We start from the raw sequence: 57397 nt of genomic DNA, 5'->3' as shown, positions 1-57397 counted from the left end.
GTGCGAGCGTGGTGAACACCATCGAGGTGGCAGCATGACCCAGGCACCCCACACCACCGGCGCGCCAACCACCGCGCCGCTGCTCCAGGTGACCAACCTGGTGCGCGAATACACACTGCCCCGCGAGCATCTGTTTCGCCCGCCGGGCAAGGTGCATGCGCTCAACGGCGTGAACTTCTCGATTGCCTCTGGCCGCAGCCTCGGCATCGTCGGCGAATCGGGCTCGGGCAAGTCCACCCTGGCACGGCTGGTGATGGCGCTCGATGCACCCACCTCCGGCACGGTGGAGCTGCTGGGCCGCAACCTGCACCAGTTGCCAGCCGAGCAGTTGCGCCAGGCGCGGCGCGACTTTCAGATGGTGTTCCAGGACCCGTACGGATCGCTGGACCCGCGCCAGACCGTGGAGCGCATCGTGACCGAACCACTGCAGGCGCAAGGCCAGACCACACGCGCCGAGCAGCGCGAGCAGGCCGCCAAGGTGCTGGCCCAGGTGGGCCTGCGCACCAACGACCTGGGCAAGTACCCTCACGAATTCTCTGGCGGCCAGCGCCAGCGCATCGCCATTGCACGCGCCCTCATCACCCGGCCTCGCCTCATCGTGGCCGACGAGCCTGTGAGCGCACTCGACGTGTCGGTACAGGCCCAGGTGCTGAACCTGATGCAGGACCTGCAGCAGCAGTTCGGCATCACCTACATGCTCATCAGCCATGACCTCGCGGTGGTCAACCACCTTTGTGACGAGGTGGTGGTGCTGTACCAGGGGCGCATCGTGGAGCGTGGCTCGCCTGGCGAGCTGTTCCGCAACGCGCAGCACCCTTACACACAGTCGCTGGTGGGTGCCGTGCCGCAGGTGCTGCCCGGCCGGGCACGGGCACGCCGTGCAGCTGCCGCCGCTGCAGCGACTGCGGCAACGGCAAAAACCGCATAACCACATGCAGGTGTGATGGTGTAAAAAGCTTCTTTCCTCCCCGGTAACAAATTGCACCGGGGGTCTTTATGGTTGTTGTCTGGTTTTTTGTCTGGAGAGTCCGAACATGCTGAACCGCCGTACCGTCCTTGCCACTGGCGCCATCGCCGCTGTGCCCTTGACCACCTCGCTTGGCGCCCTGGCGCAAGGCCGCAAAGATGCGGTGACGCTGGCGATGACGCTGGAGCCCCCAGGCCTGGACCCCACCGCCGGTGCGGCCTCTGCCATCGCCGAAATCGTTCAGTACAACATCTTCGAGACGCTCACCAAGATCAACCCCGACGGCAGCGTGTCGCCCCTGCTGGCCGAAAGCTGGGAGGTCTCGCCCGACCTCAAGACCTACACCTTCAAGCTGCGCCGTGGCGTGAAGTTCCAGAATGGCGAGCCCTTCACTGCTGCGGCCGTCAAGTTCTCGTACGACCGCGCGGGCGGCGAGAAGAGCACCAACAAGGACAAGCGCACCTTTGCCGGCATCACCACCCAGGTGGTGGATGACTACACGGTGGTGCTGCTCAACAAGGAGATCGACCCCGACCTGCTGTTCGTGCTGGGCCAGGCCACCTCAATCATCGTGGAGCCCAAGAGTGCCGACACCAACGCCAACAAGCCCGTGGGCACCGGCCCCTACCAGCTGCAAGCCTGGAACAAGGGCTCGTCGGTCGTGCTGACCGCCTGGGACGGCTACCGCGACGCCAAGGCCATCAAGATCAAGCGCGCGACCTTCCGCTTCATCTCCGACCCTGCAGCCCAGGTGGCTGCCCTGCTGGCGGGCGACGTGGACGCATTCCCCCGCGTCACGCCGCGCAGCGTGGCGCAGTTCAAGGCCAACCCCAAGTTCCAGGTGGTGGTCAGCGGCTCGCGCGCCAAAACCATCGTGGCCATCAACAACGGCAAGAAGCCGCTGGACGACGTGCGCGTGCGCCGCGCCATTGCCGCAGCCATTGACCGCAAGGCCGTGATCGAAGGCGCGGGCGACGGCTACGGCGCACCCATCGGCAGCCACTACGTGCCCGGCGCGTTTGGCTACGTGGACACCACGGGCGTGAACCCCTACGACCCTGAAAAGGCCAAGAAGCTGCTGGCCGAGGCCGGCATCAAGACACCGCTGGAGCTGACCATGACGCTGCCCCCCACGCCTTACGCCCGCCAGGGCGGCGAGGTGGTGGCTGCCCAGCTGGCCAAGGTCGGCATCATCGCCAAGATCCAGAACGTGGAATGGGCGCAGTGGCTCAGCGGCACCTACGGCAGCAAGAACTACGACCTGACCATCATCAGCCACGTGGAGCCCTTTGACCTGGGCAACTTTGCCAAGCCCGACTACTACTGGGCCTACAACTCGCCCAAGTTCAACGACCTGTTCACCCAGATCAAGAACGCCGCCCGCCCCGCCGACCGCGCCAAGCTGCTGGGCGATGCGCAGCGCCTGCTGGCCAACGATGCGGTACACGCCTTCCTGTACTCCAACCAGTGGATCACGGTGGCCAACAAGAACCTCAAGGGCCTGTGGAAAGACATGCCCGTGTTCGTGAACGACATCTCCGCGCTGTCCTGGTCCTGACAGCCACGCGCCGCAACGCGGCGCGTGCAGGAGCCAAGACTCCTAAAACAATAGCTGCCAGCGCTTGATCCACTAGCGCTTGCAGCCTTTTTTATTGATAAACATCGCTACGACGACCACCCACCCCGCCATGACCGAACTGCACGACCTGCCCGCCCACGACCTGATTGCCGCCTACCGCCAGCGCAAGCTGTCACCGGTCGAGGTCACGCAGTCCGTGCTGGCCCACATTGAACGGTGGGAGCCCCACATCAAAGCCACCTACCTGCTGCGCCCCGAGGCCGCCCTGGCCCAGGCCCGTGCCTCCGAGGCCCGCTGGCTGCGCGGCGAGCCCAAGGGACTGCTCGACGGCGTGCCCAGCACCATCAAGGAAAATATCTCCACCGAAGGCGACCCCACCCCGCTGGGCACGGCCGCCGTCGAGTTGGTGCCCGCTGCCGCCGACGCACCCCCTGCCGCCCGCATGCGCGAGGCAGGTGCCGTCATCGTCGCCAAGACCACCATGCCCGACTACGGCATGTTGTCATCCGGCCTGTCCACCTTTCACCCGCTGTCGCGCAACCCCTGGGACGTGAGCAAGGGCCCGGGCGGCTCCAGCGCTGGCGGCGGCGCGGCGGCCGCTGCGGGCTATGGCCCGCTGCACATCGGCACCGACATTGGTGGCTCGCTGCGCCTGCCTGCCAGCTGGTGCGGCATCTTCAGCCTCAAGCCCAGCCTGGGCCGCATCCCGATTGACCCGCCCTACACCGGCCGCGCCGCCGGCCCCATGACCCGCACCGTGGCCGACGCCGCGCTGATGATGCAGGTGCTGAGCCAGCCCGACGCGCGCGACAGCATGAGCCTGCCCTACCAGGACATCGCCTGGAGCCAGTTCAACAAGGGCGCCGAGCGCCTGCGCGGCCTGCGCATCGGCCTGCTGCTGGATGCAGGCTGCGGCCTGCCGGTGGAGCCCGAGGTGAAGGCCGCCGTGGAGCGCGCAGCAAAACTCATGGAAGCCGCTGGCGCCACCATCGTGCCCATGGTGCCCTTCATGACCCAGGCCATGCTCGACGGCATGGACCACTTCTGGCGCATGCGCTCGCACATCGACCTGCAGGCCCTGCCTGCGGCGCGGCGCGACAAGGTGCTGCCGTACATCCGCACCTGGGCCGACAGTGCCGCCGGCATGAGCGGCACCGAGGTCTTCACCGCCAGCCACCAGTTCCACCTGACGCGCGTGGCCGCCGTCAAGGCCTGTAGCGCGTTCGACTATGTGATCTCGCCAGTGGCGCCCAACGTCGCCTTCCAGGCCGAGCTGCCCTCGCCCACCAACGACCCGCTGCGCCCGCTGGAACACATCGGCTTTACCGTGCCGTTCAACATGTCCGAGCAACCTGCGGCCTCGGTCAACTGCGGCTACACCCGCGCTGGTTTGCCCATCGGCCTGCAGATTGCGGGCGCACGTTTTGACGACCTGGGCGTGCTGCAGGTGGCGCACGCGTTCGAGCTGATCCGCGAACCCCAGCGGGCATGGCCCCAGCCGCCTGCGGCATAACCCTGCATCTGTCGTGCGTTGTTGTTGGTACCCTTGGGGGAATATGCTCTGACGCTGGCACCACCGCTGGAGCCCCCACCTCACAAACCACCATCCCACCACCGCATGGACATCATCATCCTGGCGATCCTCATCGCCACCGGCACCTTCATGCTCAACGCCAAAGAGCAGCGCAAGCGCATTGCGCTGCTGGGCAAACACCTGGCCAACTACCAGATCGAAAAGCTGATGGAGGCGCTGACCGACGGCTACCTGCGCGCCCTGGGTGAAAGCACCGACGAGCGCCGCAGCCAGATCTGGAGCCTGCTGAGTACCACCGAGTCGCAACTGAGCGAGCAGTTCAGCCGCTTTGCCGCCGACTTTGCCAAGGTGGACGAAGCCCACGCCCGTGTCAGTCGGCTCTCCGTGCCGATCCCGTTTGCCGACAAGCTGCTGCCCGCCATGACCTTTGACGTGCGTCGTGCGCTCGCCATCCACGCGCGCGGCATTGCCCATGTGGTGCAGGACACCAGCCACCTGTTGCCCAAAGACCGCGCCTACATGATGACGGCCGAGCTGTTTCTGATGCAGCACACCTGCCACTGGTACTGCAAGTCCAAAACCGTGGCCAGCGCCCGCATGTTGGCGCGGCACCAGACACCGCACGAACAGCTCGTCGCTTCCGTCTCGGCCGAAACCCGCAACGCCTACCTGACCTTGATCAACGGCGGCTGAGCCCAGCGACCCAACAATGCCCCATGCCATCCTCCACGCACACCCGCATGACCGACAGCCTGGGCAACCCCATCACGCTGCACGACGCCACCAGCGCGACAGCGCTGAATGACTTTGTAGAAGGCTTCATCGCCTGCGAGGCCCGCGCGGTGAACGTGCTGAACGCGGCGGCCGACACCAGCCCCATCGTTCAGGCCAGCTGCGCCGCGCTGCACATGTTTGCCGAGTCGGCCGACGCTCCGCGCAACGCCCGCCCCTTCGTTGACCAGGCCCTGGCCCGCGCCGCAGAGGCTACCGAGCGTGAACAACGCTTTGTGGCCGCCGTCGCCGCCTGGGTGGATGGCGACCTACCCCGCGCCATTGCGCTGCACGAGGAGCAAGCCCGCATGCACCCGCGCGACCTCGCCTCCCTCAAGCTCGGCCAATACCATTTGTTCAACCGCGGCGACTCGCCGGGCATGCTGCGCCTGGCGCTGCAGGCCCTGCCCGCAGCGGCCGAGGTGCCCTACCTGCACGGCATGCTCGCCTTTGGCTGGGAGCAATGCCACCGCCTGCAAGAGGCCGAAAGCGCCGCACGCCACGCCATCACCCTGTGCCGCAAAGAGCCCTGGGCCCACCACGCGCTGGCCCACATCATGCTGACCCAGGGCCGCATCCGCGAAGGTACCGACTTCATGGCCAGCGTGGGCGACACCTGGACGGGCCTGAACTCCTTCATGGTCACGCACAACTGGTGGCATCAGGCGCTGTTTTTGCTGGAGCAGGACCGGCATGCCGAAGTGCTGGCGCTCTACGACAGCCAGGTCTGGGGCGTGGTCAAGGAATACACCCAGGACCAGATCAACGCCGTGTCCCTGCTCGCCCGGCTGGAGCTGGCGGGTGTGGACGTGGGCGACCGCTGGACCGACGTGGCCAACCACCTCGCGCAACGCCTTGCCGACCATGTGCTGCCCTTCCTGGACCTGCAATACCTCTACGGCCTGGCCCGCGCCGGGCGCATGGAGGCCGCGCGCACTCTGCAAAACAACATCACCGCCCACGCCGCCACCCGCACCGAGGCGCAGGAGCGCACCGTGTGGCAACAGGTGTGCGTGCCCGCCGCCCACGGCCTGCTGGCGCATGCGCAGGGCGACTGGGCGACGGCGGTGGAGAAACTGGGCGTGGCCCTGCCCCGGCTGGTGGAGATTGGCGGCAGCCATGCGCAGCGGGATCTGTTTCACCAGATCTGGCTGGATGCACTGCAGCGCAATGGGCAGTGGGCGGCGGTGCAGAACGTGTTGCAGCCGTTGGTGAATGCGCAGCCGGAGTCGGTGAGACTGGCGCGGCAGGTGGAAGTGGTGAACGCAGCGCTGAGATTGCCGGGTTGAGTCCCAAAGCCGCTTCCCAACGCGCTCCACAGCAAACGCAACCAGACTTGGATTCGCGTAACGACTTTCACACCCAGATACAGCCAACAGGCTGATCAATCCCTGTTTCCAGAGAATCTGGAAATGACAATTGCGGGCCGTTTAACTTCATGCCGACCTGTGTGCTGTGCCAATCGACGCATCCACATGCTGCGTCGTAGAGAGCGAGTGAGACACCCAGCCGGTACCCAACATGCCTCTCGTTATTTCCAGTCAGCCCACAGGCCCACGCTTCTCTATCACCGCCGAGGCTGAGATGCCCGCCATAGTGGTGACGGCGGCGCTACAAAACCAGCCTATGCCCTCGGGTGCAGCCCCCATATACGAATGGTCGGCCACGTTGGCTTTTGACGGTAGTTCACCAGCCACCAATGCCACCTTTGGCGGCGGAAGAAGCACGCAGCACAGCCGCATCGCTCCGCAGGTAAGTGCCAACGCCAGTTGGCGAATACCCTTCACCGAAATACGGGGCGGCGTGTTGACGGTGCAAGTCATTTTGCGAGCTGGAGGGACAGAGCAGCGCGCTCAGGCGACATGGACGATTGCTGGAACCAATCCCACTGGCACAGCCATACGCGCCTTTGCCAACAGCATTGGGGCCAACCGCGCCGTGTTTCGGAAAAAAATGCGCCAGGAAAGCTCGCTCCAACAGTTCCGGACGCCGGGTAACTGGCCGAAGTACAGCAGCGATGGTCTTGGCGGCGTTGGCTTGTGCCAACTGACACGCCCTGCACCTACTGCCGATCAAACTTGGAGCTGGAAAGAGAATGTGCGCGGCGGATGGGCGCTGTACTTGGAAAAGGAACGCATTGCCCGCGCCTACCCTCGCAACGTACGTAGCGGAGAGCGTTTTCGTAATCTGGTGACTGCATGGAACCGCGCTCGTACCGCACAAGGGCTGCCCGCCTTGCCTGTGGAATTACCTGACTACACGCCAGAGCAACTTGAGTTGGACACACTTCGCGGCTTCAACGGATATGCCAATGGCTTGCATGAGTACAGGGTACGACTCGATAACGGCGCTCTTTTCGTAACGGTGGATTCCAGCGGCCAGCGGGGGTTTGCCGAATGGGAGCGAGTGCCAGTAGCCGCCAGAGGCACGGTCGGTGATCCAAACTATGTAGAGAACGTGCTTGCCCAATCGGACTTCTGAACGTGCTGACAACCTCTGATTCCATTGCGACCCGCCCACGCGGTCTGCTAGCTGCGTCCGGCGTACTGGCCTTGTCTTTGCTTCTGGCGGCGTGTTCCCCAGAGAATGCAAACACCGCGTCGCAAGTACGTGCTCCCACGGCCTCTAGCGGGAGAGAGAACTCGCAGCATCTGTATGTGGTGTATTGCAACGGCACCGTTGACCACCTGGATCTTTCGAAACAGGCCAAGGTAGCAAGTTTTCAACTGTCAGACCGCAGCGGCAGCCCTCCCGCCGTGGCCAAGCTGCCGGCAGCAGGCGTGCGACCTGACAGCTGTTTGGCCAGACCGGCCTCGTTGACCGATGCCCTGCCTCAGGATGAAGGAATGGCGTTCATCGTTGCATCTGCCCAGTTGCAGCGTGACGACACAAGCGGACGCATGCCTTACAGTCTCCTCAAATTTTCAGTGCCTGCATGGACTTTGCAGAGCCGACAGGATCTGGGCAGCTTTGATGTACTCAATGGAACGCCGCCACGCATTACACGTGGCTCCGACGGGCGGCTCAAGCCCCAGTTGGCTGAAATCGACCTGACTTCTGAGCTGCGTGCAGAGCTCAGCCGTTACGCGGGCGGCGCCACGGTGACATTTGCCACCCCGCTCGCAACATCTGCCAACACCGCGCTGATTGGATACACAGCTTCTCAAAATGCCCACGGTGCGGCTTTTGCGCTACTGCACCGTACACAACGCAGCATCGTACGGATTGAGGGCGTTCCCGGCAGCGACCCCGAGCCTGCTCTCACGCTGGCGCCGGGGGGGCAGTTTGTCCTGCACTCGGTGCGCGCTTTCTCCTCCAAGCAGGGCAGCCGCCAACTCGCAGCCACAGGCGAACTGAGGCTGTACGGAGCGGACGGTAAACTGATCAGCCAGCAAACCGATGAGAGTGTTGCCGGAGACTGGTATCCCATCGCGCTGACGCCGCAGGGAGTCGCCGTTTACACCGATCGACGCGGTACCTACCGCTTTGTGACACTAGGGCGTATGTTTGGTGTGGAGCCTGTGCAGGACCCCAATACCGATGACCTGGACGGTACACGCCCGGGTGTCATCTATGCAGGCGGGTAAAGACCACGGGCCTCCTCACCGCACCACCAACTTCGTCTGGTCGTACACCGGCTGCTCTGGCAAATCCGCCAGGTGCCGCACGTCGGCCCAGTCCAGCACCTCCACCGCTTCGCCGCTAACCCGCACGCGGTTGAGCCCTGCGTTGGGGATGTCGCTCTGGCGCGGGCCATCCAGCCCCGTGCCGCGTGCAGTGCGCCAGATCATGTCGAGCACGCCGCCGTGGGTGACCACCATCACGGTCTGGCCGCTGTGCTGCTGGGCGATGCGGTAGACGGCGTCCATCACGCGGGTGTGGAACTGGCGGGTGGTTTCGCCGCCGGGCATGCCGTAGTCGGCTTCAAAGCGCAGCCATTGGTTCCAGGCATCGGCGTGTTCCTGCTTGACGTCGTCCACGCGCTTGCCGTCCACCACGCCAAAGTTTTGCTCGCGCAGGGCGCTGTCGGTGAGGGTGTCTATGCGGGCCTGGGGGAACAGCACCTGCAGGCTGGGCGTGGCGGTCTGCTGGGTGCGGATGAGGTCGCTGCAGATGAGGTGGTGCACCACGGGGCGCTCTGCAGCCAGGCGCTCGGCCAGGCGGCGGGCCTGTTCGTGGCCAGTGGCGTTGAGGGGCACGTCCACGTGGCCCTGGAAGCGCAGTTCGCGGTTCCAGTCGGTCTCGCCGTGGCGGATCAGAATCAATTCAGTCATGCGTGCCATTATCGAATGTACACACAGCATTGCAAGCTCTTTTGCCCGCAAGCGCTTATGCAATAAGCGCTGATAGCTATGTTTTTTATAACAGCCGACTGCCCACCACCCACCGTGCGGCCCGTCATCGCATGGGCACAACCAGTACCTTGCGGCGCGGCTGGCAGCCGGGGCCTTCGTGGGGGGCGCTGTCGCGCTCCCAGCCCGGGCCGGGCGAGGTTTGCGCGCACACGCGCTGGCCATCGACCAGGCTGCGCCAGTAGTACCAGAGGGCGGGGGCGGCCTGCAGCAGCAGCGGGGCCAGCAGAGCCAGGACCAGCAAGCGGCGGGGGACAAAAGACATGGCAAACAAAGTACTACGTGTACCGCCCATGCTACGCAGCCTGCGGCGGGCCGATGCCTGGAAAAGGGGCGGGATCGTCGGTCAGGGCTTGTCCGCCGTGACGATCCAGCCTTCGAGTGGATCGAGCCCCGGCGGCAGGCCGTAAAGCGCGTCGCCCTCGGCATGGCGCTGCTGGGCCCAGGCGGCCTGCAGCAGGCACAGCACGGCGTCCAGGCTGTCGCCGCTGGCGTCCTGCACCAGCGCATCGCGCTGGGCGTGGCTGAGCTTGAGGCGCAGGCCCAGGCGGGTCTGGCCCAGCTCCAGCGCATTCACCAGGTCTTTGCGGGCGATGAGGCGGTCGGGGGTCTGCTTGGCTCGGTCGTCGCTTTTGTAGCTGCGCCGCTGCAGCACCTCACGCGCGAGCAGGCCGGGGTAGGCCTCCAGCGCCACGCGGCGGGGGTCGCCTGCGTGCAAGCCTGGCAGGTGCACACCGGCGTCCAGCAGCAGCGGCAAGCCCGCGTGCAGCATGTAGGCCACCGGCGGGTTCACCCATTTCATGGACGGGCTGGAGCCCGCGGGCCCGTCGGTGGCGCGGTGCGCAAACTTGCCACCTACCGGGCGGGCGTCGCAGAACGCCGCAAACTGGGCACGGATCTGCTCGCGGCTCAGACTGCGGTAGTGCTGCATGCAGGCATGCCAGTCGGTGGGCCAGCCCAGCGCCTGCACCAGCTCGCGCGGCAGACCAAAGGGCAGGTCAAAACCACCCACCCAGTCACCTGGCTGAGACAGCCATTGGCCGAACGCGGCCAGGGTGTCGAAGGGCTGCAGCGCGGTGAGCGACACGCGCGCGCCCTGGCGCTGGCCCAGCGCCAGCACGATGGGTTTGCGCCGCGTGGGGCTGCTGGAGAAGTCGCAGCCCAGCAGCAGGGTTTGTGGTGCGGCGGCCGTCATCCCAAGGCCAGCGCCGTGACGCCTGCAGCAATACACAGCGCGCCAAAAATGCGCGCCACGCGGTCACCCTCGCCCAGCAGGTGCCCACCGATCAGCGCTGCAAACAGCATGGACACCTCGCGCGCCGGGGCCACGTGCGATAGGGGCGCCTGCTGCATGGCATAAAGCACCAGCACATAGGCCACCGGGCTCACCACCGCCACGGCCAGGGCAAAACGCCACTGCGCCAGCCACAGCGTGCGGGCCGTGGGCAGGTCGCGCAGCACCACTGGCGCCAGCAGGCCCACACGCACAAAGTTGCCCATGTAGTCCACCAGGATGGGCGACATCAGCAGAAACTTGACCGCATAGCCGTCGACCACCGTGTAGCTGGCAATGAAGGCCCCCGTGAGCACCCCGTAGGCCATGCCCTTGTGCACCCGCGCCCGTGCGGCAGGGTCGTGCGCGGCGCGCAGCAGGCCCGGGCCACCCGCGATCAGGAACACCCCCCCCACCACGCCCACGATGCCCAAGGCACCCAGCGCCGAGATCTGCTCACCCAGCAGCGTGATGGCCACCAGCGACGACAAGAGCGGCCCCGAGCCGCGCGCCAGCGGGTAGACCACGGTGAGGTCCGCCACACGGTAGCCGCGCAGCAGGATGACGAAGTACGCCACATGCAGCAGCCCGCTGGCGGCCACAAAGCCCCATTCCACCACGCCCCACCGCGGCACCGCGTCGCGCCCCAGGTACCAGCCCAGCGGCGCCCAGACGACCATCATGATCACCGAGGTGAAGAACGCAAACCGAGAATCCCCCCCGGCCTTCTTGGCCACGATGTTCCAGCACGCGTGGATGAGGCCGGCGAGGATGATGAGGGCGAAGGCGGTGAAGGTCACGGGCGGGGAAAAGAACGGCCTGAACAGAAAAGCCGCAGCGCCTTCTGGGCGGCTGCGGCTGCGAAACGTGATTGCTGGCTGCGAAGAAAAGTGGGGCGATTTGCGTAGCGAGCCAGCCTAGTCTGGGTCGATGCGCGCAGCCGTACTCTCGTACGGCGAGCACAGCAGGCCCTGAATCGGCTGGCGCAGTAGCAAAGCGCCCCGCTTTTCAGGCTCGGCCGATGATGGAGGCCGTGGCCATCAACTCTTCAAGCAGCGCAAACGACACCTTGCCCGACACCGCATACGGGTCCAGTTCGGGCTTTTCAGAGTATTTGAGCAGGATGGAGTGGTTGATCTTGGACAGGTTGACCTGCCCCATGGTCCAGCCGCCAAAGCGGCGCTCGGCGATTTCTTCGTAGTGCAGCAGCTCCACGTTCTTGTGGCGCGTGTCCTTCTGGATGTGGCCGTACAGCTCGCTCACCGCAGAGCGCCCGCCCTCGATGGCTTGCAAAAACACGCCGCCGCCGTAGCACAGCACGCCGGTGATGCCGCTGCCGGGGTTGTGCTGGCGCGACTGCGTCAGGATGGCTTCAATGGCGGCGGGCGAGGTATCGACCGCGCGACTGGCGTAAAGCAGGCGTACCAGCATGGTCAGTTCTTTCCAGGGATGAGAGACAAAAATTCACGGCGCAAAGCGCTGTCCTTGAGGAACACGCCACGCATGACCGAGTTGATCATGCGGCTGTCGTTGTCGCGCACGCCGCGCCAGGACATGCAGAAGTGGCTGGCTTCCATGACGATGGCCAGACCGTCGGGCTGGGTCTTTTCCATGATCAGGTCGGCCAGTTGGACCACGGCTTCTTCCTGGATCTGGGGGCGGCCCATGATCCAGTCCACCAGGCGCGCGTACTTGGACAGGCCAATCACGTTGGTGTGCTCGTTGGGCATCACGCCGATCCAGATCTTGCCGATGACGGGGCAGAAGTGGTGGCTGCAGGCGCTGCGTACGGTGAGCGGGCCCACGATCATCAGCTCGTTGAGGTGCTCAGCGTTCGGGAATTCGGTGATGGGCGGCTGCGCTACGTAGCGGCCACGGAACACCTCGTTGAGGTACATCTTGGCCACGCGGCGCGCGGTGTTGTTGGTGTTGTGGTCGCCTTCGGTGTTGATGACCAGGCTGTCGAGCACGCCCTGCATCTTGACCTCGACCTCGTCGAGCAGCTTTTCCAGCTCGCCGGGCTCGATGAATTCGGCAATGTTGTCGTTGGCGTGAAAGCGCTTGCGCGCAGCGGCAAGGCGTTCTCGGATCTTGACGGAAACGGGCGTGCCTTCGTCCGGTGGGATGTGCGTCATATCGGCGGCAGGTTGGCTGGACATGGCTGGCATCGTACCAGCGAACACAGTTTGATCGATTACAAGGGTTTTAGGCAGCAAGCGCTAGTGGAATATGCCTGAGAAGCTATCAATAAAGTAGCAATCTCGACAAAGGCGCCCTCAATACCGCTTGCCCGTCACCCACAGCGCCAGGCGCATGAGACCAAACGCCACGCGGTCCAGCACCCGCTGGCGTAGCGGGCGGCCGGCATAGCGCGCAGGATCCATGCGGCGGCCCGCGTGCTGCATGGCGTGCACCAGGCGCTGGCGCAAGTCGATGGCGAAGGCGGCGTCTTCCACCACCACGTTGGCCTCGCGCGCCAGCAGCAGCGAGAGCGGGTCGAGGTTGGACGAGCCAACCGTGGCCCAGGGGCGGTCGCCCTGCGCATCGATGACGGCCACCTTGGCGTGCAGAAAGCTGGGGGCGTACTCGTAGATCTCGACCCCGGCCTCCAGCAGCGCGCCGTACACGGGACGGGCCGCGTGGTACTGCATGAAGTATTCGTACCGTCCCTGCAGCAGCAGGCGCACCCGCACGCCCCGGCGCGCGGCCATCACCAGCGCGCGGCGCAGCTTGCCGCCGGGCATGAAGTAGGCATTGGCAATGATGACCTCGTGCCGTGCTGCGCCGATGGCGCGGCGGTAGGCCTTCTCGATGCGGCTGCGGTTGCGCACGTTGTCGCGCAGCACCAGGGTGGCGCGCACAGGCGGGCCTGCGCCGGGGTTGCCGCCCTGCTCCGCGTGCCGTGCCGCGCTGGCCGCGCGCAAGGCCTGCAGGGCCTCCGGCAAGCGGCGCTGGCGTGCGTCGCGCACGGCCTGCATGCGCCACCAGAGCTGGTCCATGGTGTCGCTGGCCGATGCCACCAGGCTGCCCGTGGCCCGCACGGCAAAGTCAAAACGGGGGGCCTCCAGCGCGCCGTGGTTAGGGTCGTGAAAGTCGTCCAGCACATTGATGCCGCCACAAAACAGCACCCGCCCATCCACCACACACAGCTTGCGGTGCAGGCGCCGCCAGCGGTGTGGCAGCAGCAGCCCCAGCGGCCCCAGCGGCGAATACACGCTGCACTGCACCCCGGCGGCCTGAAACTGATCGGCCCAGGCCTTGGGCAACGCGCCCGTGCCCACGCCATCGACCACCAGATGGGTGCGCACGCCGCGCGCTGCAGCGCGCATCAGCGCCTGGGCCACGGTGGCTCCGGCGCCGGTGAAGTCAAAGATATAGGTCTCGAACTGGATGTCCGCCATCGCAGCATCCATGGCCTCGGTGAGCGCCGGAAAGAACTCCTCGGCGCCTTGCAGCAGCCGGACCTGGTGGTCGTCGGCGGGCCAGGTGCCCGGGGCCTGCGCAAAGGACTTGCGCCTCATCCCGTCACCCCGCCACCGCGCACACCACGGCAACGCCTCACAGCCGGAACTCCGCGATCAGGGGCAGATGGTCCGACATGCGCCACCAAATACGGCCACGCGGCACCTGTAGCGACAGCGGCGTGAGCCCGCGCGCATACACATGGTCCAACTGCGCCAGGGGCAGGCGTGCGGGGTAGGTGAAGGTGCGGGGCGCATCCCATTCATACAGGCCAAAGCCTGCCAGCATGCGCTTGAGCTGCTGCCCCCAGTCGTTGAAGTCACCGGCCACCACCAGCGGCGTACCGGGGGGCACCTCGCGCTCGATGAAGCCCTGCAGGCGCTCGACCTGGCGGATGCGGCTGCCAGGGATCAGGCCCAGGTGCACCACGATCACGTGCACGTTGCGGCCCTGCACATCCACCTCCACATGCAGCAGCCCGCGCTGCTCGAAACGGTGGTCCGAGATGTCTTCATGCTGGTGCCCGATCACCGGCCAGCGGGTGAGCAACGCGTTGCCATGTTCGCCGTGTTTGGTGACCGCATTGGTGCGGTACACCGCCTCGTAGCCTTCGGGCGCCAGGAACTCGGCCTGCGGCAGATCAGGCCAGCGCTGAAAGTAGGCCGCCTCGCGCCGGTGCAGCTTGCGCACCTCCTGCAGGCAGACGATGTCGGCGTCGAGCTGCTCCACCGCCAGGCCCAGGTTGTGAATCTCCAGCCGCCGCGCGGGCCCGATGCCTTGCACACCCTTGTGGATGTTGTAGGTGGCTACGCGCAGGATGTCGTCGTGTTGCATGGTCCTAGGAGGGGTAATTGCACGCGCTCGCCAGCGCCGCGATGGGTGCGCCAGGCAAGGCGCGAGGACGCGGCGGGCTCATGCCCGCAAGGAGGAGCAACGCCGCATGGCGCGCCCAGCGCGGTGCTGGCGAATGCGTAGCGTGCCCACTCGACAAGCGAACGTCAACGAAGCAGCGAGAGTCAGTATCCATGAGGCGCCCTTGAAAACGGCAAGCGGTCAATTGCCGCTCCTAGGACTGGAGATTGTGTCGCAAGCCGTGGTAGCAAGGGGTTTGCCCGACGCGGGGAGGGTGCGGCAGCGCTTTACACTGGAGACTCCAACATTTTGAGCACGCAGGGACGGCCCGACCCCCATGGCTACCGAGAGCGGCCCCAATCCCGCCCCACAGACCCAGGCGCTGATCGTGGACAGCAATGCCACATCGCGCAGCATTCTGGTGGGGCAGCTGCGCGAGTACGGCGTGACCCGCATCGTGCAATGCTCCCGTGTGCAGGACGCGCGCGCCCGGCTGGAGCACACGGTGTTCGACTACGTGCTGTGCGACCAGTTTTTTGGCGAATCCAACTACTCGGGCCAGACCCTGCTGGACGACCTGCGGCGCGCACAGCTGCTGCCGTTTTCCACGGTGTTCTTCATGGTCACGGCCGAGGCGTCTTACGCCGCAGTGGCCGAGGCCGCCGAGTCGGCCCTGGACGGCTACCTACTCAAGCCCTTCACGCCCAGTGCGCTGTTCGAGCGCCTGAGCCTTGCGCGCCTGCGCAAGATCCACCTCAAGCCCATTTTCGATGCCATCGAGGCCGAGGACTTCGAGCAGGCTGCAGCGCTGTGCGTGGAGCGTTTCGAGGCCCGCAAGCCCTATTGGCTGTACGCCGCCCGCATCGGGTCGGAGCTGCTGCTGCGCCTGGGCCGCCACGACGAGGCGCGCACCCTGTTCGAGGCCGTCATCGCGGCACGGGCCCTGCCCTGGGCCAAGCTGGGCGTGGCCCGCGCACAGATCGAATCAGGCCAGGCCGCGCGCGCCATCACCACCTTGCAGGAGCTGATTGGCGAAGACGCGTCGTTCGCCGACGCCTACGACGTGCTGGGCCGCGCGCAGGTGGAGATGGGCAATTTTTCGCAGGCCATCGAGACCTACCGCACGGCCAGCACCCTCACGCCCGACTCGGTGGTGCGGCTGCAGAAGCTGGGGATGATGTCGTACTACATGGGCGACCGCGCCACCGCCACCAAGGTGCTGGCACGCGCCACAGTGCTGGGCATTGACTCCAAGCTGTTCGACTACCAGTCGCTGGTGCTGCTGACGTTTGCGTATTACGCTGAGAACGACCGCAAGGGCATCGAGCGCTGCATGGCCGACTTTGCGCGCATCCTGGAGCGCCACTACGGCAGCGCACGCATCCGGCGTTTTGCCGAGGTGGCGCGGGCGCTGCAGCTCATCCAGCAGCGGCAGTTTTCGCAAGCGGTTGAATCGGTGCGTGGCATGGCCCGCGAGATCACGTCCAGCACCTTCGACTTTGAGGCTGCCTGCAACCTGGGCAGCCTGCTGGCCGTATTGGCCGTCACGTCGATCGAGCTGCCCGAGGGCGACAGCTGGGTGCTGGCACTGGGCATGCGCTATGCCAACACACGCGGCTTGACCGAGCTGATGGCCAACGCCTGCAACCTGCATGAGCCTTACAGCCAACTGGTGCGAGACTGCCTGCAGCGCGTCAACAAGACGGCCGAAGTCGCCATGGCGCAAAGCCTGGGCGGCGACCCTGGCGGTGCCGTGCAAAACCTGCTGGCCGAAGCCGAACGCACCCTCAACTCCAAACTGCTCGATATGGCACAGCAAGTGCTGCTACGCCATGGCGCGCGCATGGCCGCCCCCCAACCGCTGCAAGAGAGCATCGACGCACTGCGCGCACGCATGGGCAGCACCCCGGCGAGGGCCATCCTGGGGCAAGACAGTGAACGCCACCCCGGCGGAGTGGCGCTGAGGGTGCGGGGCAGCAGCGACAACACACCCACGCGCACTCCGCAGCCATCGCCCGACAGCTCGGCCCTCGGCCCGTCGCCCGCAGACGATGCCGACGATCCTGCTGCCGCCCTGCGCTTGCGGCCTCCAGACGCCTCTTGAGGCGACGCCGCCCGGCCTTGCCCCCGTTGCCGCCGGGCCATTCGGAGTCGACTCACCCGAGATGCAAAAACCGGGGGAGTAACAGGCACGCCTCGGCATTGGACGCTGAAAAACACCGGTCAGCGGCCTGCTGCCAAGGCAGCCACTCATAGGCATCGTGCTCACGCGGGCTCAGCACCACGGGCGTGCCTGCGGGCACACACAGGCCAAACACACGCTCGCGGTTGCGCACCACGCCAGGGGCATAACGGTGCAGCCATTGGGGCCAGATGTCGTACACGTTCTCCAGCGCCCAGTCGGTCAGCAGACAACCCGGTGCCAGGGTGTCTATCCCGGTTTCTTCGGCCACTTCACGGCGTGCGGTCTCGGCAAAAGGCTCGTCCAGCGCATCCTGGCTACCGGTGACCGACTGCCAATGCCCCTCGCCCCCGGTGCGGCGGATCAACAGCACCTCCAGCGCGGGGGTGTGGATCACCACCAGCACCGACTCTGGAAGCTTGTAAGGCCGCGGTGGCCCGGCGGCTGCCATGGCCTGTGCCTTCAGCCCCCCTTGGGGCGCTGGGCTGCCGTGGTGGTGGGCACGGGCGGGGGCAGCTCTTTGGCCTGCAACGCACGCGCCTGCACCACCAGCTGGTTGTGCGCGTCCAGAAACGCCGCAGCAATGACCTTGCCTTCGTTGGTATTGCTCCAGCCAGCGCCCGCCGCACCGCCCAGCTTGCCGAACACCAGGCCGCCTACCCCCAGGTCGGTGGTGCGCGCTGAGCCTGTGGCCGCTGCTACCTGTTCGGTGGTTTCGTTGTCGGACAGCAGCAAGGCCGTCTGTGCTTCCTTGAACTTGACCTGCTCCACCAGCCCGGCCAGGCCTGCGATGTCGCGCAGTACCGGGATCATGGCAATCACCCCGGCCAGGCCCCGGCCCGCATCCTGCTCGCTGAACGTGAGGCTGGGTGTGAGCGTGTACTGCGCCTCGTACCCCTTGCCCTTGGCCACGGTGGAGTTGTTCTTGCGCAGGATGCCTGCGTCCTTCAATTCCTGCTCCTGCACAGTGCCCTTCAGGCCCGCTGCCCGGTCCACCACGCGGAAACACCCGCTCTGCTGGGCCAGCAGCTTGACCAGTGGCACCGGCGACGCGGGCAGTTGGTAGCCCGAGCCCATGATGTAGCCATTGGGGTTCTCGGCCAGCGCCAGCGTGGCCACGGGCGCATCGCAACGCACCAGCTCACGGGCCGCGTTCTGCGCGCCCTGGGGCCCGGCCGAGCCCGTGACCACCGAGCCGCCCTGCCCCAGTTCGGTCTTCTTCTCGCCGCATCCGGCCAGGGCGATGCATGCGGCCGCAAGCAGCCAATGGGAGCGTGTCAACAAACGCATGGAAGTACCTCTTTCAGTCCGTGCACGGCGGCCAGTGCCCGATGCGCCGCGCATGAAAAAAGCGGCCAGGGCGCAAGGCCCGAGCCGCTTGGTGTGCGATGCATGGCTGCATGCGCGAAGGACGTGATGCGTCCGGAATCAGGCCGCAGTCTTGACCGCGTCGGGGTTGCGCAGGCGGATGTGCAGCTCGCGCAGCTGCTTTTCGTCCACAGGGCTGGGCGCCTGTGTGAGCAGACACTGGGCGCGCTGGGTCTTGGGGAAGGCGATCACGTCGCGGATCGACTCAGCACCGGTCATCAGCGTCACGATGCGGTCCAGGCCAAAGGCCAGGCCGCCGTGCGGAGGCGCGCCGTACTGCAGCGCATCCAGCAGGAAACCGAACTTGAGCTGGGCTTCTTCGGGCGTGATGTTGAGGGCGTCAAACACCTTCTGCTGCACATCGGCGCGGTGGATACGGACGGAGCCGCCACCCATTTCCCAGCCGTTGAGCACCATGTCGTAGCCCTTGGAGATGCACTTCTCGGGCGCAGTGACCATCCAGTCTTCGTGACCATCCTTGGGGCTGGTGAAGGGGTGGTGCACCGAGTTCCAGCGCTGGTTTTCCTCGTCGTACTCGAACATCGGGAAATCGACCACCCACAGCGGTGCCCAGCGGTTCTCGAACAGGCCGTTCTTCTTGCCGAACTCGCTGTGGCCGATCTTGATACGCAGCGCGCCGATCGCGTCGTTGACGATCTTTTCCTTGTCGGCACCGAAGAAGATCAGGTCGCCATCCTGTGCGCCAGTGCGCTCCAGCACGGCTTGCAGGGCTGCGTCGTGGATGTTCTTCACGATGGGCGACTGCAGACCGTCACGGCCCTTGGCCAGTTCATTGACGCGGATGTAGGCCAGGCCCTTGGCGCCGTAGATCTTGACGAACTCAGTGTAGGCGTCGATTTCTCCACGGCTGATGCCGCCGCCTTCGACCGAGCCACCGGGCACGCGCAGGCCGACCACGCGGCCATTCTTCATGTTGGCGGCGCCCGAGAACACCTTGAAGTCCACGTCCTTCATCACGTCGGTCAGCTCGGTGAATTCGAGCTTCACGCGCAGGTCGGGCTTGTCGGAGCCATACAGGCGCGCAGCGTCCTGGTAGGTCATGACGGGGAACTCGCCCAGGTCCACGCCCAGCGTGTTCTGGAACACCGTCTTGATCATGCCCTGGAACATGTCGCGGATGTCCTGCTCTTCCATGAACGATGTCTCGATATCGATCTGGGTGAATTCAGGCTGGCGGTCAGCACGCAAGTCTTCGTCGCGGAAGCACTTGGTGATCTGGTAGTAGCGGTCGAAGCCCGCCACCATCAGCAGCTGCTTGAACAGCTGGGGCGACTGGGGCAATGCGAAGAAATGGCCATCGTGCACGCGGCTGGGCACGAGGTAGTCGCGCGCGCCTTCGGGCGTGCTCTTGGTGAGCATGGGGGTTTCGATGTCGATGAAGCCATTCGCATCGAGGAACTTGCGCACTTCCATTGCCACCTTGTAGCGCAGCATCAGGTTGTTCTGCATGTACGGGCGGCGCAGGTCCAGCACGCGGTGCGTGAGGCGCGTGGTTTCCGACAGGTTTTCCTCGTCGATCTGGAACGGAGGCGTGACGGAGGGGTTGAGCACGTTCAGCTCATGGCACAGCACTTCGATCTGGCCGGTTTTGAGCTTGTCGTTGGTGGTGCCTGCGGGGCGTGCGCGCACCACACCCTTGACCTGCACGCAGAACTCGTTGCGCACGCCTTCGGCGACCTTGAACATCTCGGCGCGGTCAGGGTCGCACACGACCTGCACGTAGCCTTCGCGGTCGCGCAGGTCGATGAAGATCACGCCACCATGGTCACGGCGGCGGTTCACCCAGCCCGACAGAGTAACGGTTTGGCCCAACAGGGCTTCGGTCACAAGACCGCAATAGTGGGAACGCATGGCCATGACAAAACTTCCGGCGCCGCAGGGCGCGTTGACGTTGAAAGAGATTGCTTTTCTTACTTGGGTGGGGGCAGCGTGGGGTCCGCTGGAGCCACCACACCCATGGAGACGATGTACTTGAGGGCGCTGTCCACACTCATTTCGAGCTCGACACAGTCGCTCTTGCGCACCATCACAAAATACCCCCCCGTGGGATTGGGGGTGGTGGGCACGTACACGCTGACGAACTCGTCGCGCAGGTACGCAGCCACTTCACCATTGGGGGCGCCGGTGACGAACGCCACGGTCCATACCCCTTCGCGGGGCCACTGCACGAGCACGGCCTTGCGAAAGGCATTGCCGCTCTCGGAGAACAGCGTGTCCGACACCTGCTTGACGCTGGAGTAGATAGAGCGCACCACCGGAATGCGGTGCACCAGCGCGTCGCCCCACTGCACAAGCTTGCGGCCCGCAAAGTTGCTGGCAATGGCGCCCACCACGAGCAAGATGGCCAGCGTGAGGACCACACCAAAGCCCGGGACATGCACTCCGAGCAGCTTGTCGGGCTGCCACGCGCCGGGCAGGATCTGCAGGGTCTGGTCGAGCGTGCTCACAATCCAGTTGAGCACCCAGGCCGTGATGACACCGGGCACGATGACCAGAAGGCCTGTCAACAGCCATTTGCGCAGGGCAGCCATGCAGGTCCTCAGCTCGAAGAGGAAGAAGTACCACTGGTACCAGCAGTACCGGTAGCGCTGGCAGTGCTTGTGCTGGCCGCTTCCTTTTTAGGAGCATCACCGCCACTGGCAGGTGCCGCTGATTCGGTTTTAGACTCCGACTTGGCTTCGGTGGCCGGGGCGGAGTTGCCACCGTTTCCGCCACGGAAATCGGTCACGTACCAGCCCGAGCCCTTGAGCTGAAAACCTGCGGCAGTGACCTGCTTGGAGAAGGCTTCGGCGCCACAGGCGGGGCACACCGTCAGGGGTGCGTCGGAGATTTTTTGCAGCACATCCTTGGCATGGCCACAGGAGCCGCATTTGTAGGCGTAAATAGGCATGTCAGTGTGTTGAGGGAAAGTGGGAGGGTAGGGACAGCCCATTACTGGACCATCCCCCCCTAAGAACCGTGCGTGCGACTTTCACCGCACACGGCTCAAGCACAACTTAGTCCAGCAATAAGCAAAACACGCGATTTTACTCTACGCGCCTTTCTTATCCTGAACCCTAAGCCTTGTTGAGGCCGGCTTCGCGACCGGCAACCCAAGGGCATGCAACCTCTGATGGCACACCGGGTGCAGGAGCACCCGGTTAGACATAGCGTCCGACCCGCCATTCACCTTGTAAACAATGTGATGATCGTGCCAACCGCCTTCATGATCGAGCGGTTCTGTGCAGAGTGCACAGCGCCCGTCCTGGGAGATATACAGCATTGACGCTTCGTAACGATGGCGCAGGCTCTTTGCCGTGCGTTTCGTCCGCAACATCTCTCCATACTCCTCCCAGACAGGATCAAAGGGGTTGTAGTCTCCTTTGATCTTTTCATGCCTTTCAATCACTGTGTCGCTTAATCGCGCCAACCGTTTCATGATCGGTTCGTCTTCTGTACCTACTTTGGCTGCGAACTCTGTCCTTTCACCAATGACCTTCCAGTAACGTTGGGTGCACCAGCTTGGGGATTTCTTCGGATGTCGCCTCCTCGCCCAGCGGACAAGCCGCCAGTAGATGAGGTAGTCCATCCGACTGAACGTCTCTTTCGCGACCACCGGTTGGTGATACCTAGCCCATCCCCGAAGGATTGGGTTAAGTTGCGCGATGAGATCCTCCTGTTTTGTCGATAGATGCGTCCTTACGATTTCCGATACCTTGCGATAGAACGCTTTCACGTTTTTCTTGCTCGGCTTGATTAGCAGCTTTCCACGGTATTTGCGGAAATTCCATCCAAGGAAATCGAAGCCTCGGTCAATGTGCGTGACGCAGGTCTTTTCCAGCGATAGCCGCAGTCCTCGTTTTGCAAGGAATGCTTCTACCCATGGTCGGACTTCAATCTCTAACAGCTCTCGTGAGCTCCCAGTGATGACGAAGTCGTCCGCGTAGCGGACCACATTTACTTTGGCTCTACGGGCTTTCACAACACCCAGCCGCGCGTTTAAGTGCGCGGCGAGTCCCGTTTCCAACCCATTCAGAACGCAATTCGCCAGGGTTGGCGAAATGACACCACCTTGCGGTGTTCCCTCATCTGTCGGCGAGATGCGACCCTGATGGACCACTCCGGCTTTCAACCATTTCCGTAGCACTTCCCTGTTCATGAGAACACGGTCGAGCATCCAGTCATGGTTGATATGGTCGAAGAACCCCTGAATGTCGGCTTCCAGTACCCATTCGGCCGAGGCCTTCTGGGACAAGGAAACGAACAACTGGCTCATGGCATCGTGCGTTGAGCGCCCAGTCCGAAAGCCGTAGCTGTTCGGGTCGCTGGTGCTCTCTGACACTGGTTCCAATGCCAGTAGGAACAACGCCTGCATGGCCCTGTCAAACATGGTCGGAATGCCAAGCGGCCTTTCCTTCCCGTTTGCTTTGGGAATGTAGACCCGCCGCAAGGGCTGCGGTTTGTACCCTCGAAGATTCTTCAACCGACCGATCGCCGCCCATTTGGAGGCAGGCGAATCCCAAAGTTCGCGATCGACGCCACTCGTTCGTTTGCCTTGGTTTTCGGTCACTCGTCTCACGGCCAGCGCTCTGGCCGAGAACGAGTGAGTTAGAGACCTTTGCAGCGCTTTCACGCGGCGCCAGTCTTTTTCTTGCGTAGCCTTCGCTAGACGGGTCTGCGTCGTCCGCACGTTCCGCGCCACTAGACCCCAATCGATGGAGTGCCAGTCTTGCGGTTCGCGTGAGGACGCAGACTCGTCGCGCGAAGCGACGTGTTTTCTCATGCTTTCCTCCAGGTTGAACCCCTGGAGACGCACACCTCCCCCGAAGGGGAATTGCATCCCTTCGGGGTCAGTTTGAACTTAGTCAGTCGTGTAACGACGATTGCACCACGCGGAAGTCAGCACGCTTTCGCGTCAGGGCACGGGCCCCTATGCCACCCATTACAGGTAACCATTCGCTTTCTCCGCTATCCCATACCCCCTCATCCAACAGGTCGTCTCGCGACTTCCCTGCCCTTGCGCAGAGCGCTTGGGCGGACAGTGGGGCTTACCACGTTCCCTGCCTTGCCGACGAATGACAACTTGCGTTGTTTACGTCTATCCGTTTAGGGCTCATCTCTCCAGGGGCTGCATGTGTGACGACGAACACCTAGTTTTGACAGGTGATGCCAGCAGCGGACCGTTTGGTTACGGCCTATCAGCAGATTTGGCCGCTCAATTGTTACCCTGGTTCAAACGATGATTCACTTATGTTGCCCATGCGGAACTAGCCTAGCGTCCTATATCACCTCTGCTGGCGATGGTCCTGACGCCCCCCTCGCAGGGGACCCCAGCCGTGTTACGGGGACGCATTGTCGAGCGGGCTTCACACGGAGACGTTACCGTCCCCGCATGCCACTCTAGGCTACTCATGGTCGTACAAGAGGTCACAGCACTTCGGACGAAGGTGTGACAAGGCAAAACAGAGCAGAGCACTCTGAGAGTCAGAGATGCGCAGCGCAATTTACAAGGTGACCAATCCGTGGACGGATTTGGTCATCCCATTGGCGAGTTCCGCTTGTGGCGGACTCGTCGGCAAGTTGCGCGAGCGCCACAGACGGCATCACTGCCGCGATGAAAGCAGGTTTAACCCTGCATTGCAGTCGGTTTTACCCGCTGCAATTATCAAAACCGCAACTAGGTTGCGGTCTGTAGAGGACCGTTTTACCGGCTCTCAATCTCTAAATGAAAGCACCGTAAGTGCTTGATTTAATTGCTAATTATTTAGTGAGGCTAGCTACCTCTCTCAGAGCAACACGTTACGTGTCGCACCAAAACCCTCAATTATAGGCGGCATGCCCCTTGACCCCCGCGTTACTCGACCCCAACCATCTTGTGGTGGGAGGCATGGCTGTTGCGGATGGCCTGTGGCCCGAGGGAGCCGATCAGCATGCCCGCCAGCGCGGCCAGCAAACCCGCCAGCTGCGCAGGAAAGATTGCCCCCGCCGGAGTGGACAGGAACAGCAGCCAGGTCACCAAGCCCAGCACGATGGCAAAGATGGCGCCCTGCGTGGTGGCACGCTTCCAGTACAGGCCGAACACCAGGGGCACAAACGCTCCCACCAGCGGCACCTGGTAGGCACCCGACACCAGCTCATAGATGGAAGTACCCTGCATGTAGATGGCATAGGCCAACACGCAGGCACTGAAAACGAGCGTGGTGATGCGCATGGTGCGCAGATGCTGCTTGTCCGAGCTGTGCGGGCGGAACTGGCGCCAGATGTTTTCGGTGAAAGTGACGCTGGGCGCCAGCAGCGTGGCGGAGGCCGTGGACTTGAGCGCCGACAGCAGGGCCCCAAAGAACAGCACCTGCATCACAAAAGGCATCTTCTCCAGCACCAGCGTGGGCAGCACCTTTTGCGGGTCGTCCTTGAGCAGCGCAGCCGTTTCCGTGGGCATGATGATGAGCGCGCTGGCCACCAGGAACATGGGCACAAAGGCGAACAGGATGTAGCAGATGCCACCGATCACGGGACCGCGCGTGGCGGCCTGGATGTTGTTGGCCGACATCACACGCTGAAAGACGTCCTGCTGCGGGATGGAGCCGAACATCATGGTCACGCCCGCGGCGATGAAGAACACCACGTCATGGAACTTGGGCTCAGGCAGGAACCGGAACAGCTCACGACTGGACGCGAACTCGATCACCTTGTCGGCCCCCCCGGCCATGTTGCCCGCAAACACGGCAATGACGGCCAGGCCCACCACCAGGATGATCATCTGGATGAAGTCGGTGACCGCCACCGACCACATGCCGCCGAACAGCGTGTACGCCAGGATGGAGACCACACCAATCGTCATGCCCACCGGAATGCTGATGGCACCGCCAGACAGCAGGTTGAACACCAGGCCCAGCGCTGTGACCTGGGCAGAAACCCAGCCCAGGTAGCTCAACATGATGATCAGCGAGCAGACGATTTCCACCGTGCGGCCATAGCGTTCGCGGTAATAGTCGCTGATGGTGAGCAGCGTCATGCGGTACAGCTTGCCGGCAAAGAACAGGCCGACCAGGATCAGGCAGAAGCCCGCGCCGAATGGGTCTTCCACCACATTGCCCAGACCGCCCTCGATGAACTTGGCGGGAATGCCCAGCACGGTCTCCGACCCAAACCAGGTGGCAAACGTGGTGGTGATGATCATGTACAGCGGCAGGTGGCGCCCGGCAATGGCAAAGTCCGCAGCGTTCTTCACACGCCGGGCTGCCAGCAAGCCGATGCCGATGGTGATCAGCAGGTAAACGATAACCAGGGTCAGCAGCACAGCGCGCTCCTCTCTCTTTTTGTCTCGGTCGGTCCAGGGTGAAGAAATCCGACCTGCGCTCCGGCGCTCCCCACACCGGGGCACCGGGCATGCAGATCGTCAGAAAAGCCGGATTCTGATCAGCAGTTGGATGAGCAGCAAGCCCAGCACAAACCCGACCCCAGCAAAAATGATGCCTTGCAGCAGCCGGTTGGTGCGTTTTTGCGCTTCCAGCAGTTCACGCAGTGCAGACTCGTGGTCTGCCGGGCGCTGGCGCAGCGCGTCGTAGATGAGTCGTGGCAGCTCGGGCAGCAGCTTGGCATAGTGCGGCGCCTCGGCCCGCAGCTCGCGCCACAGGCGCTGGGGGCCCATCTGCTCCAGCATCCACTTTTCAAGGAAGGGCTTGGCCGTGCTCCACAGGTCCAGGTCCGGGTCCAGCTCGCGGCCCAGGCCCTCGATGTTGAGCAGGGTCTTTTGCAGCAGCACCAGCTGGGGCTGAATCTCGACATGGAAGCGGCGCGAGGTCTGGAACAGCCGCATCAGCACCAGGCCCAGCGAGATTTCCTTGAGTGGGCGGTCAAAATATGGCTCGCACACGGCGCGGATGGCCGACTCGAGGTCATTGACCCGCGTTTCGGGCGGCACCCAGCCGCTTTCGATATGCAGCTCTGCCACCCGCTTGTAGTCGCGCCGGAAGAACGCCACAAAGTTCTGCGCCAGGTATTCCTTGTCCACTTCGGTCAGCGTGCCCACGATGCCGAAGTCCAGCGAGATGTAGCGGCCAAACGTGGCAGGCTCCAGACTGACCTGGATGTTGCCCGGGTGCATATCGGCGTGAAAAAAACCGTCGCGAAACACCTGGGTGAAGAAGATGGTGACGCCGTCGCGCGCCAGCTTGGGGATGTCCACACCGGCCTCCCGCAGGCGGTCGATCTGGCTGATGGGCACACCGTTCATGCGCTGCATCACCATGACCTCGGGGTGGCAGAAGTCCCAGAAGATCTCGGGGATCAGCACCAGGTCCAGCCCGGTCATGTTGCGGCGCAGCTGCGCAGCGTTGGCAGCCTCTCGCACCAGGTCCAGTTCGTCGTGCAGGTAGTTGTCAAACTCTGCCACCACCTCACGGGGCTTCAGGCGCTTGCCATCGGCAGACAGGCTCTCCACCCATCCCGCCATCATGCGCATGAGGCTCAGGTCCTTCTCGATCACCGGCAGCATGCCAGGCCGCAGTACCTTGACCGCTACCTCGCGCTCAATGCCCTGGCGGTCGCGCAGCGTGGCGAAATGCACCTGGGCGATGGACGCGCTGGCCACCGGTGTGCGGTCGAAAGAGGTGAACACCTCGTCCACCGGACGACGGAAGGCACGCTCGATGGTGGCGATGGCGATGTCAGGGTCGAACGGCGGCACGCGGTCCTGCAGGCGGGCCAGTTCGTCGGCAATGTCGGGCGGAAGCAGGTCGCGGCGGGTGGACAGCACCTGACCGAACTTGACGAAGATAGGTCCCAGGCTTTCCAGCGCCTCGCGCAGGCGTTGCCCACGCGGTGCATCCAGATTGCGCCCGATGGATACGATGCGCGAGATCATGCGCAGCCACGGCTTTTGAAAGCTGTCGAGCAGCAAGCCATCCAGGCCGAACCGGAACACCACCCACAGGATGGCCGCCCCTCGCAAGAAGCGCTTCATGCGTCGGCCCGGTCCGAACCAGCCGAAGGTGACAGCGGCGCCGCCGCCGGAGCACTGGGCGCCACCGGTGCCGTCGCAACGACCACTGCAGAAGACGCCGCGCTGGCGGCTGCCATGCGCGAACCCACAAACTGGCGCAGCGCCTGCGCAGCCCGGCTGGCGAACTGCGCCAGCGTATGCGCAGGGGCATCGCCAATCACGCGGGCCAAGTCTTCCTCCACATCCCAGCGCACATGGTCCACCAGCCAGTTGATCTCGGCCGCCAGTTGCACATCCCCTTCAATGCGGATGGAGGGCTTGTCGCCCCGCAACGCAGCCTGGGCCAGGGTGATGGGGGAGGTATCGGTCACTTCCAGCCGCAGGTCTGGCACCGCGGATTCGGGCGCCAGGTTGAACAGGCCCGCAGGGGTGATCACCAGCGACAGGGAATAGGCCCGCCACTGCACCCTGGCGATGCGGCCCTTTTGGCGCACCAGCCGGTCCGTGGCTTCTTTCTCCTGCATCAGCACATGGTTGAGAAACAGCACCAGGCGCTGCTGCACCTCGTGGACCAGCCATTGCGGGGGCTGCGGGCCGGCTGCCAGGCGCTCGAAGAGGCCGTCCAGAAAAGGAAAAGGGGACTGTGGTGTTGCCATAGTCCCCGATTATTCCCTGAACTGGAATGCCCCTGGCACGCAGGGGCCCCGTGGGCTGTGTTTACTGCAGGGCTTGCACGCCTGCCACCAGCCAGCCGGTGTTGCCCGCCTTGGGCTTGGTCATGTTCCAGACCTCACGGAAGGGGCTGGGCCCGGCCGAGGGTTCTTCGCGGATCATGCCCGAGAACTCGACGCTGGCCATGTAGCCATCGCCCAGGTCTTCGATGCCCAGCAGCTGCGCTTCGATCATGACCACATCGGTGTGATTGGGCTGCGTGCCCCGGTGGGCTTCGCGCTCGGTCAGCTGGGTGCGGATCTCATCGAGCATGTTGTCCGTCATCATGGACCGCAGGGTGGCGATGTCCGAGCGGTCCCACGCGCCCTGCAAGGTCACGAAGTTGCGCTTGGCGGCCGCCAGGAAACCCTCGGTGTCGAAATCGGCGGGCACACCCCAGTTCTGCGAACCCGACAGGCCCGAACCGATCACCACACCCGAACCCACGCCACCCTGCCCGGCACGCGAGGCATCAAATGCCATGCTGCTGCGCTCCCAGGGGCGGGCCGATGCGTCGTTGCCCACGTTGTTGGGGCTGTACTGCGGCGGCACCTGGGCTGCAGCGGGCGTTGCAGCCCCTGCGCCCTGGAAGGCGAACGGAGCACCACCTGCAGCATTGCCCGAGCCATTGCTACCGCCGTTGCGCGACCGCATGACCATCTTGAAGATGGCAAACGCCGCCAGCGCCAGCAGCGCAATCATCAGGATGTTGCCAAAGCCCGCGCCCAGGCCCAGCGAGTGCGCCAACCAGGCCAAGCCCAGACCCGCCGCCAGGCCGCCCAACATGGCACCCCAGGGCTTCTTGGCCGGCGCGGCCGGAGCCGCTGCCGGCGTGGCGGTAGCAGGCTTGGCTGCCGCAGCCGTGTTGGTCGCGCTTTGTGCCGGTGCGCCCGGCGTGGCGGGCGGCGTGGCCGACTCGCGCTGCGTCACATTGCTGGACTGCTTGCCCACCGATTTGCCACCACCCAGTCGCCGCGCGGCGTCGGCATCGGCGTGCGCAAACGCCAGCATCGCGACCAACACCACAGACCACAGTTTCATCATGACTTCTCCGTCTCCGTTATCGACCGAGCAAACCGCTCAGCACTTGATTCCAACATGGAGGGCCACAATGCCCCCCGTCATGTTGTGATAGTCCACATGCCCAAAACCATTTTTCTGCATGAGGCTTTTGAGTTCTTCCTGCCCCGGGTGCATGCGGATGGACTCCGCCAGATACCGGTAGCTCGCGTCGTCGCCCGCTACCAGCTTGCCCAGCTGGGGCAGCACCTTGAACGAGTACCAGTCGTACACCTTGGTCAGCGGCTGCGCCACTTTGGAAAACTCCAGCACCAGCAGCTTGCCGCCGGGCTTGAGCACACGGCACATTTCGGCAATGGCCTGGTCCTTGTGGGTCATGTTGCGCAAGCCAAAAGCCACGCTCACCACGTCGAAATGCGCGTCGGGGAACGGCAGCTTTTCAGCGTCGCAGACCAGCGTAGGCAGCACCACGCCCTCGTTGATGAGACGGTCACGGCCCACACGCAGCATGGCTTCGTTGATGTCGGTGTGCACCACACGGCCCGACGCCCCCACCTTCTTGGAAAACGCCAGTGCCAGGTCGCCGGTGCCACCCGCAATGTCCAGCACCTGGCTGCCTTCGCGCAGGTTGGCCACCATCACGGTGTAGGCCTTCCAGGCACGGTGCAGACCCGCCGACATGAGGTCGTTCATCACGTCGTACTTGGAGGCCACGGAATCAAACACACCGCGCACGCGGCGTGCCTTTTCCTGCTCGTCCACCGACTGAAAACCGAAATGCGTGGTGCTCATAAGAATCATGCTAGGCGCGTGAACGCCAGAGGTACAGCGACAACCCCGCACTGAATTGGGGCATCTGTCGCAATTTGGAGAACACTATTGAAACAAAAACAGCCGCTAGCGCAAGCAAATATTACGCTGATAGCTATATTTTCAATAGCACCTTGACACACAGGGACTTGTGCGGCTTTTGGCGGCGGGCCCCTGAACAGGCCTGCCAAGGGCGTCAGTGACTGCCGCAGGCGTGGCCCCCTGCACCACCCTTGGGCGCCATGGGCGCGTCGCGATCGGCCCCCGCCGCAGCCAGCCGCTCGGTGTACTGGGCCCACAGTGCGTCCTGCTTCTGGCCCAGCTCGTAGAGATAGTCCCAGGTGAAGATGCCGCTGTCGTGGCCGTCGGAGAACGTGGGCTTGACCGCGTAGTTGCCCACAGGCTCCAGGTTGACAAGCGCCACATTGCGCTTGCCCGTCTGCAGCACCTCCTGCCCCGGGCCGTGGCCTTGCACCTCGGCCGAGGGCGAGTACACGCGCATCAGCTCGAACGGGATGCGGAACGTGGCGCCATCCGAAAAACCAACCTCCAGCACGCGCGACTGTTCATGCACCGTCAGGGCCTGCGGCGTGGGAGCGCCCGCTTTCAAACCTGCCATGGAATCACCTTGAGAAAACTGTTGTCAGGAACGACGGCTGCCATTGTCCCACCCGCCCAGGCACACGCTGCCAGCAAGGTTACCGGGCGGCCCACAGCGCCAGCTGGGACTGCAGCTGCGCTTCCAGCGCGGGCAACAAGGCCCGCACGGCGGCCTCTTGCGCTGCGGGGCTCGGCCGCTGTGCCGCGGCCCATACGGGCGATGGAAAGTGACTGTCCCAGTCAAACCGCGCAATCACATGCCAGTGCAGGTGCGGCACCATGTTGCCCAGCGCTGCGATGTTGACCTTGGTGGGCGACAGGTGCTGGCGCAGGGCCTGCTCCACCAGGGTCACGGCTTCCATGCAATGCGCACGGTCAGCGGCGGCCAGGTCCGAGAACTCGGCCACATGCGCGTTCCAGACCACGCGGTAAAAGGCGGGGAACCCCGCCTCCTGCGCACGGATGACACGCAGGCGCTCGCCACGCCAGACCAATGCGCCGCCGTCTTCAGCGCACAAGGGGCAGGTCATCAGACCAGCACCCGCTCAATGCCGCCGTTGTTGGCACGGTGTACGTACTCGGGCATCCAGTTCTCGCCCAGGATCTCGCGCGCCATCTCGACCACGATGTAGTCGGCTTCGAGCAAGCCGTTGTTCAGGTCGCCTTCGTAGCGGTTCAGGCCCTGCAGGCAGCTGGGGCAGCTGGTGAGGATCTTCACGTTGTCCTGCGCGCCGACAGCACCGCTGGCACGCAGCTGGGCTTCGCCCTTCTTGATCTCTTCTTCCTTGCGGAAGCGCACCTGCGTGGACACGTCGGGCCGGGTCACACCCAGCGTGCCCGACTCGCCGCAGCAACGCTCGCTCTTCAAGACCTGCTCGCCCACCAGCGCCTTCACGGTCTTCATCGAGTCCTGCAGCTTCATGGGGTTGTGACAGGGCTCGTGGTACAGGTAGGCGCCCTTGCCTTGCAGCTGAATGCCCTTTTCCAGCAGGTACTCGTGGATGTCGATGATGCGGCTGCCCGGGAAGATCTTGTCAAACTCGTAGCCCTGCAGCTGGTCGTAGCAGGTGCCGCAACTCACCACCACGGTCTTGATGTCGAGGTAGTTGAGCGTGTTGGCCACGCGGTGAAAGAGCACGCGGTTGTCCGTGATCATCTTTTCGGCCTTGTCGAACTGGCCCGAACCGCGCTGGGGGTAGCCGCAGCACAGGTAGCCAGGCGGCAGCACCGTCTGCACGCCCGCGTGCCACAGCATGGCCTGGGTCGCCAAACCGACCTGCGAGAACAAGCGCTCTGACCCGCAGCCAGGGAAGTAGAACACCGCCTCCGTCTCGGCCGTGGTGGCCTGAGGGTTGCGGATGATCGGCACGTAGTCCTTGTCCTCGATGTCGAGGAGCGCGCGCGCCGTCTTCTTGGGCAGGCCGCCCGGCAGCTTCTTGTTGATGAAATGGATCACCTGCTCCTTGATCGGAGCCGTGCCCACCGTCGCGGGCGGCTTGGCCGTTTGCTTGCGGCCCACCTTGCGCAGCAGGTCCACGGCCATGCGCTGGGCCTTGAAACCCACGTCCACCATGGCCGAGCGCATCAGCTTGATGGTGTCCGGGTTGGTGGCGTTGAGCATGGTCATCGCCAGCGCGTTGCCAGGCCGGAACGTCTTCTTGCCCATCTTGCGCAGCAGGTTGCGCATGTTCATGGTGACGTCGCCGAAGTCGATCTTCACCGGGCAAGGGCTCTCGCACTTGTGGCACACCGTGCAGTGGTCGGCCACGTCCTCAAACTCCTGCCAGTGCTTGATGCTCACGCCCCGGCGGGTCTGCTCTTCGTACAGGAACGCCTCGACCAGCAGCGAGGTGGCCAGGATCTTGTTGCGTGGGCTGTACAGCAGGTTGGCGCGTGGCACGTGCGTGGAGCACACGGGCTTGCACTTGCCGCAGCGCAGGCAGTCCTTGACCGAATCGGCAATGGCGCCGATGTCGCTCTGCTGCATGATCAGCGACTCATGCCCCATCAGGCCGAAGCTGGGTGTGTAGGCGTTGGTCAAATCGGCATGCAGCGCCGGTTTTGAAGCCAAATCGGCACCAAGCGCTGGTTGAATATGCCCTGAATGCTCCTGATTTCGGAGCAACTTGCCTTTGTTGAAGCGGCCTTCCGGGTCCACCTTGCGCTTGTACTCGGCAAAGGGGCGCAGCTCTTCATCGGTCAAAAACTCCAGCTTGGTGATGCCAATGCCGTGTTCGCCCGAGATCACGCCGTTCAAGCTGCGCGCCAGCACCATGATGCGCGCCACGGCCTCGTGGGCCGTTTGCAGCATCTCGTAGTCGTCGCTGTTGACCGGGATGTTGGTGTGCACATTGCCGTCGCCTGCGTGCATGTGCAGCGCCACCCACACGCGACCCTTGAGCACGCGCTTGTGGATGGCCACGGCCTCGTCCAGGATGGGCTTGAACGCCGCGCCAGTGAAGATGCCTTGCAGGGGCGCCCGCAGCTGGGTCTTCCAGCTGGCGCGCAGCGTGTGGTCCTGCAGTTGGGGGAACAGCGTTTCCACATCGTGCAGCCAGCCCTGCCACAGAGCGCGCACCTCTTCCACCAGGGCGATGGCCTGGGCCACGCGGTCTTGCAGCAGCTCGGGCGAAGGCACCTCGTCGTCGGCGTCGTGCTTGCCCAGGGGCAGGTTGCCACGCTCGAAGAACTCGGTCAGCGCGTCGCACAGCTTGAGCTTGTTGCGCAGGGAGAGCTCGATGTTGATGCGCTCGATGCCGTCGGTGTACTCGGCCATGCGCGGCAGCGGGATCACCACGTCTTCGTTGATCTTGAAGGCGTTGGTGTGGCGGCTGATGGCCGCCGTCTTCTTGCGGTCGGCCCAGAACTTCTTGCGCGCATCGGCCGTGATGGCCACAAAGCCTTCGCCGCTGCGGGTGTTGGCCAGGCGCACCACTTCGCTGGTCACGCGGGCCACGTCGTCGGCGTTGTCACCCGCGATGTCGCCAATCAGCACCATCTTGGGCAGGCCGCCGTTGCCCTTTTTGCTCTTGGTGGCATAGCCCACAGCCTTCAGGTAGCGGTCGTCCAGGTGCTCCAGGCCCGCCAGCAGCACGCCACTGCGCTTTTGCTCGGCGAACATGAAGTCCTTGATCTCGACGATGCTAGGCACGGCGTCCTTGGCGTTGCCGAAGAACTCCAGGCACACGGTGCGCGTGTGCTCGGGCATGCGGTGCACCACCCAGCGCGCGCTGGTGATGAGGCCGTCGCAGCCTTCCTTCTGGATGCCGGGCAGTCCGGCGAGGAACTTGTCCGTCACGTCCTTGCCCAGGCCTTCCTTGCGGAAAGTCTTGCCCGGAATGCTCAGGCGCTCGGTGCGCACGGGCGTCTTGCCATCGGCCTCGAAATACTGCAGCTCGAAAGTGGCCACTTCCACGTCATGGATCTTGCCCATGTTGTGGTCCAGGCGCGTCACCTCCAGCCACTGGGCGTCGGGTGTGACCATGCGCCAGCTGGCCAGGTTGTCCAGCGCCGTGCCCCAGAGCACGGCCTTCTTGCCGCCCGCGTTCATGGCGATATTGCCGCCAATGCACGATGCCTCGGCGCTCGTCGGGTCCACCGCAAACACAAAGCCCGCACGCTCGGCCGCATCGGCCACACGCTGGGTGACCACGCCCGCTTCGGTCCACACCGTGCCCACCTCGCGGTCCAGGCCCGGCAGGCGGCGCATCTCCACCTCGGTCATGGCTTCGAGCTTTTCGGTGTTGATGACCACGCTCTTCCACGTCAACGGAATGGCGCCGCCGGTGTAGCCGGTGCCGCCCCCGCGCGGGATGATGGTCAGGCCCAGTTCGATGCAGCCCTTCACCAGGCCCGCCATCTCGACCTCGGTGTCGGGGGTGAGCACGACGAACGGGTATTCGACGCGCCAGTCGGTCGCGTCGGTCACATGGCTCACGCGGGAGAGGCCATCGAACTTGATGTTGTCCTTGGCCGTGAGGCGGCCCAGGGTTTTCTGGATCTGGCGGCGCAGTTGCGCGGCCTGCTCGAAGGTGGCGTTGAATTCGGCCACAGCGCGTCGCGCGGCGACGACCAGCTCACCGACGAGACGGTCGCGCTCGGCATCGTCTGCGGGGGTGCGGCGTTTTTCGATCTCGCCCAGGCGGTGCTGCAAGGCATCCACCAGCAGCTTACGGCGCGAGGGGTTGTCCAGCAGGTCGTCCTGCAGGTAGGGGTTGCGCTGCACGACCCAGATATCGCCCAGCACCTCATACAGCATGCGGGCCGAACGGCCCGTGCGGCGCTCTTTGCGCAGCTGGTCCAGCACCTCCCAGGATGAGGACCCCAGCAGCCGGATCACGATCTCCCGGTCGGAAAACGAGGTGTAGTTATAGGGAATTTCACGCAGTCGGGCAGGCTCGGCGGCCTGCGTCTGCAAGGCCGCCAACGCGATCGGTACATTCATGGGGGTCTACCTGGGGTGGGGGCGCGATTTTAAGCCACCGGCCTGCGGCTTGCCGGGCCGGGGCTGTCTGACAGAGCCGAAACCGGCCCCGCAACAGTGTCAGAACAGCACGCGGCTGCGCAGGGTGCCGCTGACCTGGGCCAGCTTGTCCAGCGCCAGGTCGGACGAGGCGGCGTCGATGTCGATGACCACGTAGCCGATCTTCTCGTTGGTCTGCAGGTATTGGGCCGAGATGTTGATCTGGTTGTCCGAGAAGATGCGGTTGATCTCCGACAGCACGCCCGGCACGTTGCGGTGGATGTGCAGCAGACGGTGCTTGCCGGGGTGGGCGGGCAGCGCCACCTCGGGAAAGTTGACCGACGAGGTGCTGGTGCCGTTGTCGCTGTATTTCACCAGCTTCTCGGCCACCTCCAGGCCAATGTTGGCCTGCGCCTCCATGGTGGAGCCGCCGATGTGGGGAGTCAGGATCACGTTGTCCAGCCCGCGCAGGGGCGACACAAACTCATCCTTGTTGGTGCGCGGCTCGACCGGGAACACGTCGATGGCGGCGCCCAGCAGCTTCTTGGCCTGGAGCGCTGCAGCCAGCGCTTCAATATCCACCACCGTGCCCCGCGCGGCGTTGATGAGGATGCCGCCCGGCTTCATGGCCGCAATTTCGGCGGCACCGATCATGCCCTCGGTGGACGGCAGCTCGGGCACGTGCAGGCTCACAATGTCGCTCTGGCCCAGCAGATCGTGCAGGTGCTGCACCTGGCGGGCATTGCCCAGGGGCAGCTTGTTGACCACATCAAAGAAGGCCACGTGCATGCCCATGGCCTCGGCCAGCACCGACAGCTGGGTGCCGATGGAGCCGTAGCCCACGATGCCCAGGGTCTTGCCACGGATCTCATACGCGTTATCGGCGCTCTTGAGCCAGCCGCCCCGGTGGGCCACCGCGTTTTTCTCGGGCACGCCACGCAGCAGCAAGATGGCTTCGGCCAGCACCAGCTCGGCCACCGAGCGGGTGTTGGAGTACGGCGCGTTGAACACCGCAATGCCGCGCTCGCGCGCCGCGTTCAGGTCCACCTGGTTGGTGCCAATACAAAAGCAGCCCACGGCCACCAGCTTATGGGCCTGGGCAAACACCTCTTCGGTCAGCTGCGTGCGCGAGCGGATGCCCACAAAGTGCACATCGGCGATCTTGCGCTTCAGTTCCTCGTCGGGCAGTGCGCCGGACACCGTCTCGATCTGCGTATAGCCCGCCGCCCGGATCACATCCACCGCGGAGGAGTGAATGCCTTCGAGCAGCAGAAACTTGATCTTGTTCTTGTCGAGCGAATTGGTGGCCATGGCGATGAAGGAGAAGGGATAGGAGAAGGAAACGTCCGGCGCGCGACGGCGCGAACGAACCGAGGGTGCCCACGCATGTGAACATGCCACCAGCATGGTGCATTGCACAAAACCTTGCAAGCCTCGGCAAATGCGCCACACCTTGTCACAAAAAGGTCACAATCGCACCCCTCACGGGTACCCCAAGGGGTTTCCCCGGTTGTTGCAGGGCGCGGGCTCATGCGACAACGACATATCAATGTCACAGAGGCTGCATAGCATCCGGCCCTTGTGCTTTTCGTCATCCTCGGAGGAAATATTCATGAAAACGAAGCTTCTGGCGGTCTGCGCTGCTGTTGCCATGTCGGTCTGCGCACCTGCGCAAGCACAGGCACCCATTGAGATCCAATGGTGGCACTCGATGAGTGCAGCGCTGGGCGACTGGGTCAATGACCTGGCCAAGCAATACAACGCCAGCCAATCCCAGTACAAGGTCGTGCCCACGTACAAGGGCCAGTATGACGAATCGATGACCGGCGCCATTGCCGCCTTCCGCGCTGGCAATGCCCCCCACATCCTGCAGGTGTTCGAAGTGGGCACCGCCACCATGATGGCCAGCAAGGGCGCCATCGTGCCTGCAGCCAAGGTGCTGAACGACGCGGGCTTCAAGTTTGAACCCACGGAGTATGTGTCCGCAGTGGCCGGCTACTACACCGCCCCCAACGGCCAGATGCTGAGCTACCCGCTTAACAGCTCGACCACGATCTTCTACTACAACAAGGACGCCTTCAAGAAGGCTGGTCTGGACGCCGACAAGCCGCCCAAGACCTGGCCCGAAGTGTTTGCCGCCGCCTCCAAGCTCAAGGCCAGCGGCCACAGCTGCCCGTTCACCACCAGCTGGGTGAGCTGGACGCAGCTGGAAAGCTTCTCGCTGTGGCACAACACCCTGTTCGCTTCCAAGAACAACGGCTTTGATGGCAACGACGCGCAACTGCAGATCAACACCCCGCTGCACGTTCGCCACTTCGAGAACCTGGCCAAGGCCTCCAAGGAAGGCAGCTTTGTCTACAAGGGCCGCAACAACACGGCCGATGCGTCCTTCCCCTCTGGTGAATGCGCCATGATCACCGGCTCGTCGGGCCTGTACGCCCGCGTGGCCAAGGAAGCCAAGTTCGCCTACGGCATCTCCACCCTGCCTTACTACCCTGATGTGAAGGGTGCCCCACAGAACACCGCCATCGGCGGCGCCAGCCTGTGGGTGATGGCCGGCAAGAAGCCCGAGGAATACAAGGGCGTGGCCAGCTTCCTGAACTTCCTGAACGACACCAAGGTGCAGGCTGCCAGCCACCAGCGCACGGGCTATCTGCCTGTGACCATGGGCGCCTACAAGCTCACCGAGGCGTCTGGCTTCTATGACAAGAACCCCGGCACCGACGTGGCTGTGACGCAGATGATCCGCAAGGCCACTGACAAGTCGCGTGGCATCCGCCTGGGCAACTTCGTGCAGATCCGCTCGATCATCGACGAGGAAACCGAACAGATCTGGTCGGGCAAGAAGTCGCCCAAGGAAGCCCTGGACACCGCCGTGACACGTGGCAACGAGCAGCTGGCCCGCTTCGCACGCGCCAACAAGTAAGCACGGTCCACCATCTGTCGATGCCACCTGGCCACCCGGCTGGGCGGCATCGAAAGCCCGCCGCCCCGTCAACCAACTTGGTTCACGGGGCGGCGGGGTTTTCTTTTTGAGAGTTTCGTCATGGAAAAACGCGTACTTTTCCGCTCTGCGTGGCTACCCTGGGTGCTTCTGGCTCCCCAGCTGGTCATCATCAGCGTGTTCTTCTTCTGGCCCGCAGGCCAGGCCCTGGTGCAGTCGTTCCAGATGCAGGACAGCTTTGGCATGTCCACCGAATGGGTGGGGCTGGACAACTTCAAGGCATTGTTTGAAGACCCGGGCTATCTCGCCTCGTTCAAGACCACGGCCTTCTTCTCGATCCTGGTGGCGGTGGTGGGCATCGGCCTGTCACTGATCCTCGCGATCTTCGCCGACCGCATCATCAAGGGCGCCATCGTCTACAAGACCGCCCTGCTGCTGCCCTACGCCGTCGCCCCCGCGGTGGCAGGGGTGCTGTGGATGTTCATGTTCTCGCCCTCGCTGGGTGTGGTGGCCTACATGCTGCGCCAGTCGGGCTTTGACTGGAACCACATGCTCAACTCCGACCACGCGATGACGCTGATCGTGATTGCAGCGGTGTGGAAGCAGATCTCCTACAACTTCCTGTTTTTCCTCGCAGGTTTGCAGTCCATCCCCAAGTCGCTGATCGAAGCCGCCGCCATCGACGGTGCGGGCCCCTGGCGCCGGTTCTGGAGCATTCAGTTCCCGCTGCTGTCGCCCACCACGTTCTTCCTGCTGGTGATCAACGTCGTGTACGCGTTCTTCGACACCTTCGCCATCGTGGACTCGACCACCCAGGGCGGTCCCGGGCGCGATACCTCCATCCTGGTCTACAAGGTCTACCACGATGGTTTCAAGGCCATGGACATGGGCGGCTCGGCCGCGCAATCGGTGGTGCTGATGGCCATCGTGGTGGTGCTCACCGTCATTCAGTTCCGCTACGTTGAGAAAAAGGTTCAATACTAAAAATGGTCGAACGCAGCCCCTATCTCACCGCGTTCTCGCACCTCATCATGGTGCTGGGCGTGATCATCGTCGGCTTTCCGCTGTACCTGGCCTTTGTGGCCTCCACCCATACCGCACAGGACATCGTTCAGGTGCCCATGCCCATGGTGCCCGGCAGCAACTTCTGGCAGACCTACCACGACGCGCTGTTTGGCGGCGGCGCGGGTGCGGGCTCCACCGCGCCTGTGGCCCGCATGATGTGGGTGAGTTTTGTCACCGCCATGGTCATCACGGTGGGCAAGATCGCCATCTCGCTGCTGTCGGCGTTTGCCATCGTGTACTTCCGCTTCCCCTTCAAGGGCATCTGCTTCTGGCTGATCTTCATCACGCTGATGCTGCCCGTGGAAGTGCGCATCGGGCCTACCTACCAGGTCGTATCCAACCTGGGCATGCTCAACACCTACGCGGGCCTCACGGTGCCACTGATCGCCTCGGCCACCGCCACCTTCCTGTTCCGCCAGTTCTTCCTGACGGTGCCCGATGAGCTGGTGGAGGCCGCACGCGTGGACGGCGCCGGTCCGATGCGCTTTTTCAAGGACATCCTGGTGCCGCTGTCGCGCACTTCGGTTGCCGCACTGTTCGTGATCCAGTTCATCTACGGCTGGAACCAGTATCTGTGGCCGCTCTTGGTGACCACGTCCGAAGACATGTACCCGGTGGTCATCGGCATCAAGCGCATGCTGGCCGGTGGCGACGCAGGCAACGAATGGAACATCGTGATGGCCACGGCCCTCCTGGCCATGCTGCCGCCCGCCTTTGTGGTGGTGGTCATGCAACGCTGGTTCGTCAAGGGCCTGGTGGACACCGAAAAATAAGACAAAACTCCTGCAAGCGCTTGTTCAATAAGCTCCTGTAGCTATCAAATTCATTGCACATATGGCATCCCTCTCTCTTCGCAACATCGTCAAGCGCTACGGCGTGGGCCCCAAGGCCAACCAGGTCATCCACGGCGTGAACGCTGAGGTCAAGGACGGCGAGTTCGTCGTCATCGTCGGCCCCTCGGGCTGCGGCAAGTCCACCCTGCTGCGCATGGTGGCGGGCCTGGAGGAAATCTCCGGCGGCGAACTGCGCATTGGCGACCGCGTGGTCAACGACCTGGAACCCGCCCAGCGCGACATCGCGATGGTGTTCCAGAACTACGCGCTGTACCCGCACATGACGAACTTCGAGAACATGGCCTACGGCCTGAAGATCGCCAAGGTACCCAAGGAAGAGATCAAGGCGCGCGTCGACAAGGCCGCCAAGATCCTCGAACTGGGCCACCTGCTGGAGCGCAAGCCGCGCGAGCTGTCGGGCGGCCAGCGCCAGCGCGTGGCCATGGGCCGCGCCATCGTGCGCCAGCCCCAGGTGTTCCTGTTTGACGAGCCGCTGTCCAACCTGGACGCCAAGCTGCGCGCCCAGACCCGCCTCGAAATCCAGAAGCTGCACCGCGAACTGGGCATCACCAGCCTGTTCGTGACACACGACCAGGTCGAGGCCATGACGCTGGCCCAGCGCATGATCGTGATGAACGCGGGCAACATGGAGCAGTTCGGCACGCCCGAAGAGGTCTACCACACGCCCGCCTCCACCTTCGTGGCCAGTTTCATCGGCTCGCCGCCGATGAACCTGCTCAAAAACGCACCAGGCGCCAAACCGGGCACCATTCTGGGCATCCGCCCGGAGCATCTGGATGTGCGCAGCGAGGGTTGGGCCGTTACCGTCGAAACTGTGGAGTTGCTGGGTGCCGAGCGCCTGATCTACGGCCGCATCAACGGCGAACAGATCATCGTGCGGGTAGAGGAAGGCACCCACGCGCCGCAGCCGGATGCGGTGATCCACGTCGTGCCCCGTCCCGACCGCCTGCACGCTTTCGATGCCACCACCGGTAAACGCATCCCCGACTGAGCCCGTGCGGCCGCCTGAAGCCGCCCGCGCCGGGCGCGGGGTTCTGGCCACCGTGCCGGTGCTGGCCTCGCTACACCTGGCGGAGACCCGGCAGTTCTACGTCGAGCGACTGGGGTTCACCGCACTGCTGGAGATGGATAACTACCTGATCCTGCAGCGCGATGGCTGCGAGCTGCACTTCTGGCCCTGCACCGAGCGCCACATTGCAGAAAACACTTCGTGCTACGTGCGTGCAGACACCGGGTTGCTGCATGCGGATTTCACGGCACGCGGCCTGCAACTGGCACCTCCCACTGTCCAGCCCTGGGGCATGAAGGAGATGTATGTCATCGACCCCCATGGCAACCTGCTGAAATTTGGTGAACCCGCATGAGCGCACCCTCGTCTACCCTCGCCCCCTGGCCCTACCCCCGCTGGATCGCCCACCGCGGCGCGGGCAAGCTGGCCCCTGAGAACACCTTGGCCGCCTTCCGGCTGGGTGCCCAATACGGCTACCGCATGTTCGAGTGCGACGCCAAGCTCAGCAGCGACGGCGTGCCTTTTCTGATGCACGACGCCACGCTGGAGCGCACGACCAACGGCCACGGCACCGGCGGCGACCGGCCCTGGGCCCAGCTCGCCCAACTGGATGCAGGAGGCTGGCATTCCCGCAGCTACGCTGGCGAGCCCCTTCCCACACTGGAGAACCTGGCGCGCTACTGCATTGCCAACGGGTTTTTCCTGAACATCGAGATCAAGCCCACACCAGGCCAGGAAGAAGTTACCGGCCGCGTGGTGGGCGAATACGCCGCACGGCTGTGGCAAGGGCAGGCCCTGCCGCCCTTGTTCTCGTCGTTCAAGCCCGAGGCGCTGGCGGGCGCCATGGCCACCGCGCCCCACCTGCCCCGCGCGCTGCTCATCGACGCGCTGTGGGACGGATGCTTTGACAAGGCTCAGACGCTCGGCTGTGTGGCCATCGTGTGCAACCACGCGCTGTGGGACCCGGCCCTGGTGGCGCAAGTCCAAGGCATGGGTATGCGCACGCTGAGCTACACGGTGAACGACGACTGGGCGGCGCAGCGCCTCATCGCGCTGGGCACGGACGGCATCATCACCGACCGCGTGGACTTCTTCTCGCCCGCCACGCCATAGGGCGCACCTTCCAACCAACCCCGCCCCAAGCCAGCGCCACCGGGGACCGGGTTTGCCGGGCCACCGGTGGAGTCCCCTGCAGGGGGAAGGCGCACAGCGCCTCAGGGGGTCAATCGAGTTTTGCGCCAGACTTCTTGACGGCGTCGGCCCAGCGGGGCATCTCCGAGGCCAGGAACTTGGCAAAGTCGTCCGCGCCCAGAAACGCCGGATCCGCCCCCTGGCTCACCATGCGATTGCGCACATCGGGCATCTGCAACACCTGGCCAAAGGCGTCACTGAGCTTGTTGACCACGTCCTTGGGCGTGCCTGCAGGGGCCAGAAAGCCATAGAAGCCCACCACCTCAAAGCCCTTGATGCCGCTCTCGATCACCGTGGGCACTTCGGGCAGTGCGGGGTTGCGCTCCTTGCTGGTCACGGCCAGGGCACGTACCTTGCCCTGCTTGTGGTACGACGCGGCCTGCGGAATGCTCTCGGCCATGAACTGCACCTGCCCGCCCATGAGGTCGGTGAATGCCGGCGCGCTGCCCCGGTAGGGGATGTGCACCATGAACAGGCCCGTGGCGGTCTTGAACATCTCGGGCACCAGGTGGCTGATGCCGCCATTGCCCGCAGAGCCAAAGTTGACCTGACCAGGCCGCGACTTGGCATAGGCCATGAACTCCTGCAGATTCTTGGCGGGCACGCTGGTGTTGACCAGCAAGGCCAGCGGCTGCATGGCCGTGCGCGCCACGGGCACAAAGTCCTTGAGGGTGGCATAGGGCAGGCGGCTGTACAGCGCGGGGTTGATGACCATCACCCCCGTGTTGGCCAGCATGATGGTGTGGCCGTCCGGGGGCGCTCGCATGACCTCCTGCGCACCCACGGTGCCACCGGCACCGGCCTTGTAGTCCATCACCACCGGCTGACCTAGCACGGTCTGCAGTTTGTCGGACAGCAGGCGCGCATGCTGGTCCAGCGGCCCGCCGGCGGGGAAGCCCACCACGATACGGATGGGCTTGGACGGAAACGCCTGCGCATGCACGGCGGCAGCAAAGGCCAGGCCTGCGGCCAGGGTGATGCAGGTACGCAGCAGCTTCATGGGGTTGTCTCCAGCTTTGGTTGTGGGTGCGAGGGATGCTTACCGCTTCCGTCGGCGCGGGCCATGGCGGCCGCATGGGAAGATGCAAAGAGGCTATCAGACCCCAGGGCGCAACAGCCCTCAAGATCACCTCTCGCAAACCCTCAAAACACGTGACGGCTTGCTGAAAGCTTCAAGCCTTCCAGCCCCGCACCAGCACCCACTGGCAGGTGGCGCAGGCCACCACCAGCGCGGCATAGGTGAGCATCTTGCCGTCACGTCCCCACAGCACCAGCCCTGCCGCGAGCACCGCCACCCCCACGGCAAACAGAATCGCCCAACGCAGCCACACAGACATCGCAGAGGCACTGCGGGAGCCCACCAGACGGCCCGAAAGCACCAGCACGAGCGCCACGGCGGCAGCGGGTGCAACAAAGTTGAAGAGGTGGTTGGCGATGTCCAGCGGACCCATGGAATTGACCCAAATCAAGGCTTGAACAAGCAAGGCCGCCTGTTCGGGCCAACAATTTTATAATTGCAGCTTATGGCAGTCTGGGCCCTCGGCATCAACCACACCACCGCGCCGCTCGATCTGCGCGGCCGGTTTGCGTTTGCGCTCGATCAGATCGCCCCCACGCTGCACGGTTTGCGCCAGTCGCTGGGCCACTCTGGCGGCGCTGCCAGCCGCCACCCTGGGGTGGAAACCGCCATCATCTCCACCTGCAATCGCACCGAAATTTACTGTGCCGGCGACCAGCCCGCAGTGGACCACACGCTGGGCTGGCTGGCCCACAGCGGCGGCGTGAGCCCCGCGCTGCTGCGCTCGCACTCCTACACGCTGGAAGACAGTCTCGTCGCACGCCACGCCTTCCGCGTGGCCAGTGGGCTCGATTCCATGGTGCTGGGCGAGGCCCAGATCCTGGGCCAGATGAAAGACGCGGTACGCGCCGCCGAGACGGCCGGCGCTTTAGGCACCACGCTCAACCAGCTTTTCCAGCGCAGCTTTGCCGTGGCCAAGGAGGTGCGCACCAGCACCGAGATCGGCGCACACAGCATCAGCATGGCCGCCGCCGCCGTGCGCCTGGCCAGCCAGCTGTTTGAAGACCTCTCCAAGATCCGCGTGCTGTTCGTCGGCGCGGGCGAGATGATCGAGCTGTGCGCCACGCACTTCGCCGCCAAGAACCCTAAGCAGATCGCCATTGCCAACCGCACGCTGGAACGCGGCGAAAAGCTGGCCACCCGCTTTGGCGGCGAGGTGATGCGCCTGGCCGACCTGCCCGAGCGCCTGCACGAATTCGACGCCGTCATCAGCTGCACCGCCAGCAGCCTACCCATCATCGGCCTGGGCGCCGTGGAGCGCGCCCTCAAGAAGCGCCGCCACCGTCCGATGTTCATGGTCGATCTGGCCGTGCCCCGCGACATCGAACCCGAGGTCAAGGCCCTGGGCGACGTCTACCTGTACACCGTGGACGACCTGGCCACCGTGGTGCAGACGGCACAAGCCAACCGCCAGGCCGCCGTGGCGCAGGCCGAGGCCATCATCGACGCGGGCGTGCAGAGCTTCATGCACTGGATGGAGCTGCGCAGCCCCGCCGCAGCCGAGGGGGGCGTGGTGCCGCTGATCCAGCAGCTCAACGCCCAGACGGACGAGTGGCGCGCGCTGGAAATCGCCCGTGCCAAGAAGCTGCTGGCCAAGGGCGAGGACGTGGACGCCGTGCTCGAAGCGCTCTCGCGCGGCCTCACACAGAAAATGCTGCACGGCACCCTGGCCGAGCTGCGCGCGGGCGACGCCGAGATGCGCGCCCAGACCGCCCAGACCGTCTCGCGCCTGTTCCTGCGCTCGCAAAGCAAGACGCCCAACAACAAAGGCCTGTAGCGGCGCTCGCCCGCTCCACAGCCGTTCCGATTTGAGCCAAATCGGCCCCAGGCGCATGATTTACATGCGCCACATGCTACCAAATCTGTAGCAAATCATTTTTCCAGAATTCCATGAAACCCTTTCTCCGAAGCCAGCTGGAGCGCTACGCACAGCGCCTGGGCGAACTCGACTTCCTGCTCTCGCGCGAAGACATCATGAGCGACATGGCGCAGTACCGGCGCATCTCCGTCGAGCACGCCGAGGTCACACAGGTCGCAGGCCGCTACGCCCGCTACCAGCAGCGCGAGGCCGACCTGGCGAGTGCGCGCGAGATGCTGGCCGACCCCGACATGGCCGAGATGGCACAAGAAGAAATCACCAGTGCCGAGGCCGAGCTGCTGCAACTGGAAGACGAACTGCAGCGCCTTCTTTTACCGAAGGACCCCGACGACGCGCGCAACGCGTTTGTGGAAATCCGCGCGGGCACGGGTGGTGACGAATCGGCGCTGTTCGCAGGCGACCTCACGCGCATGTACACCCGCTACGCCGCCAACGTAGGCTGGAAGGTGGAGGTGGTTAGCGAGAACGCGGCCGAGCTCGGCGGCTACAAGGAAATCGTGCTGCGCATAGAGGGTGACCATGTTTACGGGGCTCTCAAATTCGAATCCGGCGGCCACCGCGTGCAGCGCGTGCCCGCCACCGAAACCCAGGGCCGCATCCACACCAGCGCCTGCACCGTGGCCGTGATGCCCGAGCCCGACGAGCACGAGGCCATCAAGCTCAACCCGGCCGACCTGCGCATCGACACCTTTCGCGCCAGCGGCGCCGGTGGCCAACACATCAACAAGACCGACTCGGCCGTGCGCGTGGTGCACTTGCCCACCGGCATCGTGGCCGAATGCCAAGACGGCCGCAGCCAGCACAGCAACAAGGCCAAGGCGCTGCAGGTGCTGCAGGCCCGCATTCAAGAGAAAGAACGCAGCGAACGCGCCGCCAAGGAGGCCGCGCTGCGCAAGGGCCTGATCGGCAGCGGCGACCGCAGCGACCGCATCCGCACCTACAACTTCCCGCAGGGGCGGCTCACGGACCACCGCATCAACCTCACGCTGTACAAGCTGCTGTACGTGATGGAAGGCGACCTGGGCGACGTGCTGCAGGCCCTGGCCCATGCGCGCGAGGCCGAGCAGCTTGAAGAGCTGGAAATGGGTTCCAACGGTTAAGCACAGAAAAATTTGGGTCAAACTGGCTGATAGCGCACGATTCATATGCCTTTGCAGCTATCAAAACAATAGTGAACAACACCGCCTCTCCCACCCTTGCCCAGGCCTTGGCGCAAGCCCACACCCTGGGCCTGCAACGCATCGACGCGCAACTGCTGCTGCTGCATGCCTTGGGCCGCCCTGATGCTGGCCGTGCCTGGCTGCTGGCGCACGATACCGACGCACTGGACGAGACCACACACACCCAGTTCATTGCCCTGTGCCAGCGCCGCGTGGCGGGCGAGCCCGTGGCCTACCTCACCGGCCGCAAGGAGTTCTACGGCCTACCGCTGCAGGTGGACGCGCGCGTGCTGGACCCGCGCCCTGACACCGAAACGCTGGTGGACTGGGCGCTGGAGGTGATCGCCCCGCTGACATCACCACGCGTGGTAGACCTGGGCACCGGCAGCGGCGCCATTGCGTTGGCACTGCAAAGCCAGCGTGCCGACGCCCAGATGCTGGCGGTAGATGCCAGCGCCGATGCACTGGCCGTGGCGCAGGCCAACGCTGAGCGGCTGGGCCTGCCCGTGCAGTTTCGGCAGGCCAACTGGCTGGTGGGAGTGGAGGGGCCATTCGACGCCATCGTCTCCAACCCCCCCTACATCGCCAGCGCCGACCCACACCTGGCCGCGCTGACGCACGAACCCCTGCAAGCCCTGGCCAGCGGCGCGGACGGCCTCGAAGACATCCGCGCCATCGTCGCCCAGGCGCCCACCCACCTGCGGCCGGGCGGCTGGCTGCTGCTGGAGCATGGCTACGACCAGGCAGACGCCGTGCAGGCGCTGCTTGCCGCCCAGGGCTTTGTGCGGGTACAAAGCCGCAATGACCTTGCCGACATCGCACGCTGCACAGGCGGGCAATGGCCGACAGTGAAATAATCCCTCCATCGCGGGCCCTCAGCATCCATTCGCCCGCAGCCTCTTTCAAGGAGTATTCCCATGAGCGACACCCAACAACGCATCGACGGCCTCGTCAAATCCAGCGACATCCTGCTGTTCATGAAGGGCAGCGCCAGCTTCCCCATGTGTGGCTTCTCCGGCCGCGCCATCCAGATCCTCAAGGCCTGTGGCGTGGACCCGAAGAGCGTGGTCACCGTCAACGTGCTCGAAGACGACGAAATTCGCCAGGGCATCAAGGAATACAGCAACTGGCCCACGATCCCGCAGCTGTATGTGAAGGGCGAGTTCATCGGCGGCTCGGACATCATGATGGAGATGTATGAGTCGGGCGAACTCAAGCAAGTGCTGGGCACCGAGGGCTGATCGAAGCGACCCTTGCCTCACCCGCCATCAGGCCGCCTTCGGGCGGCCTTTTTGTTTGCCCGCAACAGAGGCACCAATCAGGGGCTTTTCCGATGGAGCAGCGGGCATGTTGTGTGCTTGAATGATTGCGTGACGTAACCCTCACAGGAGCATGCAATGACCAGCCATAGCCTTGTTCCCCAGCCACCTGCCCTGCGCTTGCCGGTGGCCCAGATGCGCAATGTGTTCCACCCGGGCGATGTAGAGCGCAAGCTCGCTCGCCTGCAGGAGTCCGGCAACCAGAGGGAATACGAAACCCTGCGCACCGTGTACGAGCGCATGCTGGAGCGCGGCCCGGAGCGTTTTCAGGTCAAGCCCTCGGGCATCCCCGACATGGCCAGCCTGTACGAGCAGTTGCCCAACTTCACCGAGGTGCTGGACGACGTGAAGCGCCACGTGGCGCTGGCGCAGGACAGCAGCGATGGCCTGGAGGTCACACCCATGCTGCTGCTGGGCCCGCCCGGAATCGGCAAGACCCACTTCGCGCGCCACCTGGCCGAGCTGCTGGGTACGGGCATGAACCTGCTGCCCATGAGTTCCATGACCGCAGGCTGGCTGCTGTCGGGCTCGTCGGCGCAGTGGAAGGGCGCGCGCCCTGGCAAGGTGTTCGAGGCGCTGGTGGAGGGCGAATATGCCAATCCCGTCATCGTGGTGGACGAGATCGACAAGGCCAGCAGCGATGCGCAGTACGACCCGCTGGGTGCGCTGTACAGCTTGCTGGAGTACGACACCGCCCAGAGCTTTACCGATGAGTTTGCCGAGGTGGCCATCGACGCGAGCCAGGTCATCTGGATTACCACCGCCAACGACACACGCGGCATTCCCGATCCCATCCTGAACCGCATGAACGTGTTCGAGGTGGAGGCGCCCACGCTGGAGCAGGCCCGCACCATTGCGCGCAACCTGTACCAGGGCATCCGCGCGGGGCACGACTGGGGTCGCCTGCTGGACCCGGAGCCGACGGACGACGTGCTGGACCACCTGGCACAGATGCCCCCGCGCGAAATGCGGCGGGCGCTGATGACGGGTTTTGGCAACGCGCGGCTGGACCGCCGGTCCACGGTGGAGATCACCGACCTGCCGAAGGCCGCCACGGGGCGCAGCCGGATTGGCTTTGTGCAGTAGATAGCGCGACGCGGTCGCCCGCACGCGCCACCCTTCCCCCTGCCACACCATGCAGCGGCATGGGGCGGCAGGGGCATGCGTCACAAGGCGCGTCAGCGGGCCCGTGTGCAAGGTGCCCAGATACACTTGGTGGCCCGGTGTACCGCTGTACTCCGGTTCCGCCTTCGTCCCATGACCCTGTCCCAAAGCCTCTTCGTGATCGGGCTGCTGATTGCAGCCAGCGCCTTTTTCTCCATGGCCGAGATTTCGCTCGCGGCCGCCCGCCGCCTGCGCCTGCGCCAAATGGCCGATGAAGGCGACGCACGTGCGGACCGGGTGCTGCGCATGCAGGAGCAGCCGGGCGACTACTTCACGGTGGTGCAGGTAGGGCAGAACGCCGTGGCCATCCTGGGCGGTATCGTGGGCGAAGGTGCGCTGAGCCCGCATTTCAGCGAGCTGTTTGCGCTGTGGATGTCGGGGCCCACGGCCGAGCGGGCGGGGTTCCTGGCGTCTTTCCTCATCATCACCTCGCTGTTCATCCTGTTTGCCGATCTGTTCCCCAAACGCCTGGGCATGGCAGAGCCCGAGCGGCTGGTGGTGCGGCTGGCACAGCCCATGGCCTGGTGCATGACGCTGTTGCGGCCGCTGGTGTGGTTCTACAGCCGGGGGGCCGACGCGCTGTTCCGCCTGTTGGGGTTGTCATCGCTGCGCGATGACCGCATCACCTCAGACGATATCCTGGCCATGATGGAGGCAGGCGCGCGTGCCGGGGTGCTGGCGGCGCGCGAGCAGCAGGTCATCACCAACGTGTTTGAGTTGGACACGCGCACGGTGTCCAGCGCCATGTCGCCGCGCGACCGCATTGCATTTTTTCTGCGCGACGAGCCCGACTCCGTCATCCGCCTGCGCATCGCTGCCGAGCCGTTTTCGACCTACCCGGTGTGCGAAGGCGACATCGACCACGTGGTGGGCTATGTGGATGCCAAGGATTTGTTCCAGCGCGTGCTGAACAACCAGCCGATTTCGCTGGCCGACGACAGCCTGGTGCGCAAGGTGCTGATCGTGCCCGACCGGCTGACCCTGTCGGAGGTGCTGGAGCAGTTCCGCCAAGTCCACGAGGACTTTGCCGTCATTGTGAACGAGTACAGCCTGGTGGTCGGTGTGGTCACGCTCAACGATGTCATGAGCACCGTGATGGGTGACCTGGTGGGCCCGGCGGACGAAGAGCAGATCGTGCGACGGGATGAGAACTCCTGGCTCATCGATGGGGTCACCCCCATTGAGGATGTGCTGCACGCCCTGTCGCTGGACGAGTTGCCGCACACCGGCGAGTACGAAACCCTGGCGGGCTTCCTGATGGTGATGCTGCGCCGCGTGCCACGCCGTACTGACAGCGTGAGCTGGGGCGGCTACAAGTTTGAGGTGCTGGACGTGGACAGCTACCGCATCGATCAGGTCATGGTCTCCAGGCTGGGCGGAGCCCCTGGTGCATCGGCCCCGAGCCCGTCAGCACCGACGGGAACCGCCGTGGAGTGACCAAGGCGCGGCCCGTGTCACCGCCACGCTGATCGTTCTATGCGGCCGGCGACTGTGGCCGATCGGCAAAAAGCCACTTGCGCTGCGCTCCAAAGACGGCATCCGGGTACGGCGACCGGCCTCGGCTGCCGTTGTAGCGTCCAAGCGCCATGAACAAATCGCCCTGCTCCCGGTCAATGTAGTGGCGCAGAATGACGCAGCCAAAACGCAGGTTGGTCTGCATGTGGAACAGCTTGCCCGGGTCGCCATCGCCAATCACGCGCGTCCAGAAGGGCATGACCTGCATGTAGCCCCGCGCTCCGACGCTGGACACCGCAAACTTGCGGAATCCGCTTTCTACCTGGATCAGCCCCAGGACCAAGGACACATCCAGCCCGGCGCGCTTGGATTCGTACCAGACCGTCTGCAAAAAGTCGCGGCGTACTTCCAGGTCCGGTTTGCGCGGCCGCAGGCGATCACTCTGCGTGCCCAGCCACCGCAGGTAGTGCAGGCGCGCTTCAGTGGTAAAAAACTCCGGCTCGGGCGGCGCCTGGTTGGCAATGGCAGAGCTGAGTGCGGTGCGCACCGAGTCCATCAGGGGCTCCTCCAGCTGCCCGCCAGCGTGCGCCACCTGCGGAGCGCCCAGCCAGGCGGCGGGCGCTGCCAGCGAAGCCAGCGACACCAGACAGCCGCGGCGCGACATCCCCACGGGGCCGCCAGAAGTCGCAGCCCACGGAGCGCTCAGAGTGACGCCGCTCTTGCTCATACAGCCATACGACCCTTCACATGGGCCAGGATGTCGGCCACGGCCACCTTGGTGGCGGCGGCGTCCCGGCGGTGCTGGTACTCGACAACACCCTCTTTCAGGCTCTTGTCGCCAATGGTCACGCGGTGTGGCACGCCGATCAGTTCCCAGTCGGCAAACATCGCGCCGGGGCGCTCGCCACGGTCGTCCAGGATCACGTCCACGCCCGCAGCCAGCAGGCCGGCATACAGTTGCTCGGCAGTGGCCTTGACGGCCTCGCTGCGGTCCATGCCCACGGGGCAGACCACCACGGTGAACGGCGCAATCGCGTCCGGCCAGATGATGCCGCGCTCGTCATGGTTTTGTTCAATGGCGGCGGCAGGCAGGCGTGTCACGCCAATGCCGTAGCAGCCCATCTCGAAGAATGCCGGCTTGCCGTCGTCGCCCAGGAAGGTCGCGTTCATGCCCTTGCTGTACTTGGTGCCCAGGTAGAACACATGGCCCACTTCAATGCCGCGTTCGATCGCCAGCTCGCCCTTGCCGTCGGGGGAGCGGTCGCCCGCCACCACGTTGCGCAGGTCGGCCACCATGTCGGGCTCCGGCAGGTCGCGGCTCCAGTTGACGCCGGTGATGTGAAAGTCCACTTCGTTGGCGCCGCAGATCCAGTCGGCCATCACAGCGACTTCGCGGTCTGCCACGATCTTCAAAGGCTTCTTCAGGCCGATGGGACCCAGGTAACCCGGCTTGCAGCCAAAGTGGTCCTCAATTTCGCCCAGCGTCGCGAAGCGGAAGCCCGCCAGTCCGGGCACCTTGCCAACCTTGATCTCGTTCATGTCGTGGTCGCCGCGCAGCAGCAGCAGCCACACCTGGGTCTTGACGATCTCACCCGCTTCGTTGGTTTCGTCCGTGGCCAGCACCAGTGACTTGACCGTGGTGTTCAGCGGAACACCCAGCAGTTCTGCCACATCGGCACAGGTGCTCTTGCCTGGGGTGGCTGTTTTGGTCAGCGCCTGGGTGGCTGCGCCGCGTGGTCCGACGGGGGCCAGCGCCTCCGCCTTTTCCATATTAGCGGCGTAGTCGCTCTGCGGGCAGTAGACGATGGCGTCTTCGCCCGTGGCGGCAATCACCTGGAATTCTTCCGACAGGTCCCCCCCGATGGCGCCGCTGTCAGCGGCCACGGCACGGTAGGTCAGGCCGAAGCGATCGAAAATCCGCCGGTAGGCTGCGGCCATCACCTGGTAGCTGGCCTTGGCGGCCACTTGGTCGCGGTCAAAGCTGTAGGCATCCTTCATGATGAACTCACGTCCGCGCATGAGGCCAAAGCGGGGGCGGCGCTCGTCGCGGAACTTGGTCTGGATCTGGTAAAAGTTCTTCGGCAGCTGCTTGTAACTCTTGAGCTCTTGACGGGCGATGTCAGTGATCACTTCTTCGCTGGTCGGCTGCACCACGAAGTCGCGACCATGGCGATCCTGGATGCGCAGCAGCTCGGGGCCCATTTTCTCAAAGCGCCCCGTTTCCTGCCAGAGCTCAGCGGGCTGCACCACGGGCATGGTCAGCTCGACAGCACCCGCGCGGTTCATCTCTTCGCGCACGATGGCTTCCACCTTGCGGATCACGCGCAGGCCCAGAGGCATGTAGTTATAGATGCCAGCGCCCAGCTTCTTGATCAGCCCGGCCCGCGTCATGAGTTTGTGGCTGACCACTTCGGCGTCCGCCGGAGCTTCCTTGAGGGTGGAAATGAAGAATTGGGAGGCTTTCATCGGGAGTCGATTGCAGGCAGAACGGGGCCGTCCACTTGCTGCGCGCTAGGCGCCGTGCATAATGGACACAGTTTAAAAATTTGGGGTTTGATTATGCTTGACCGGGACGGCTTTCGGCCGAACGTCGGCATCATCCTGCTCAACCAGAAAAACCAGGTGTTTTGGGGCAAGCGCATACGCACCCACAGCTGGCAGTTCCCGCAGGGTGGCATTGACCGGGGTGAGACCCCCGAGCAAGCCATGTTCCGCGAGCTGCATGAGGAGGTGGGATTATTGCCCAACCACGTTCGCGTGGTGGCCCGCACCCGGGACTGGTTGCGCTATGAGGTGCCTGACCGGTACATCCGCCGCGATGCGCGCGGCCACTACAAGGGCCAGAAGCAGATCTGGTACCTATTGCAATTGATGGGGCACGACTGGGATCTGAACCTGCGCGCGACCAATCACCCGGAGTTTGACGCTTGGCGGTGGAACGACTACTGGGTTCCACTGGATGTGGTGGTCGAGTTCAAACGCGGTGTCTATGAGATGGCGCTCACTGAACTGGCCCGCTATCTGCCGCGACACGAGCAGCGCAACCGCTATTTGCGCAGCGGTTTACGCACCCGCGAGGGCGAACATGCGGGCGTCGCCAACATGTTCCGCACGGGCTCCATGCTGGTCAACCCTGGCATGGAGCTCCCTCCAGGCGCCAGTTTTGATCCCGATCCTCAAAACAGCATGCCGGGAGAACTCGACGGCATGCCATCGGTATCAGACACACCGCGCTGACCCTGGCATCGCACCATGAAAAACGCCTGCATCTGCAGGCGTTTTGTTTTGATGGGCGAATCCGCTCAGTCCTGAATCGACAAGGATTGATGCGCGCAGTCAGTCCCTATGCGCCCTGCGCCAACACGAGATTGTCGCGGTGCACCATTTCTGGCTCAGCCATGTAGCCCAGCAGTTTCTCAAACTCCGTCGACGGCTTGCGGCACAGAAGGCGGGCTTCCGCCGCTGCATAGTTGGCCAAGCCGCGTGCAATCTCTGCCCCAGACCCGTCGCGCACGGCAATCACGTCGCCGCGCGAAAAGTCCCCCTCCACTGCCGTCATGCCGATGGGCAGCAGGCTTTTGCCTTCGTCGCGCACCTTGGCCGCAGCCCCAGCGTCCACCACCACGGAGCCACGCAGTTGCAAATGGTCCGCCATCCACTGCTTGCGGGCCTGCTTTTTCTGTGTCTGGGCAACCAGCAAAGTACCCAACGCCTCACCACTCACCAAACGGACCAATACGTCGGATTCGCGCCCCCAGGCGATCACGGTCGATGCCCCAGAGCCTGCAGCGCGCTTGGCCGCCAGAATCTTGGTGATCATGCCGCCTTTGCCAATGCTGGAGCCTGCACCGCCCGCCATCGCTTCCAGAGCAAGATCACCCGCTTTGGCCTCATGCACAAACTGCGCAGACGGATCACGGCGTGGGTCGGCGGTGTAGAGCCCCTTCTGGTCTGTGAGGATGATCAGGGCGTCGGCTTCCACAAGGTTGGCCACCAGCGCACCCAGCGTGTCGTTGTCGCCAAACTTAATCTCGTCATTGACCACCGTGTCGTTTTCGTTGATCACCGGCACCACGCCCAAACGCAGCAGCGTGAGCAAGGTGGAGCGCGCATTGAGATAGCGCTCACGGTCCGCCAGATCGGCATGGGTAAGCAGTACCTGCGCGCTGCCCATCCCCTGCTCGCGCAGCTTGGTTTCGTACATCTGCGCCAGCCCCATCTGCCCCACCGCTGCGGCAGCCTGCAGTTCGTGGATTTCCTGGGGTCTTGTGGTCCAGCCCAGGCGCTTCATGCCTTCGGCAATGGCACCGCTGGACACCATCACCACCTCGCGTGGGGCACCCCCTACGCCACGCACCAGCGCGGCCAGTTGGCGACTCCACTCACCGATGGCGGTTTCATCCAGTCCACGCCCTTCGTTGGTCACAAGGCTGGAGCCCACCTTCACCACGATGCGGCGGGCATCTCTCAATACGCTGGAAACCATTTTGATGTCTTTGATGCCGATAGCGCTACTGCTTCATGCCTGAGTAGCTATTAAAAACGTAGCAATTCCTATCCTCTGAGCGCCGACGCGTCAGGCTGGCGCATCGCCGGCGAAACGGGGATCCACCTCCACCGGCTCGTTCTCCGTGCGCTGCTCGGACTGCACATGGCGGAAGATGGCGTGAATCAGTGGCTCACAGCCCTCACGCGTGAGGGCCGAGATCTCAAACACCGGCCCCTTCCATTTGAAGCGCTTCACAAAATCCTTCACGCGCGCCTCACGCTCATCAGCGGGAACCATGTCCAGCTTGTTCAGCACCAGCCAACGCGGCTTGTTGTAAAGCTGCTGGTCGTATTTCTTGAGCTCGTTCACGATGGCCTTGGCCTGAGCCACCGGGTCCACAGCATCGTCAAACGGCGCCAAGTCCACGATGTGCAGCAGCAAACGCGTGCGTTGCAGATGGCGCAGGAACTGGTGGCCCAAGCCAGCGCCCTCGGAAGCTCCCTCGATCAGACCGGGGATGTCGGCTACAACAAAGCTCTGCTCAGGCCCCACCCGCACGACGCCTAGGTTGGGGTGCAGCGTGGTGAACGGGTAATCCGCAATCTTTGGTCGCGCATTGGACACGGCCGTGATGAAGGTGGACTTGCCGGCATTCGGCATACCCAGCAGGCCCACGTCGGCCAGCACCTTCAGCTCCAGCTTCAGATTCTTCTTCTCGCCCGGCCAGCCCGGTGTTTTTTGACGCGGGGCCCGGTTGATAGCGCTCTTGAAACGCATGTTGCCAAAGCCGCCATCACCGCCTTTGGCGATGGTGATGACCTCGCCCGGGGTCAGCAGCTCATACAGAACTTCACCCGTCTCGGCGTCGGTGATGATGGTCCCGACCGGCATCTTGAGTGTGATGTCCGTGCCCGCTGCGCCGAACATATCGGAGCCCATGCCATGCTCACCGCGTTTGGCCTCGTGACGGCGCGAGTAGCGATAGTCCACCAGGGTATTCAGGTTGGGATCGGCCACAGCAAACACATGCCCCCCGCGCCCACCGTCACCACCATTGGGACCGCCGAACTCCTTGTATTTTTCGTGCCGGAACGACACGCAGCCATTGCCACCATCACCTGCGGCAATGTCAATAAAGGCTTCGTCGACGAACTTCATGGGGTATCCAGTTTACAAAAGAGGCCGTGCTGTCGGCTGCTGCCAATTGTGGCGGAACAGCAGGGGCCATTCCAGGCGCCACAGACCAAAGGCGCACCAGCGACGCGTGCAGACCAAACAACAAAGCCCCGGCAAGGCGGGGCTTCGATGGTTGCCGGAGGAGCAATCCTCAGGCGGGAGTCACATTGACCGTGGACTTGGACAATGCACCCTTGGTACCGAACGACACGTGGCCGTCCACCAGGGCAAACAAGGTGTGATCCTTGCCAACGCCGACATTGGTGCCGGGGTGGAAACGTGTGCCACGCTGGCGCACGATGATCGAACCAGCGCTGATCAGTTCACCACCGAAGGCCTTGACACCCAGCATCTTTGGCTTGGAGTCACGCCCGTTTCGCGTAGAGCCGCCGCCTTTTTTCTGTGCCATGACTAGCTCCTTCGATTAAGCAGCAATCGCACCGATTTGCAGCTCAGTGAACTGCTGGCGATGGCCTTGGCGTTTTTGATAGTGCTTGCGACGGCGCATCTTGAAGATGTGCACTTTGTCGTGCTTGCCGTGGGCCACGACAGTGGCTTTCACTGTTGCGCCGGACACCAGGGGCGTACCAACCTTCAGTTCAGCGCCGTTGCCGACAGCCAGAACTTGGTCGATCACAATTTCCTGGCCTACGTCCGCAGCAATCTGTTCTACTTTAATTTTTTCGCCGGAAGCAACGCGATACTGCTTGCCGCCGGTTTTTATGACCGCGTACATGTTGACCTCTTGATATGAGTTCTGCAGACGAATTTCTACAGAGCCGACGAGTATAGCGCATCTGGCATCACCTCGCCAGCCTCACGCGCATCAGTCAATTCGGCGTGACCAACACGCCACCGCACTCGTCAGGCATGTAGCGGGCCTTCCTATAATTCGGGCACTTTCTGTGACCACCATCTTGACTGACCATACCGCCCCTGCAGCTTCCCCCCTCACGCTCGTTGCACAAGACATGCACGAGGTCGACAAGGTCATCGGTCAGCGCCTGACATCGAGTGTCCCCCTGGTGGCCCAGATCTCGCAATACATCATTGCAGCTGGCGGCAAGCGTCTGCGCCCCGCTCTTCTGCTGATGGTGTGCGGAGCCTTGGGCTACCGTGGCACACATCGACACAGCCTGGCGGCAGTGGTCGAGTTGATTCACACCGCAACACTGCTGCATGACGATGTGGTGGATGCATCCACCCTGCGCCGTGGCCGCCCCACAGCCAACGAAACCTTTGGCAACCCTGCCAGCGTTCTGGTGGGCGACTTTCTGCACACTCGGTCATTCCAGATGATGGTCGAGGCTGGAAGCATGCGCATCATGGAAATCCTCTCCGAGGCCACGAACGTGATTGCGGAAGGCGAAGTGCTCCAGTTGATGAACATGCACGACGCCTCACTGGATGAAGCGGGCTATCTGCGTGTCATCCGCTCCAAAACAGCCAAACTTTTTGAAGCCAGCGCCCGCCTCGGCGCCATCTTGGCCAACAGCCCCCCCGATGTGGAAGAGGCATGCGCAACTTACGGGCAGGCTCTGGGTACAGCATTCCAGATCATTGACGATGTGCTGGACTACGACGGCGACACTGCCGAGATGGGCAAAAATCTGGGTGACGACTTGAGAGAAGGCAAATCCACCCTCCCCCTGATCGCCGCCATGGAACGAGGCACCCCCAGCCAGGCGGAAATCGTTCGCCAAGCCATCGAACAAGGTTCGACCGAA

At 64.0% G+C, this 57397-nt stretch carries 54 protein-coding genes (2 of these 54 running past the window's edge); 23 read left to right on the top strand and 31 right to left on the bottom strand.

The window, feature by feature from the left end; all coding sequences use genetic code 11:
• From AC07X4_RS02085 to AC07X4_RS02050, 8 genes are all read left to right on the top strand, one after another.
• Positions 1-38, top strand: partial view of an ABC transporter ATP-binding protein gene (locus AC07X4_RS02085; RefSeq protein ID WP_494739059.1) — the 3' end only. Its footprint begins 1000 nt before the window's first position; the window shows 38 of its 1038 coding nt (coding positions 1001-1038); its start codon lies off the left edge, out of view; the stop codon is at positions 36-38.
• The gene (locus AC07X4_RS02080) at positions 35-928 is read left to right on the top strand and encodes an ATP-binding cassette domain-containing protein (protein ID WP_494739058.1); all 894 of its coding nucleotides are present in this window, start codon (positions 35-37) and stop codon (positions 926-928) included. The genes AC07X4_RS02085 and AC07X4_RS02080 overlap by 4 nt, the downstream gene beginning before the upstream one ends.
• Positions 929-1034: 106 nt before the next feature.
• The gene (locus AC07X4_RS02075) at positions 1035-2525 is read left to right on the top strand and encodes an ABC transporter substrate-binding protein (protein ID WP_056060456.1); all 1491 of its coding nucleotides are present in this window, start codon (positions 1035-1037) and stop codon (positions 2523-2525) included.
• A gap of 130 nt (positions 2526-2655) precedes the next feature.
• Positions 2656-4059: an amidase gene (locus tag AC07X4_RS02070; protein ID WP_444825306.1), complete on the top strand. Its 1404-nt coding sequence runs from the start codon at positions 2656-2658 to the stop codon at positions 4057-4059.
• A 105-nt stretch (positions 4060-4164) separates the two neighbouring features.
• Entirely contained in the window at positions 4165-4773 is a 609-nt protein-coding gene (locus AC07X4_RS02065) for a hypothetical protein (protein ID WP_494739057.1), read from the top strand.
• A gap of 23 nt (positions 4774-4796) precedes the next feature.
• The gene (locus AC07X4_RS02060; protein ID WP_494739056.1) at positions 4797-6140 is read left to right on the top strand and encodes a tetratricopeptide repeat protein; all 1344 of its coding nucleotides are present in this window, start codon (positions 4797-4799) and stop codon (positions 6138-6140) included.
• 295 nt (positions 6141-6435) lie between these two features.
• Positions 6436-7332 (top strand): hypothetical protein, encoded by an 897-nt coding sequence (locus tag AC07X4_RS02055; RefSeq protein WP_260666438.1) that lies wholly within the window; start codon positions 6436-6438, stop codon positions 7330-7332.
• 365 nt (positions 7333-7697) lie between these two features.
• Positions 7698-8438, top strand: a complete 741-nt coding sequence (locus AC07X4_RS02050; protein ID WP_494739055.1) for a hypothetical protein — start codon at positions 7698-7700, stop codon at positions 8436-8438.
• 15 nt (positions 8439-8453) lie between these two features.
• On the opposite strand, the gene AC07X4_RS02045 is transcribed toward AC07X4_RS02050, so the two are convergent.
• From AC07X4_RS02045 to AC07X4_RS02010, 8 genes are all read right to left on the bottom strand, one after another.
• Positions 8454-9125, bottom strand: coding sequence for a histidine phosphatase family protein (locus AC07X4_RS02045; RefSeq protein ID WP_436075696.1), 672 nt, complete (start codon positions 9123-9125; stop codon positions 8454-8456).
• 124 nt (positions 9126-9249) lie between these two features.
• Positions 9250-9468, bottom strand: coding sequence for a hypothetical protein (locus AC07X4_RS02040; protein WP_494739054.1), 219 nt, complete (start codon positions 9466-9468; stop codon positions 9250-9252).
• Between the two features lie 81 nt (positions 9469-9549).
• Positions 9550-10398, bottom strand: a complete 849-nt coding sequence (locus tag AC07X4_RS02035) for a DUF429 domain-containing protein (RefSeq protein ID WP_494739053.1) — start codon at positions 10396-10398, stop codon at positions 9550-9552.
• Complete coding sequence (locus AC07X4_RS02030) at positions 10395-11276, bottom strand: EamA family transporter (protein WP_494739052.1); 882 nt, start codon at positions 11274-11276, stop codon at positions 10395-10397. The genes AC07X4_RS02035 and AC07X4_RS02030 overlap by 4 nt, the downstream gene beginning before the upstream one ends.
• A 208-nt stretch (positions 11277-11484) precedes the next feature.
• Entirely contained in the window at positions 11485-11907 is a 423-nt protein-coding gene (locus AC07X4_RS02025; protein ID WP_056060427.1) for a BLUF domain-containing protein, read from the bottom strand.
• 2 nt (positions 11908-11909) lie between these two features.
• Complete coding sequence (gene folE, locus AC07X4_RS02020; protein ID WP_494739051.1) at positions 11910-12635, bottom strand: GTP cyclohydrolase I; 726 nt, start codon at positions 12633-12635, stop codon at positions 11910-11912.
• A 117-nt stretch (positions 12636-12752) separates the two neighbouring features.
• On the bottom strand, positions 12753-13997 hold the full coding sequence (gene clsB, locus AC07X4_RS02015) for a cardiolipin synthase ClsB (RefSeq protein ID WP_494739050.1): 1245 nt from the start codon (positions 13995-13997) through the stop codon (positions 12753-12755).
• A 37-nt stretch (positions 13998-14034) separates the two neighbouring features.
• Positions 14035-14772 (bottom strand): endonuclease/exonuclease/phosphatase family protein, encoded by a 738-nt coding sequence (locus AC07X4_RS02010; protein WP_099731073.1) that lies wholly within the window; start codon positions 14770-14772, stop codon positions 14035-14037.
• Positions 14773-15127: 355 nt separating this feature from the next.
• On the opposite strand from AC07X4_RS02010, the gene AC07X4_RS02005 reads away from it, so the two are divergent.
• Positions 15128-16894, top strand: coding sequence for a response regulator (locus AC07X4_RS02005; RefSeq protein ID WP_056060415.1), 1767 nt, complete (start codon positions 15128-15130; stop codon positions 16892-16894).
• Between the two features lie 52 nt (positions 16895-16946).
• Here the strand turns inward: AC07X4_RS02005 and nudB are convergent, their stop codons facing one another.
• From nudB to serA, 15 genes are all read right to left on the bottom strand, one after another.
• Positions 16947-17423 carry a dihydroneopterin triphosphate diphosphatase gene (gene nudB / locus AC07X4_RS02000; RefSeq protein WP_494739049.1) on the bottom strand — a complete coding sequence of 159 codons (477 nt, stop codon included), beginning with the start codon at positions 17421-17423 and terminating at the stop codon, positions 16947-16949.
• Positions 17424-17434: 11 nt separating this feature from the next.
• Positions 17435-18262: a CsgG/HfaB family protein gene (locus AC07X4_RS01995; RefSeq protein ID WP_056060409.1), complete on the bottom strand. Its 828-nt coding sequence runs from the start codon at positions 18260-18262 to the stop codon at positions 17435-17437.
• A gap of 138 nt (positions 18263-18400) precedes the next feature.
• A complete protein-coding gene (gene aspS, locus AC07X4_RS01990) occupies positions 18401-20218 on the bottom strand; it encodes an aspartate--tRNA ligase (protein ID WP_056060406.1) in 1818 nt (605 codons plus the stop codon).
• A 53-nt stretch (positions 20219-20271) separates the two neighbouring features.
• Positions 20272-20892: a DUF502 domain-containing protein gene (locus AC07X4_RS01985; protein ID WP_056747297.1), complete on the bottom strand. Its 621-nt coding sequence runs from the start codon at positions 20890-20892 to the stop codon at positions 20272-20274.
• A gap of 8 nt (positions 20893-20900) precedes the next feature.
• Positions 20901-21251: an FmdB family zinc ribbon protein gene (locus AC07X4_RS01980; RefSeq protein ID WP_099731076.1), complete on the bottom strand. Its 351-nt coding sequence runs from the start codon at positions 21249-21251 to the stop codon at positions 20901-20903.
• Positions 21252-21392: 141 nt separating this feature from the next.
• The gene (gene ltrA, locus AC07X4_RS01975; RefSeq protein ID WP_056641772.1) at positions 21393-23123 is read right to left on the bottom strand and encodes a group II intron reverse transcriptase/maturase; all 1731 of its coding nucleotides are present in this window, start codon (positions 23121-23123) and stop codon (positions 21393-21395) included.
• 1071 nt (positions 23124-24194) lie between these two features.
• Positions 24195-25640, bottom strand: coding sequence for a high affinity choline transporter 1 (locus AC07X4_RS01970; protein WP_056060397.1), 1446 nt, complete (start codon positions 25638-25640; stop codon positions 24195-24197).
• 99 nt (positions 25641-25739) lie between these two features.
• The gene (gene ubiB, locus AC07X4_RS01965; RefSeq protein WP_056060393.1) at positions 25740-27305 is read right to left on the bottom strand and encodes a ubiquinone biosynthesis regulatory protein kinase UbiB; all 1566 of its coding nucleotides are present in this window, start codon (positions 27303-27305) and stop codon (positions 25740-25742) included.
• Positions 27302-27940: a hypothetical protein gene (locus AC07X4_RS01960; RefSeq protein ID WP_056060391.1), complete on the bottom strand. Its 639-nt coding sequence runs from the start codon at positions 27938-27940 to the stop codon at positions 27302-27304. The genes ubiB and AC07X4_RS01960 overlap by 4 nt, the downstream gene beginning before the upstream one ends.
• Before the next feature lie 61 nt (positions 27941-28001).
• Positions 28002-29039, bottom strand: coding sequence for a Tim44 domain-containing protein (locus tag AC07X4_RS01955; RefSeq protein WP_056060388.1), 1038 nt, complete (start codon positions 29037-29039; stop codon positions 28002-28004).
• A gap of 36 nt (positions 29040-29075) precedes the next feature.
• Positions 29076-29807, bottom strand: coding sequence for a bifunctional demethylmenaquinone methyltransferase/2-methoxy-6-polyprenyl-1,4-benzoquinol methylase UbiE (ubiE, locus tag AC07X4_RS01950; RefSeq protein ID WP_056060384.1), 732 nt, complete (start codon positions 29805-29807; stop codon positions 29076-29078).
• A gap of 214 nt (positions 29808-30021) precedes the next feature.
• Positions 30022-30444 (bottom strand): gamma-butyrobetaine hydroxylase family protein, encoded by a 423-nt coding sequence (locus tag AC07X4_RS01945; protein WP_395456213.1) that lies wholly within the window; start codon positions 30442-30444, stop codon positions 30022-30024.
• Positions 30445-30523: 79 nt separating this feature from the next.
• On the bottom strand, positions 30524-30955 hold the full coding sequence (locus tag AC07X4_RS01940; RefSeq protein WP_108498343.1) for an HIT family protein: 432 nt from the start codon (positions 30953-30955) through the stop codon (positions 30524-30526).
• Positions 30955-34869 (bottom strand): DUF3683 domain-containing protein, encoded by a 3915-nt coding sequence (locus tag AC07X4_RS01935; RefSeq protein WP_192418236.1) that lies wholly within the window; start codon positions 34867-34869, stop codon positions 30955-30957. The genes AC07X4_RS01940 and AC07X4_RS01935 overlap by 1 nt, the downstream gene beginning before the upstream one ends.
• A 99-nt stretch (positions 34870-34968) precedes the next feature.
• On the bottom strand, positions 34969-36198 hold the full coding sequence (gene serA, locus AC07X4_RS01930; RefSeq protein ID WP_056747288.1) for a phosphoglycerate dehydrogenase: 1230 nt from the start codon (positions 36196-36198) through the stop codon (positions 34969-34971).
• Between the two features lie 301 nt (positions 36199-36499).
• On the opposite strand from serA, the gene ugpB reads away from it, so the two are divergent.
• The 6 genes from ugpB to ugpQ all read left to right on the top strand — a co-directional run bounded on the left by ugpB (position 36500) and on the right by ugpQ (position 41872).
• The gene (gene ugpB / locus AC07X4_RS01925; protein ID WP_056060369.1) at positions 36500-37813 is read left to right on the top strand and encodes a sn-glycerol-3-phosphate ABC transporter substrate-binding protein UgpB; all 1314 of its coding nucleotides are present in this window, start codon (positions 36500-36502) and stop codon (positions 37811-37813) included.
• A 120-nt stretch (positions 37814-37933) separates the two neighbouring features.
• Positions 37934-38815 carry a sn-glycerol-3-phosphate ABC transporter permease UgpA gene (gene ugpA / locus AC07X4_RS01920; RefSeq protein ID WP_015012736.1) on the top strand — a complete coding sequence of 294 codons (882 nt, stop codon included), beginning with the start codon at positions 37934-37936 and terminating at the stop codon, positions 38813-38815.
• Between the two features lie 2 nt (positions 38816-38817).
• On the top strand, positions 38818-39669 hold the full coding sequence (gene ugpE, locus AC07X4_RS01915; protein WP_056060366.1) for a sn-glycerol-3-phosphate ABC transporter permease UgpE: 852 nt from the start codon (positions 38818-38820) through the stop codon (positions 39667-39669).
• A 61-nt stretch (positions 39670-39730) separates the two neighbouring features.
• Positions 39731-40741: a sn-glycerol-3-phosphate import ATP-binding protein UgpC gene (locus tag AC07X4_RS01910; RefSeq protein WP_056060362.1), complete on the top strand. Its 1011-nt coding sequence runs from the start codon at positions 39731-39733 to the stop codon at positions 40739-40741.
• A gap of 4 nt (positions 40742-40745) precedes the next feature.
• Positions 40746-41114: a bleomycin resistance protein gene (locus tag AC07X4_RS01905; protein WP_494739048.1), complete on the top strand. Its 369-nt coding sequence runs from the start codon at positions 40746-40748 to the stop codon at positions 41112-41114.
• On the top strand, positions 41111-41872 hold the full coding sequence (ugpQ, locus tag AC07X4_RS01900) for a glycerophosphodiester phosphodiesterase (RefSeq protein WP_494739047.1): 762 nt from the start codon (positions 41111-41113) through the stop codon (positions 41870-41872). The genes AC07X4_RS01905 and ugpQ overlap by 4 nt, the downstream gene beginning before the upstream one ends.
• Positions 41873-41981: 109 nt before the next feature.
• Here the strand turns inward: ugpQ and AC07X4_RS01895 are convergent, their stop codons facing one another.
• Both AC07X4_RS01895 and AC07X4_RS01890 read right to left on the bottom strand, forming a co-directional pair.
• Positions 41982-42950 carry a Bug family tripartite tricarboxylate transporter substrate binding protein gene (locus AC07X4_RS01895; protein WP_494739046.1) on the bottom strand — a complete coding sequence of 323 codons (969 nt, stop codon included), beginning with the start codon at positions 42948-42950 and terminating at the stop codon, positions 41982-41984.
• A gap of 172 nt (positions 42951-43122) precedes the next feature.
• On the bottom strand, positions 43123-43401 hold the full coding sequence (locus AC07X4_RS01890; protein WP_494739045.1) for a hypothetical protein: 279 nt from the start codon (positions 43399-43401) through the stop codon (positions 43123-43125).
• Positions 43402-43473: 72 nt separating this feature from the next.
• Between AC07X4_RS01890 and hemA the strand changes: the two genes are divergently transcribed.
• From hemA to paeA, 6 genes are all read left to right on the top strand, one after another.
• Positions 43474-44805: a glutamyl-tRNA reductase gene (gene hemA / locus AC07X4_RS01885; protein ID WP_494739044.1), complete on the top strand. Its 1332-nt coding sequence runs from the start codon at positions 43474-43476 to the stop codon at positions 44803-44805.
• A 113-nt stretch (positions 44806-44918) separates the two neighbouring features.
• Positions 44919-46007 carry a peptide chain release factor 1 gene (prfA, locus tag AC07X4_RS01880; protein WP_494739043.1) on the top strand — a complete coding sequence of 363 codons (1089 nt, stop codon included), beginning with the start codon at positions 44919-44921 and terminating at the stop codon, positions 46005-46007.
• 71 nt (positions 46008-46078) lie between these two features.
• Complete coding sequence (gene prmC / locus AC07X4_RS01875; RefSeq protein ID WP_494739042.1) at positions 46079-46924, top strand: peptide chain release factor N(5)-glutamine methyltransferase; 846 nt, start codon at positions 46079-46081, stop codon at positions 46922-46924.
• Positions 46925-46984: 60 nt separating this feature from the next.
• On the top strand, positions 46985-47308 hold the full coding sequence (grxD, locus tag AC07X4_RS01870; protein WP_056060339.1) for a Grx4 family monothiol glutaredoxin: 324 nt from the start codon (positions 46985-46987) through the stop codon (positions 47306-47308).
• Positions 47309-47464: 156 nt separating this feature from the next.
• Positions 47465-48472 (top strand): AAA family ATPase, encoded by a 1008-nt coding sequence (locus tag AC07X4_RS01865; protein WP_099731088.1) that lies wholly within the window; start codon positions 47465-47467, stop codon positions 48470-48472.
• A gap of 171 nt (positions 48473-48643) precedes the next feature.
• On the top strand, positions 48644-49987 hold the full coding sequence (paeA, locus tag AC07X4_RS01860) for a polyamine export protein PaeA (RefSeq protein WP_056060334.1): 1344 nt from the start codon (positions 48644-48646) through the stop codon (positions 49985-49987).
• Between the two features lie 37 nt (positions 49988-50024).
• Here the strand turns inward: paeA and AC07X4_RS01855 are convergent, their stop codons facing one another.
• Entirely contained in the window at positions 50025-50732 is a 708-nt protein-coding gene (locus AC07X4_RS01855) for a lytic transglycosylase domain-containing protein (protein ID WP_121943689.1), read from the bottom strand.
• Positions 50729-52471: a proline--tRNA ligase gene (locus AC07X4_RS01850; protein ID WP_494739041.1), complete on the bottom strand. Its 1743-nt coding sequence runs from the start codon at positions 52469-52471 to the stop codon at positions 50729-50731. Before AC07X4_RS01850 ends, AC07X4_RS01855 begins: the two co-directional genes overlap by 4 nt.
• A gap of 93 nt (positions 52472-52564) precedes the next feature.
• Here AC07X4_RS01850 and AC07X4_RS01845 point away from each other — a divergent pair, with 93 nt between their 5' ends.
• A complete protein-coding gene (locus AC07X4_RS01845) occupies positions 52565-53242 on the top strand; it encodes an RNA pyrophosphohydrolase (protein ID WP_056060325.1) in 678 nt (225 codons plus the stop codon).
• Positions 53243-53348: 106 nt separating this feature from the next.
• Here the strand turns inward: AC07X4_RS01845 and proB are convergent, their stop codons facing one another.
• The 4 genes from proB to rplU all read right to left on the bottom strand — a co-directional run bounded on the left by proB (position 53349) and on the right by rplU (position 56406).
• The gene (proB, locus tag AC07X4_RS01840) at positions 53349-54491 is read right to left on the bottom strand and encodes a glutamate 5-kinase (RefSeq protein WP_056060322.1); all 1143 of its coding nucleotides are present in this window, start codon (positions 54489-54491) and stop codon (positions 53349-53351) included.
• 90 nt (positions 54492-54581) lie between these two features.
• A complete protein-coding gene (cgtA, locus tag AC07X4_RS01835; protein WP_056747278.1) occupies positions 54582-55652 on the bottom strand; it encodes an Obg family GTPase CgtA in 1071 nt (356 codons plus the stop codon).
• A gap of 169 nt (positions 55653-55821) precedes the next feature.
• Complete coding sequence (rpmA, locus tag AC07X4_RS01830; RefSeq protein WP_005794180.1) at positions 55822-56079, bottom strand: 50S ribosomal protein L27; 258 nt, start codon at positions 56077-56079, stop codon at positions 55822-55824.
• Between the two features lie 15 nt (positions 56080-56094).
• Complete coding sequence (gene rplU, locus AC07X4_RS01825) at positions 56095-56406, bottom strand: 50S ribosomal protein L21 (protein ID WP_005794184.1); 312 nt, start codon at positions 56404-56406, stop codon at positions 56095-56097.
• 235 nt (positions 56407-56641) lie between these two features.
• Between rplU and AC07X4_RS01820 the strand changes: the two genes are divergently transcribed.
• Positions 56642-57397: the 5' portion of a polyprenyl synthetase family protein gene (locus tag AC07X4_RS01820; RefSeq protein WP_494739040.1), read on the top strand. 174 nt of this gene lie beyond the right edge of the window; only the first 756 of its 930 coding nucleotides appear in the window; the start codon lies at positions 56642-56644; the stop codon falls past the right edge of the window.

The organism is Acidovorax sp. GW460-11-11-14-LB4 (genome assembly GCF_059423685.1).
The sequence above is the reverse complement of the archived record's forward strand: the minus strand, read 5'-3'. Positions and strand labels throughout refer to the sequence as shown.

Coding starts and splice junctions, on each gene's coding strand:
- rpmA (WP_005794180.1), bottom strand. CDS start 56,079: ATGGCACAGAAAAAAGGCGGCGGCTCTACGCGAAACGGGCGTGACTCC.
- AC07X4_RS02075 (WP_056060456.1), top strand. CDS start 1,035: ATGCTGAACCGCCGTACCGTCCTTGCCACTGGCGCCATCGCCGCTGTG.
- ugpA (WP_015012736.1), top strand. CDS start 37,934: ATGGAAAAACGCGTACTTTTCCGCTCTGCGTGGCTACCCTGGGTGCTT.
- AC07X4_RS01945 (WP_395456213.1), bottom strand. CDS start 30,444: ATGGCAGGTTTGAAAGCGGGCGCTCCCACGCCGCAGGCCCTGACGGTG.
- folE (WP_494739051.1), bottom strand. CDS start 12,635: ATGTCCAGCCAACCTGCCGCCGATATGACGCACATCCCACCGGACGAA.
- AC07X4_RS02035 (WP_494739053.1), bottom strand. CDS start 10,398: ATGACGGCCGCCGCACCACAAACCCTGCTGCTGGGCTGCGACTTCTCC.
- AC07X4_RS01850 (WP_494739041.1), bottom strand. CDS start 52,471: ATGAAAGCCTCCCAATTCTTCATTTCCACCCTCAAGGAAGCTCCGGCG.
- AC07X4_RS02055 (WP_260666438.1), top strand. CDS start 6,436: ATGCCCGCCATAGTGGTGACGGCGGCGCTACAAAACCAGCCTATGCCC.
- ubiB (WP_056060393.1), bottom strand. CDS start 27,305: ATGAAGCGCTTCTTGCGAGGGGCGGCCATCCTGTGGGTGGTGTTCCGG.
- AC07X4_RS01995 (WP_056060409.1), bottom strand. CDS start 18,262: ATGCGTTTGTTGACACGCTCCCATTGGCTGCTTGCGGCCGCATGCATC.
- ubiE (WP_056060384.1), bottom strand. CDS start 29,807: ATGAGCACCACGCATTTCGGTTTTCAGTCGGTGGACGAGCAGGAAAAG.
- AC07X4_RS02025 (WP_056060427.1), bottom strand. CDS start 11,907: ATGCTGGTACGCCTGCTTTACGCCAGTCGCGCGGTCGATACCTCGCCC.
- AC07X4_RS02040 (WP_494739054.1), bottom strand. CDS start 9,468: ATGTCTTTTGTCCCCCGCCGCTTGCTGGTCCTGGCTCTGCTGGCCCCG.
- AC07X4_RS02060 (WP_494739056.1), top strand. CDS start 4,797: ATGCCATCCTCCACGCACACCCGCATGACCGACAGCCTGGGCAACCCC.
- ugpQ (WP_494739047.1), top strand. CDS start 41,111: ATGAGCGCACCCTCGTCTACCCTCGCCCCCTGGCCCTACCCCCGCTGG.
- AC07X4_RS01960 (WP_056060391.1), bottom strand. CDS start 27,940: ATGGCAACACCACAGTCCCCTTTTCCTTTTCTGGACGGCCTCTTCGAG.
- paeA (WP_056060334.1), top strand. CDS start 48,644: ATGACCCTGTCCCAAAGCCTCTTCGTGATCGGGCTGCTGATTGCAGCC.
- AC07X4_RS02070 (WP_444825306.1), top strand. CDS start 2,656: ATGACCGAACTGCACGACCTGCCCGCCCACGACCTGATTGCCGCCTAC.
- proB (WP_056060322.1), bottom strand. CDS start 54,491: ATGGTTTCCAGCGTATTGAGAGATGCCCGCCGCATCGTGGTGAAGGTG.
- AC07X4_RS01855 (WP_121943689.1), bottom strand. CDS start 50,732: ATGAGCAAGAGCGGCGTCACTCTGAGCGCTCCGTGGGCTGCGACTTCT.
- AC07X4_RS01910 (WP_056060362.1), top strand. CDS start 39,731: ATGGCATCCCTCTCTCTTCGCAACATCGTCAAGCGCTACGGCGTGGGC.
- AC07X4_RS02065 (WP_494739057.1), top strand. CDS start 4,165: ATGGACATCATCATCCTGGCGATCCTCATCGCCACCGGCACCTTCATG.
- serA (WP_056747288.1), bottom strand. CDS start 36,198: ATGGCCACCAATTCGCTCGACAAGAACAAGATCAAGTTTCTGCTGCTC.
- AC07X4_RS02010 (WP_099731073.1), bottom strand. CDS start 14,772: ATGCAACACGACGACATCCTGCGCGTAGCCACCTACAACATCCACAAG.
- rplU (WP_005794184.1), bottom strand. CDS start 56,406: ATGTACGCGGTCATAAAAACCGGCGGCAAGCAGTATCGCGTTGCTTCC.
- clsB (WP_494739050.1), bottom strand. CDS start 13,997: ATGAGGCGCAAGTCCTTTGCGCAGGCCCCGGGCACCTGGCCCGCCGAC.
- AC07X4_RS01980 (WP_099731076.1), bottom strand. CDS start 21,251: ATGCCTATTTACGCCTACAAATGCGGCTCCTGTGGCCATGCCAAGGAT.
- ltrA (WP_056641772.1), bottom strand. CDS start 23,123: ATGAGAAAACACGTCGCTTCGCGCGACGAGTCTGCGTCCTCACGCGAA.
- AC07X4_RS02045 (WP_436075696.1), bottom strand. CDS start 9,125: ATGACTGAATTGATTCTGATCCGCCACGGCGAGACCGACTGGAACCGC.
- AC07X4_RS02050 (WP_494739055.1), top strand. CDS start 7,698: ATGGCGTTCATCGTTGCATCTGCCCAGTTGCAGCGTGACGACACAAGC.
- AC07X4_RS01985 (WP_056747297.1), bottom strand. CDS start 20,892: ATGGCTGCCCTGCGCAAATGGCTGTTGACAGGCCTTCTGGTCATCGTG.
- AC07X4_RS02080 (WP_494739058.1), top strand. CDS start 35: ATGACCCAGGCACCCCACACCACCGGCGCGCCAACCACCGCGCCGCTG.
- AC07X4_RS01955 (WP_056060388.1), bottom strand. CDS start 29,039: ATGATGAAACTGTGGTCTGTGGTGTTGGTCGCGATGCTGGCGTTTGCG.
- AC07X4_RS01895 (WP_494739046.1), bottom strand. CDS start 42,950: ATGAAGCTGCTGCGTACCTGCATCACCCTGGCCGCAGGCCTGGCCTTT.
- ugpE (WP_056060366.1), top strand. CDS start 38,818: ATGGTCGAACGCAGCCCCTATCTCACCGCGTTCTCGCACCTCATCATG.
- AC07X4_RS01935 (WP_192418236.1), bottom strand. CDS start 34,869: ATGAATGTACCGATCGCGTTGGCGGCCTTGCAGACGCAGGCCGCCGAG.
- AC07X4_RS01890 (WP_494739045.1), bottom strand. CDS start 43,401: ATGGGTCCGCTGGACATCGCCAACCACCTCTTCAACTTTGTTGCACCC.
- AC07X4_RS01865 (WP_099731088.1), top strand. CDS start 47,465: ATGACCAGCCATAGCCTTGTTCCCCAGCCACCTGCCCTGCGCTTGCCG.
- AC07X4_RS02005 (WP_056060415.1), top strand. CDS start 15,128: ATGGCTACCGAGAGCGGCCCCAATCCCGCCCCACAGACCCAGGCGCTG.
- prfA (WP_494739043.1), top strand. CDS start 44,919: ATGAAACCCTTTCTCCGAAGCCAGCTGGAGCGCTACGCACAGCGCCTG.
- ugpB (WP_056060369.1), top strand. CDS start 36,500: ATGAAAACGAAGCTTCTGGCGGTCTGCGCTGCTGTTGCCATGTCGGTC.
- aspS (WP_056060406.1), bottom strand. CDS start 20,218: ATGGCCATGCGTTCCCACTATTGCGGTCTTGTGACCGAAGCCCTGTTG.
- grxD (WP_056060339.1), top strand. CDS start 46,985: ATGAGCGACACCCAACAACGCATCGACGGCCTCGTCAAATCCAGCGAC.
- AC07X4_RS01845 (WP_056060325.1), top strand. CDS start 52,565: ATGCTTGACCGGGACGGCTTTCGGCCGAACGTCGGCATCATCCTGCTC.
- AC07X4_RS01940 (WP_108498343.1), bottom strand. CDS start 30,955: ATGACCTGCCCCTTGTGCGCTGAAGACGGCGGCGCATTGGTCTGGCGT.
- nudB (WP_494739049.1), bottom strand. CDS start 17,423: ATGGCAGCCGCCGGGCCACCGCGGCCTTACAAGCTTCCAGAGTCGGTG.
- hemA (WP_494739044.1), top strand. CDS start 43,474: ATGGCAGTCTGGGCCCTCGGCATCAACCACACCACCGCGCCGCTCGAT.
- cgtA (WP_056747278.1), bottom strand. CDS start 55,652: ATGAAGTTCGTCGACGAAGCCTTTATTGACATTGCCGCAGGTGATGGT.